Here is a 57,671-nt window from a genome sequence, read left to right on the forward strand (position 1 = left end):
AGTTGAACCAAACGACGCTGAGCATGCCGCCGATCGCCGCCAGGATCGCTGCCAGAACTCCGATGCCCAGAGCGACGGAGGAACCAACCGAAGCGCTTCCGTTGCGAGCATCGTGCTTGCCGGATCCGTCGGCACTCTTGTCGCCACCCTTCTCGCTGCTCTTGTCGCGGTCCTTGTCGTCCGGCGTCGAGGCCGACTCGCACTTAGTGCCGCGCGGAGCCGGAGTGCCGTCCGCCTTGAAGTAGATCTCCTGCACGTCGTCGTAGACGCGGCGCTCGACCTTGACCAGGTCGTAGTTCGAGTCAAGGACAGGGAAGAGGTAGACGGGTGAGGTGGTGAGCTTCGCGGTGATGTTCCCGTCGCAAAGCACTGGCTCGAAGTCCATCTCGAGGTGACCGTAGTGCTTGCCGCCGTCCTTGAGCTGGCGGACGCCGCTCTCGTCGTCGACCCACATTTCCGGCTCGTCGGATTGGGCCATCCACTCGCGGTAGGTGTTGAACTCGATGGGGACGACATTGCCGTCTTCGTCCGTGACACGGTAGTCGCCGCGCAGGCCGTCAGCTGCTACGCCGACGTCGAAGTTGTGGAAGCCGATACCGTCGCCGTCGGTGTCGATCCAGGAGCGCTCGAACATCTCGTCGTGACCCGAGATCACAGCAGCGACGCCGTACTTCTCAAACATCGGGGTGTAGATGCGCATCGGGGTGCCCGGCTGATCATCGGGGTGCTCGGACGCGGTCGCCGTGCCGTGAACACCGGAGGAGTACGGCGAGTGGTGGAACTGGACGATGATGATCTGGCCTTGCTCGCGGGCGTCGGCAAGCTGCTTCTCGGCCCACACCCATTGTTCGGAGCCTTCGCTAAACGACGGCTGGTCCGTGTTGCCTGCCTCGCGGATTCCCTCCAGGGTGTACGCGGTGTTGGTGTCGGTGCCCCAATCGCCCTTCTTGTCGAAGAACTCCTTGTCGTTGCCGGCGATGGCCTTCCCCTTCTCGGCGTCCTTGTCCTCGTCGGGCTGACCGTTGGTGGAGTCGAGGGTGATGATGGTGACTGGGCCGTGGTCGACGCGGTAGTAGGAGTCCTCGTGTGCGGGGTTGTCCGAGCCGAACGTGTCGAAGTAGGTCTGGTAGGCCTTGCGGCCCTTGTGGGAACCGAACGCAACGCCGTCGGTGTTGTAGCCGCCGTTGAGCGCGCCGAAGGTCTCCCAGTTGCCGATGGCGGTGAGCATCGGGGACGACGCGGCGAGGTCGCCGTGCTCGCCGGAGACGTAGCCCCAGAACTCATCCCAACCCGGCTGGTAGCCGGAGCCTTGCGCGAGGTCGCCGGTCACCATGAAGAGGTCAGGGTTGCGCTTCGCGATTGCATCCATGTTGTAGAGCATCGCCTCGTCCTGAGTGAGCGGGTAGCGCGGCTCCAGGATGCCTTGGCGCTTGTCGCTGCCGAACTTCTCGAACCACTTTGAACCCTCGCCCGGGCGGTCCAGAGAACCCTCGGCGAAGGTGCGGTTGCGCTCCCACTCGCGCGCACCGTCGACCTTCGGACGACCGGCGGGTTCGGTCTCGGTGTCCGAGAACGCGATGATGCGGGTGCCGTCCCAGTTGTCCTTGGACGGGGCGGTGGTAAACGAGTTCTTGTAGGTGACGCCATCCAGGGTGACTGCGTAGTCGTACTTGGTACCCGGCGTGAGGTCGGAGAAGGTCACCGAGTACTTGTAGTTGTTGTTGGAGCGCAGCCAGTTCTCGCCCTCGAGGCCCTTGATCTTCTCCTCGTCGCGCTGGGCAACTTCAAGATCGGTGTAGCCGAGGTGCGGCTGGTTCTCGCCGGAGACCTCTGCGGTGCTCAGGGTGTTGCCGCCCTGGGAGAGGGTCACGGTGGCAGTGGTACCCATTTCGCCGAAGAAGTTCACTGACATCGTGGTTCTAGCCGGCTTCTGCAGGTACGGCTTGACGCGGAAACCGGGCTTCGGGTCGGTTGGGTGCTCGGCGACGTAGTTGAACGGGGCGACCGGTGCTCCTGCCGATTCCTGTGCCTGTGCCTGTGCCATGGGGGTGAAGACGATGGAGGAGGCGACTGCTGCAGAAAGTGCTACTGCAGTCACTCGCTTGGATGTGCGCATCATCTGGGATGACCTTTCACTGAGAAGGAACTGTGAACGGTTTTAGTTAAGGCTGGCAACGTTACAAACCCGTGGCCTGAGACTGAATTGTCGGTGAACCTCGGTTCCCTACGCCGTTTGCAGGCGATTACGCGGGTCTGAGACGCTGCGCTACACTCATTTGCCATGCCCCAGTAGCCCAATTGGCAGAGGCAACGGATTCAAAACCCGTCCAGTGTGAGTTCGAGTCTCACCTGGGGCACGAATTTTTTTCTCCCCCTACCGCCCACGTGTTCATCGTGGTTGACTTTCAGTGGCCGAGTGGTGCCGGACACACAGAATTGGAGAGGCGGGGAGCCATGACAGTCACAGGAACGAAACGCCGCGAGCTTCAAGCCGGTCAGGTCGAGCGCACGTACATCGTCGCGGACCGCGGCGAGCGTCCGGTGACGCGCGGGTGGTTCCACGTCGGTGCTGCAATGGCCTTTGCTCTCGCCTCGGCCGTGCTCATCACGTTCTCGTGGATGACGCTGCGGTGGCCGGAGGCGCTAGGCGTCACCATCTACGGCGCAGGCATCATCACGCTTTTCGGGGTCTCCGGCATGTACCACCGCTGGCCGTGGCGTTCAGCGTCCACTGTGCAGTGGTGGCGTCGCGCCGACCATGCGACCATCGCCGTCTTCATCGCGGCCACCTACACACCGCTGTGCGTGATCGCTTTCGAGCCGCGCACGGCAGGAATCATGCTCGCCGTCGCTTGGGGCGGAGCGATCCTCGGCGCGATCCTCAACTTGGTGTGGATCAATCATCCGCGCTGGCTGGACCTCGTTGTGTACATCGGCCTCGGCTGGATCATCGTCCCGCTCGTGCCCACCTTGTGGGCTGGAACCGGCCCGGTGGTTGTCACCCTCATCTTCCTCGGCGGCGTGATCTACACCCTCGGCGCGCTGGTCTACGGCTTCAAATGGCCGGGCCGCGACGCGCGCTACTACGGCTACCACGAGCACTTTCACACCGCGACCATCGTCGCCGCGATCTTGCATCTTGTCGCTGTCTGGATGGTGGTTGTCGCGGCAGGCAACTAGCTAGACTGGTCGGCCATGACCACCAAGCGCCTCCTGCTTATCGACGGCCACTCGATGGCCTTCCGAGCCTTTTACGCCCTGCCGGTGGAAAACTTCTCCACCTCGGGCGGCCAGCACACGAACGCCGTTTACGGCTTCCTTTCCATGCTGGCCAACATCCTCGCGGAGGAGCAGCCGACCCACATGGCGGTTGCCTTCGACGTCGGGCGCAAAACCTTCCGCACCGAGAAGTTTCCCGAGTACAAAGCCCAGCGCGAGGCCGCACCACCCGAGTTCAAGGGCCAGGTGCCGATTATCGAGGACCTGCTCGGCAACCTCGGCATCGTCACGCTCAGCAAAGAGAACTACGAAGCCGACGACATCCTCGCCACCCTCACGACAGAAGCCAAGCAGGAGGGGGATTTCGAAGTCATCATCGTCACCGGAGACAGGGATTATCTCCAGCTTGTCGACGGCTCGACCACCGTGCTTTACCCAACCCGCGGCGTGTCTACCATCACCCGCTTCACGCCGGACGAGGTTGAGAAGAAGTACGGCCTGACGCCCGCGCAGTACCCGGACTACGCCGCGCTGCGCGGTGATCCGTCGGATAACCTGCCCGGCATCCCGAAGGTGGGGGAGAAGACCGCGGCGAAGTGGATCACGCAGTACGAGACCCTCGACCGCCTCATCGAGCACGCGGACGAGATCAAGGGCATGGCCGGAGATAACTTCCGCGAACGCATCGACCAGGTGCGCTTGAACCGCGAGCTGACCCAGATGGAGACCGACGTCGAGCTGCCGGTCGGGCCGAACGAGCTGCAGATGAAGCCGGCGGAGGTCGGGGTGGTCGCGGAGGCATTCGACAACCTCGAGTTCGGCACCAACCTGCGCGAGCGCGTGCTGGCATCCGTCGAGACGACCGGCGAGGAGTCCGAGAACGCTGACACCGTTGAGCTGCCGGACGTGGTTGTGGAGGACGCCCCGCTCGACGAGTGGCTCGCTGCCCGGGAGGGCGAAGGACTCGCTCTGTATCTCTCCGGCACTCCGGCGCCGGGGCAGGGTGATGTCGTGGCGCTCGCGATCGTCGATAAGCAACGAAAAGCTCTGCAGCGAGATGCGAGCGACCTTTCCCCGAGCGAGGATGCGGCGCTGAAGGCGTGGGCGGAGTCGGATGCGCCGAAGTTCCTGCACGAGGCGAAGGCGGCGTTCCACATGCTGCAAGGGCGTGGGATTACGCTGCGCGGCATTGCGCACGACACGACGATTGCGGCGTATTTGCTGCGGCCGGGCCAGCGCACGTACGCGCTTGAGGATGTGTACCAGCGGCACCTGAAGAAGCAGCTTGTCATCGGCGGCGACCAGCTCAGTCTGCTTGGCGATACCTCTTTGACTGATGCCGCGGCCGCAGTGATGGAGCTCTCCGCGGCGCTGGCTGAGCAGCTGCGCGAGATCGATTCTTACGAGCTCTACTCCGACCTGGAGCTGCCGCTGATCAGCATTCTTGCGGGGATGGAGCACGCTGGCATCGCGGTCAATCTCGAGGTGCTCGAGGGGTTGCACAAGGACTATGTGCACAAGGTTGCGCAGGTCGAAGAAGATGCTCGTTTGCTTGTCGACGAGCCCACGTTGAACCTCTCCAGCCCCAAGCAGCTCTCGGTGGTGTTGTTTGATAAGCTCGACCTTCCGAAGACGAAGAAGACCAAGACCGGGTACTCGACGGCCGCGGGCGAGATCGAAGCGCTGGCCGAGAAACACCCGCATCCGTTCTTGGACCACCTGTTGGCGCACCGCGAGTACCAGAAGATGAAGTCCACGATTGAGGGGCTGATCAAGACGGTGCAGCCGGACGGGCGCATCCACACCACGTTCAACCAGACTGTCGCCTCCACCGGGCGCTTAAGCTCCGCCGAGCCGAACCTGCAGAACATTCCGGTGCGCACGGAGGCGGGTCGGATGATCCGCTCGGCCTTTGAGGTTGGCGAGGGCTACGAGTGCCTGCTGACGGCCGACTACAGCCAGATTGAAATGCGCGTGATGGCGCACCTGAGCCAGGACACGGGGCTGATCGAGGCGTACCGAGCGGGGGAGGACCTGCACAACTTCGTCGGTTCGCGCGTGTTCGACGTGCCGATTGATCAGGTGACGCCGGAGCTGCGTCGTCGCGTGAAGGCGATGTCCTACGGCCTGGTGTACGGGTTGTCGGCGTTTGGTTTGTCCAACCAGCTGAACATCCCTGCGGGCGAGGCGAAGCAGATCATGGAGGCTTACTTTGAGCGTTTCGGTGGAGTGAAGCGCTACCTGGACGAGGTGGTGGAGCAGGCGCGTCGAGACGGATACACCTCGACCGTGTTTGGCCGCCGGCGCTACCTACCGGAGCTCACCTCGGACAATCGAATTGCGAGAGAGAACGCGGAGCGCGCCGCGTTGAACGCGCCGATTCAGGGTACGGCGGCGGACATTATCAAGGTGGCGATGATCCGGGTGGACAAGGCGCTGCGTGAGTATGAGTCGCGGGTGCTGCTCCAGGTGCACGACGAGCTGGTCGTTGAAGTTGCGCCCGGGGAGTTGGATGAGGTGCAGACGATTGTCGAGCGCGAGATGGACGGGGCCATTGAACTGCTCGTGCCGCTAGAGGTCTCTGCCGGCACCGGGTCGAACTGGGACGAGGCGGCGCACTAGACGACGCGCGCTGGCTGCGTTGTGAAATGTTTCGAGGCGGGTAGTGGCGGCCCCCATTCCCGCACTACCCGCCTCGAATGCGGCCACCCACCCAGATGCCGCACCCCCGGTACTACCTATTCTCTTTTCCCTCAGGCCCCCCTCCCGAGGCGGCTCCGGACCCGCGCGGTGTACGGACGCTGAGCCTTAGATTTCAGCTCCTTGCTCCCGTGTTTCCGAAGCTAGCTTGAATGCTAAATAAACCCTAAGAATCTGTCTATCGGAAGCTGAGTAAGATTCCCTGGCCGGCGGGGAAAGGCGCACCGGAGAGTTATGAATTAGCAGGGGAAACGTAACCGTTTCGTGATGTTACGAGGGGGTAGACAGCGGGGGGTTTAGCCTGACTTGAAGGTGACGAAGATTGCGGTGCCCGGGAAGAGCGCGCCGCGCTCGGGCGACCATTGGCCCCAGGTCTCGGTGAGTTCAGCGGGCCACTGCGGCTCGATGACGTCGGCCAGCCAGAACCCGGCCATTCCGAGCGCGCGAACCCAGTCGCCGAACGTGCGGTGGTACTCCGCATATGTGAGCTCGCCATCCTCGTCGCGCTCCTCGTAGACGCGGTCGAAGTAGCTGATCTCGGCTGTCAGCGAGGTGGGATCGTCGGGAAAGATCCAACGCATCGGGTGGGTGACGGAGAAGACGAAGCGCCCGCCGGGGCGCAGGACCCGGGACACCTCCGCAAGGGCCGTTTGGATGTCGGGCACAAATGGCAGGGCGCCGAACGCCGAGAACGCGACGTCGAAGGCGGCGTCGCGAAACGGCATGTGCAGCACGTCCGCTTGGACGAGGGCGGGGCCGGTGTTGGCTCGGCGGAGCATCTCGCCTGAGATGTCGAACGCCGCGACGAATCCGACGCCGTCCCGGGCAAGCCACGAAGCGCAGGGGGCGGAACCGCAGCCGATTTCAAGGACTGCGGCGGAAGAGACGTCGCCAAGCAAGCGGAGCTCCTGCTCGCTGAGCATTTCTGGCGACCAGTAGAAGCTACTGAGATACTCTGAGTGCTCGGCGTGGTAGCGCTCGGCGTCGGAGTCCCAGAACGTGCGATTCGCCTGCGACGGTGAGCGACCGAAACTGCTGCTTGGCTCGGGCATCGGCGGGCCGAATCTCCTTCGAACTTGTTTTGCTTTAGCTGGGGAAAGTCATTAGGGTTTCAGGGGCGTATCTATGCGTCGGGGTGGCTAAAGCCGTAATAGGAGGGCTTTGCCGTTCCAGTCGTGAGATCGTATCCCGAGGTCAAGCTTAGGTTCGAGAGATGCGCTTCTGTCAATCACGATCTCCTATTTCTTCGGAGCACATACACTTATGCGCACATCCAACGCACCCCAGGTAGCTATCAACGACATCGGTGGCCCTGAGGAATTTCTCGCCGCAGTTGACGCGACCATCAAGTACTTCAATGATGGCGACATCGTCACCGGCACCGTTGTCAAGGTGGACCACGACGAGGTGCTGCTCGACATCGGTTACAAAACCGAGGGCGTCATCCTCACCCGTGAACTTTCGATCAAGCACGACGTCGACCCGGATGAGGTCGTTGAAGTCGGCGACGAGATCGACGCACTTGTCCTGACCAAGGAGGACAAGGAAGGCCGCCTCATGCTGTCCAAGAAGCGTGCGCAGTACGAGCGCGCGTGGGGCACCATCGAGGAGCTGCAGGCCAACGACCAGCCGGTTACCGGTACCGTCATCGAGGTTGTCAAGGGCGGCCTCATCCTGGACATCGGCCTGCGCGGCTTCCTGCCGGCATCGCTGGTGGAAATGCGCCGCGTGCGCGACCTGGATCCGTACATCGGCCAGGAACTCGAGGCGAAGATCATCGAACTGGACAAGCACCGCAACAACGTGGTCCTGTCTCGCCGTGCCTACCTGGAGGAGACCCAGTCTGCGGTCCGCTCCGACTTCCTGCACCAGCTGCAGAAGGGCCAGGTCCGCAAGGGCGTCGTGTCCTCCATCGTCAACTTCGGTGCCTTCGTGGACCTTGGCGGTGTTGACGGCCTGGTGCACGTCTCCGAGCTGTCCTGGAAGCACATCGACCACCCGTCCGAGGTTGTCACGGTTGGCGACGAGGTCACTGTCGAGGTGCTCGACGTCGATCTCGACCGCGAGCGCGTGTCCCTGTCGCTGAAGGCGACCCAGGAGGATCCGTGGCGCGTCTTCGCCCGCACCCACGCTGTGGGCCAGATCGTGCCGGGCAAAGTCACCAAGCTCGTGCCGTTCGGTGCGTTTGTGCGCGTCGAAGAGGGCATCGAGGGTCTCGTCCACATCTCCGAGCTGGCGCAGCGCCACGTTGAGGTGCCGGACCAGGTTGTCAACGTCAACGAAGAGGTCATGGTCAAGGTCATCGACATCGACCTTGAGCGTCGCCGCATCTCCCTGTCGCTCAAGCAGGCGGACGAGGACTACAACGAAGAGTTCGATCCGTCCCGCTACGGCATGGCAGACTCCTACGACGAGCAGGGCAACTACATCTTCCCGGAGGGCTTCGACCCGGAGACCAACGAGTGGATGGAAGGCTTCGAGGAAGCTCGCCAGGAGTGGGAGGCACGCTACGCCGAGGCAGAGCGTCGCCACCAGGCCCACACCGCGCAGATCGAGCGTCACCGTGCCGCTGCCGCAGAAGCAGCAGAGCAGGGTAGTGCAGCAGAGCCGACCGAGTACTCCTCTGAGACCGAGTACTCCTCCGAGGCCGGTGCCGCAGCTCCGTCGGCATCCGGCGCGGGCGACGATGCTGCACAGAGCGGCTCGCTCGCTTCCGACGAGCAGCTCGCCGCACTTCGTGAGAAGCTCGCAGGCAACTAGAGCTTTCGCTTGACGACGGCCCGAGTCCCCGCAGTGGGGCGCGGGCCGTTTGCCTTTGCTAGCGTGGCCGGCATGAAGCGAATCGGACTCACGGGCGGCATCGGCAGCGGCAAATCAACGGTGGCAGGAATGCTGGCAGACGCAGGGTTTACCATCGTGGACGCAGACCAGATCGGACGCGACATCATGGCCCCCGGCTCGCCAGTGCTCGCGCAAGTTGCGGACGAGTTCGGCCACGATCTGCTTGACGCCGATGGCGTGTTAGATCGTGCCGAGCTTGCCCGCCGAGCGTTCGGGTCGGAAGAAGCGACGCAGCGGCTCAACTCGATTACGCACCCCGCTATCCGGGAGGAAGCGCAGCGGCAGTTTGTCACTGCGGAGGCGCGCGGAGATGAGGCAGCGGTGTACGACATGCCCTTGCTGGTGGAGCAGGGGCTGCACGAGCTTATGGATCTCACCGTCGTAGTAGATGTCGATCCGGAAGAACGCGTACGCCGTCTCGTTGCTTCTCGCGGACTCGACGAGGCGGACGCACGTGCGCGCATCTCGCGCCAGATCGACGACGCCACGCGGCGCGCCGCCGCGGACGTGGTCATCGACAACAACGGTCCGAAGGACGCGCTTGCTCCGCAGGTCGAGGCGTTGATCGCGCAGGCCCGTGCAGAATGAGCAAAAGCTGGATTGCAAACAATAGTTTGCAACCTGAAGTGTTTGTTTTGGACCAACGACATTTACCGGAGCTTTAAGTTCTATTCACTTCCGGGTTCTACAGTCCCCGCCTATGGGAACGTGGGACACCGGACCGTTTGATAACGACCCCGCTGCTGAGGCCGTCGCAAAGCTTGCAGACGGCACGTTCCGCATGGACCAGTTCCGATTCGAGTGCGGCCGCGGTCCGCTGGGCACAGATGAGGCGGAGTCTGTCATCGCGCTTGCGGCGGTGCTGAATGGCCACATTCCGGCTGAAGATGCGGCCGGTGCGCTCGACTTCCCGTTCTCGGTCGACGACCGCCGCTGGATTCGGCGCCACGCCGCGAAGGTCACGTCCCCGGGCGGCTCTGAGCTCTACGAGCTGTGGGCCGAAGCCGGCGAGCTTGACGAGTGGCTGGAGGCCACTCGCAAGTACGCCAGCTAGTTTTTCTGATCACGTTGTTCTCCTAGACTGAGCTGCATGGCTTTTGCTGCAGAACACCCCGTGCTCGCGCATTCAGAGTTCCGCCCGGTCGGCGAGATCGAACGGCGCGAGAAACGGTTCGAGGTCATCTCCGAGTACGCACCGTCGGGGGACCAGCCGGCGGCCATCAAAGAGCTCGACGCGCGCTTGCGCCGCGGTGAGGAAGATGTCGTGCTTATGGGTGCCACCGGTACCGGTAAGTCCGCGACCGCGGCGTGGCTGATCGAGCAACAGCAGCGCCCGACCCTGGTGATGGCGCCGAACAAGACCCTCGCCGCGCAGCTGGCCAACGAGCTGCGGCAGCTACTGCCCAACAACGCCGTCGAGTACTTCGTCAGCTACTACGACTACTACCAACCCGAGGCCTACATCGCGCAGACCGATACCTACATCGAGAAGGACTCGAGCATTAACGACGACGTCGAGCGCCTCCGCCACTCCGCGACGTCAGCGCTGCTCAGCCGCCGCGATGTCGTGGTGGTTGCCTCAGTCTCGTGCATCTACGGCCTGGGCACCCCGCAGAGCTACCTCGATCGCTCCATTGTGCTTCGGGTCGGCGAGGAGGTTGAGCGGGACAGGTTTTTGCGCTTGCTTGTCGACGTCCAGTACGAACGCAATGACATTGACTTCAAACGCGGTGCGTTCCGTGTCAAAGGCGACACCGTCGACATCATTCCCGCGTACGAAGAGGTTGCGGTGCGTGTGGAGTTCTTCGGCGATGAAGTGGATTCCCTGTATTACATCCACCCGCTGACGGGCGACGTCATCAGCCAGGAGGATGAGGTCCGTATCTTCCCGGCGACGCACTACGTAGCCACCGACGACCGCATGGAGCGCGCCATCGAAGACATCAAACTCGAGCTGGCGGACCGTCTAGAAGAGCTGGAGAACCGCGGCAAGCTGCTCGAGGCGCAGCGCCTCCGCATGCGCACCGAGTACGACCTCGAAATGATCCAGCAGGTCGGCTTCTGCTCCGGCATTGAGAACTACTCGCGCCACATGGATGGACGCCCGGCGGGCTCGGCACCGGCAACGCTCATCGACTACTTCCCGGAAGACTTCCTCACCATTATCGACGAGTCCCACGTGACGGTTCCCCAGATCGGCGGCATGTATGAAGGCGACATGTCCCGCAAGCGCAACCTCGTCGAGTTTGGCTTCCGCCTGCCAAGCGCCGTAGACAACCGGCCGCTCACCTTCGACGAGTTCGAGGCGCGCGTGGGTCAGACCGTCTACATGTCCGCGACCCCGGGTGACTACGAACTCGAGGCCTCCGGAGGCGAGTTCGTCGAGCAGGTGATCCGCCCAACCGGTCTGGTGGACCCGAAGGTCTCGGTGCGCCCGACGAAGGGCCAGATCGACGATCTGATTCACGAGATCCGCGAGCGAGTGGAGCGCGACGAGCGCGTCCTGGTCACTACCTTGACCAAGCGCATGGCCGAGGATCTCACCGACTACTTCTTGGATAACGGGATCAAGGTCCGCTACCTGCACTCCGACATCGATACCCTCCAGCGCGTCGAGCTCCTGCGTCAGCTGCGCCTTGGCGAGTTCGACGTGCTCGTGGGCATCAACCTGCTCCGCGAGGGCCTCGACCTGCCGGAGGTCTCGCTGGTGGCGATCCTCGACGCGGACAAGGAAGGCTTCCTACGTTCCACGAAGTCGCTGATCCAGACGATCGGCCGCGCCGCACGTAACGTGTCCGGCGAGGTCATCATGTACGCCGACAGCGTCACCGAGTCGATGCAGGAAGCGATCGACGAGACGGAGCGCCGCCGCGAGAAACAGCTGGCGTACAACAAGGAGCACGGCATCGATCCGCAGCCGCTGCGCAAGGCCATCGCGGACATCTTGGACCAGGTCTACGAGTTCGAGGGTGGCGAAGCCGACGCCAAGGCTGGGGGAGATGGCGCTGAACGGATCGTCGAAAAGCGAGACGCTTCGAACATGGCTTCCGACGAGGTGCAGAAGCTTATCGACGACCTGACTAACCAGATGGCTGCTGCCGCCCGCGAGCTGAAGTTCGAGCTTGCGGGGCGGCTGCGCGACGAGATCGCGGACCTGCGCAAGGAACTGCGTGGTATGAAAGAAACTGGCAACTAAAACGCAGGAAAGCTGGTGTTCTCATGCACTCTTACACATCGATCGCCGTAGGCACGGACGGCTCGGAAACCTCGCTGGTGGCGGTGCAGACGGCGGCAAGCCTAGCGCGGGTTTACGGTGCGACGTTGACCATTATCTGCGCGTATTATTCCGCGTCTGGCTCGATGCTCAACTCCACCAACGCGGAGATCACCCAGATTGACACCGTGTCCGAGGCGGGCGCGCGGGAGATTCTGGCCCGCGCGAGGGAGATCGCCGAGCAGGAGCAGGCGCCGAGCATCAAGCTGGATGCGAAGGCTGGTCAGCCGGCGAACGTCCTCGTGGAATCTGTAGCGGAGCACGAGGTTGACTTGCTGGTGGTTGGTAACCGGGGCATGCGCTCCCTTGCGGGCCGTGTGTTCGGCAACGTTCCTGGCAACGTGGCCAAGAAAGCCCCGGTTGACGTGATGCTGGTGGATACCAGGGTGGAGGGACACAACTAACCCCGACGGACTACACTCAGATTCGTCCTTAGTACATATTCACTACCCGGAAAGGTCTTTGACGACATGGGTTCTTACTACAACACCATCGTGGTCGGTTCGGACGGCTCCAAGTCCTCGTTCCTCGCCGTCGAGCGTGCCGCCAAGATGGCCGAGGCGTTTGGTGCCACGCTGGTGATCGGCACCGCGTACTACCGCTCCGAGGAGGACGCGTCGAAGTCCCTGCGACAGGACTCCGTGACCATCCTGGGCGATGACGAGGCGCTGAAGAACCTCGAGGCCGCTGCTGACCACGCCCGTGCCGCTGGTGCGAAGGAGGTGGAGACCGCAACCCGCCCGGGCACCCCGGTCGAGGCGCTTATGGCGATTGTGAACGACAACAACGCTGAACTGCTCGTGGTGGGTAACCGCGGCATCAACTCCCTGACCGGCCGCCTGCTCGGCTCCGTGCCGGCCGATGTCGCACGTCAGTCCGACTGCGACGTGATGATCGTCCACACGGTTACGGAGTAAGCTCCCCAATCACCGACAGGGTCTGTGTGGCCCGGGTGACTGCAACGTAGAGGTCTTGCCACCCTTGTGGCGAGGCCTCAACGATTTTCTGAGGGTCGACCACAATCACGTGGTCGAACTCGAGGCCCTTCATTTCCGCGACATTCTCCGCCGAAATAATCGCGGTCAGTCGGCCATCCAGGCCCGCACGCACAGTCTCTGGGTCGGTTCCAAGGGGGAAGTGGGCCACAGGAACGCCAGTAGAGCGGATGCTTATCGACGAGCTCTTGGCAGCGCCACTTTGTTCCAGCACCGCATCGGCGTACTCCATGATCTCCGCGGGGGTGCGGTAGTTCACCGTGAGTTCGTGGAGCCGGTAGCGTTGCGCCACGAAGGGCTCGAGGGTGGTGCCCCAATCGTCGGTACCGGCAGGCGACGAGGTCTGGGCGATGTCGCCGACCAACGTCATCCAGCGCGACGGGCAGCGCCGGAAGACCATCCGCCACTCCATCGGCGAGAGTTCTTGGGCCTCGTCCACGATCACATGACCGTACGCCCACGTCTGATCTTCGCGTGCGCGCTGCGCCGTGGAGCGGATGTCGCGCACCCGCTGGCGCGATGCGAGCGTCTCAGCGTCGATCACGTCTGCTGCCGAGAGAATCTCGGCCTCGAACTGGTCGTCATCGTTGTCGGTTGCTTCTGAGGACGCGAGAATGTCCAGCGCGTCCTCCGCCTCGGCGACCTGACGGCGCCATTCCTCTTCCTCGCGGCGGCGCGTTTCCTCCGCGTCGTCGATACCGATGAGCACCGCGAGCTCATCGATGAGGGCCGTGTCCGAAGGGGCGAAAGGCTCGCCGGGCGCGCGGTAGAGCGCGTTTTGCGTGTAGTCGTCGTAGTCACCCGCGGCCTCGACGATCCGGTCGTGATCGGTGAGTAGCGAATCGAGCACTTGGGTTGGGGAGAGCAGTGGGAAGTGGTCGTCGATAAGCACTTGCACCTGCGGGTGCTCTGTTAGGTCGTCGTGCAGCTGGTCGACGTCAGCGGCGGACAACAGGTTTGCGCCGCCAAGCGGGTCTTCGCCGATGCGAACAGCGAGGGCTTCGGCCAAGAGCTGGGTGAGTTCCTCCGCGAACACCGCGCGAGCAGGATTGTGCGGTTTGCGCGAGCGGCGCGCACGGGTGCGGGCGGCCTTGACCATGGCGGGCGTGGCTTCGATTCTGACGCCGTCGATATCGAGGGGCACCGGGTGCTGCGGAACCGTCTGGTACGCCTGCACGGAGCGCTTGAGAATGGTCACCATCTCCGCAGACCCCTTCACCTCGCGGGCGGCGGCGGACTCCGCGCTCCGCAGCGCGCGCGGGGTGAAGCCAGGCACGAGGTTTTCCAGTGTCGAGAGCACGACGCCGGTCTCACCGAGTTCAGGCAAAACCCTGGAAATGTAGTCCAAGAACGTGTTGTTGGGGCCGATAATGAGGACGCCCGTGCGTGAGAGCTGTTCGCGCCACGTGTAGAGCAGGTACGCGACGCGGTGCAGGGCGACCGCAGTCTTGCCGGTGCCGGGCCCGCCTTGGACCACCATCACGCCGCGGGTGGAGTCGCGGATGATTTCGTCCTGCTCGCGCTGGATAGTCTCCACAATGGATTGCATGTGACCTGTGCGAGCCTGGTTCATCGCGCGGCGGAGCGCAGCCTCGGAGCCGACGTTGGTCTCGAGCGGTTCAGTACCGTCACCAGAGAGCACCTCGTCGTCGACCGCAGTGACGGCGCGCCCGCGCATCCGGATGTTGCGGCGGGTTTCCACACCTTCAGGGTTCGCGGTCGTGGCGAGGTAGAACGGGCGAGCCTGCGGCGCGCGCCAGTCCAGGAGTAGGGTGCGGTAGTTGTCGGCGCGGTCATCGATGCCCATCCGGCCGACGTATCGCCGGTCGAGGTCGACCCGGTCTGGAACTGGGTTGGAAGGATCCTTATCCGCGACATCGACGCGGCCGAACACAAGCCCGATCTCGGCAATACCGAGCTGGTCGAGTTTCGCGTTCAAGGAGTGGTACTCCGTCTCGCGCCGCACAAGCGCATCCGCGTCGGGGTTATCGGGGTCTACGTCGGCCTGCACCGCAGCGAGTTTTGCGCGGGCAGACTCGACCTCGGCGCGGAGGTGATCGAAGAGCACGTCGACGTAGGCCTGTTCTTGCTCTACCGGATTCGTCATCTCATGCTCCTTACTTCGTCAGCCGGATCTTCCACCGTACTCATGCGAAACGGCCCCGTCCGCTGGGGTATTCCCAGGGGCGAGGCCGTCGGTGTGCCGCGAGGCGAACCCGGCGCTTAACCGAGCTTCTTCTGTGCCTTCTTCACTGCCTTCTTGGCCTTGCGCTCAGCCTTGTTGACCTTGCGCTTCCACTTGCGGCGCTGGTACCAGCTGGGGGACGCGTCGAGCTTGTCCCAAGCGTGCTGGAGGTTATCCACTGCATCTTGTGCGTTGCCCTGGACCTTGGAGGTCGCCTTGTTCACCTTGCGCTTCGCCTTGAACTTGTCCAGGCCGGACGGGCCAAGATCGTCGAGGGTGTCCTGCAGATCGCCCACGACGGAGTTGACCTGGCGCTTCGCCTTGAACTTCTGCACGCGGGACGGGGTGATCTCGTCCCACGCATCGGAAGCCCAGTCGCGTAGATCGTCGGCTGCACCGGATGCCTTGCGCTTTGCCTTGAACTGGTCCAGCTTGCTCGGCTTCAGGTCGTCGTAGGAGTCCTGCAGCTCACCCGTTGCATCGTCGAGCCAGTCGCCAGCGTTGGACAGGAACTTCGAAGTCTGCTTGCGTGCGTCGCCGATGAAGTCCTGGGCGGCGCCGCCAGCCTTGGTAGCAGCCTTCTTCCAGTCACCCTTGTTGTCGTCGATGTACTCGCCGACCTGGTCGGTGGTGTCAGAGAACCAGCCGCCTGCCTTGGACAGGGCCTTCTCGGTCTCGGACTGGGTCGGCAGCGCCTGCTGAACGTTCTTGCGCGCGACCTTTGCGGCGTTCTGTGCGCGCCACTTCATATCCGGCTTACCAGCGGTATCGACGGTTGCCAGCAGCACGCCACCGGTCAGGGCGAGGTCGGTCAGTGCGCCGGCCTGACGGCGAGCCTTCTCATCTGCGTCATCGGTGTCCCAGAAGGCGTTGCGGCCTGCAAGGGAAGCAACGGAGGTTGCGGTGAGCAGCGCTGCCGCGGTGCGCGGGGCCTTGCCCAGGGCGAACAGGGAGCCGGCACCAGCCTTCACACCGCCGATGATCTGCGCCGCGGTCTCCGGATCCTTCGGGATGAAGGCGCGGTACTGGCGGGGCAGCGCAGCGCGAACCTGGGTGAGCACGCTTTCGGCACTCTCTTTCTGGCCAGCGGGGTTGAGCACCGTGCTCACGCCGTCGATGATGAACACCGACGCGAGCATCGGGCGCGCGATCTTGCGAATCATTCTCTAACCAATCCTTTTCATCGAAACGTGGCAGTTTTGAAAAGCCACTACGCCGTCCACTGTAGACATTTCCTTCTGTCATCGTGGGAAGAGTTGCGCCGGGATGTGTTACCAGCGGCGCTCCCACCACTCATCGAGGTGTGGCCGCTCGGCGCCAATCGTGGTCGGCTTTCCGTGGCCGGGGCGAACGACGGTTTCGTCCGGGAAGCGGTCGAAGAGCTTTTCTTTCACATCAGTGAAAAGCCGGACGAAGTCACCTTCGGAAGAGGTCTTGCCGAGCCCACCCGGGAACAGCGAGTCGCCGACGAAGAGGTTCGGCTCGCCGTCGATGAGCGCGGCAACGCACGCACCCCCCGGAGTATGGCCCCGCAAGATGGCTACTGGCAGCCGCTCACCGGCGAAGGCGATGTAATCGTCGTCCTTGAGCTCGTGGTCAACCGGGGCTGGAAGTGCCGGTGCGTCGAGGTGAGATGCCCAGTGCGTTGCGTTGGTCGCCGCGAGGACCTCCTCGAGAGCCCTCGTGTGGTCGTGGTGGCGATGCGTGGTCAAGACGTCTGTAATGGTGACACCGTTGTCGGCCGCGAGTGACAGAAGTGCTGGGGCGTCGTCCGCGGCGTCGATAAGCAATCCTTGCTCTCCCGAGATGAGGAGGTAGCAGTTGTTGTCCATGCTGGAAACCGCGACGTGGGCCATCTGGAAGCTGGGGGGAGAGGTCTTCATGCAGCCCACGTTAGTCACGCGGAATACCTCGGGGGCGGGCCACGTTGGTAGGTTCATTGGGGGCGAACATGGGATGAACTGACAAGTAAGGACGTAAACCTTCGTGGCTGAGCGGCTCACAGTGCGCGGTGCGCGCCAACACAACCTCAAAGGCATCGACGTTGACCTGCCTCGCGACAAAATGGCCGTGTTCACGGGCCTGTCCGGCTCCGGCAAGTCATCCCTGGCTTTTGACACCATCTTTGCGGAGGGCCAGCGACGCTACGTTGAGTCCCTGTCGTCGTACGCGCGCATGTTTCTCGGCCAGATGGACAAGCCCGATGTGGATTACATCGACGGGTTGTCGCCGGCGGTGTCGATCGATCAGAAGTCGACGAACCGCAACCCGCGCTCGACGGTGGGCACGATTACGGAGATCTACGATTACCTTCGTTTGCTGTATTCGCGCGCCGGCACGCCGCACTGCCCGGTGTGCGACGCGGTGATTGACCGTCAAACGCCGCAGCAGATTGTGGATCAGGTGCTAGAGCTTGAGGAGCGCACGAAGTTTCAAGTGCTCGCGCCGATCGTGCGCAAGCGCAAAGGCGAGTTCGCCGACCTGTTCAAAGACCTTGCGGCGCAGGGGTACTCGCGTGTCAACGTCGACGGTGAGACCTACCAGCTCACCGAACCGCCGAGGTTGGAAAAGCAGGTCAAGCACAATATCGACGTGGTGATCGACCGCCTCACCGTGAAGGCGAGCCAGAAGCAGCGCCTGACCGATTCCGTGGAGACGGCACTCAAGCTTGCCGACGGCCTCGTGGGCTTCGATTTTGTCGACCTCGATGCCGATGATCCGGATCGCGTGCAGATTTTCTCCGAGAAGATGGCCTGCCCGAACGGCCACAAGTTGGACGTGGAGGAGTACGAGCCCCGTGCGTTCTCCTTTAACTCTCCGTTCGGCGCCTGTCCGGCGTGCGACGGGCTCGGCGTGCGCAAGGAAGTGGACATCGACCTGGTGATCCCGGATCCGGATGCGCCGGCAGTCGACGCGTTTCAAATCTGGAACTCCAGTCCGAACAAGGGCTACTTTGCCAAGCTCATCGAAGCGCTGGCCAAGGAGGAGGGCTTCGACGCCAAGGCGCCATTCAGCTCCTTGACCAAGACGCAGCAGAAGCACCTGGTGTACGGCTCGACCACGAAGGTGAGCGTTCGCTACAAGAACCGCTATGGCCGCCAGCGTTCGTTCACTGCGGCGTACGAGGGTGTGATTGGCTACCTCGAGCGCAAGATGGAGCAGGCTGAATCCGATGCGCAGAAGGAACGCCTGCTGGCGTACACCCGCGAGATCCCGTGCCCGACGTGCAAGGGCGCGCGTCTGAAGCCCGAGATCCTGGCGGTGCGGTTGGATTCCACCACGCACGGGGAAAAGTCCATCGCTGGGTTGACGGAGCTTTCGATCGAGGACGCTTCCGACTACCTGGACAACTTGGTCCTGGGTTACCGCGAGGAAATGATCGCCGGGGCGGTGCTGCGCGAAATTCAGGCACGCTTGCGTTTCCTTCTGGACGTCGGGCTGAATTACCTCACGCTCGCGCGCTCCGCGGGCACGCTCTCAGGCGGCGAGGCGCAGCGCATCCGCCTGGCGACCCAGATCGGTTCAGGCCTGGCTGGCGTGCTTTACGTGCTTGACGAGCCGTCAATCGGCCTCCACCAGCGCGACAATCAGCGCCTCATCGCGACGTTGAAGAAGCTGCGCGACTTGGGCAACACCCTTGTGGTGGTGGAACACGACGAGGACACCATCCGCGAGGCGGACTGGCTCATTGACATTGGACCGCGCGCCGGCGAGTACGGCGGGGAAGTGGTCTACCAGGGTGAGCCGGCTGGGATCGAGAAGGCGAAGAACTCGCTGACCGGGGATTACTTGTCTGGCCGGAAGAGGATTGAGGTTCCCGAGGAACGACGTGCCGTCGATAGGCAACGAGTGCTCCGTGTAGTCGGCGCACGAGAGAACAACCTAGACAATGTGAGCGTGGATATTCCGCTCGGCGTGCTGGCGGCGGTGACTGGTGTGTCTGGCTCGGGAAAGTCCACCCTGGTGAACCAGATTCTGGCGAAGAGCCTGCAGAACCAGCTCAACGGCGCGCGCCAGGTGCCGGGCCGGGTGAAGAAGATCGAGGGCTTGGAGCACCTGGACAAGCTGGTGCAGGTGGACCAGAGCCCGATTGGCCGTACGCCGCGCTCGAACCCGGCGACGTATACGGGCGTCTTTGACAAGATCCGCAACCTTTTTGCCGAGACGCAGGAGGCGAAGGTGCGCGGCTACAAGGCCGGGCGCTTCTCCTTCAACGTCAAGGGCGGGCGCTGCGAGGCGTGCCGCGGCGACGGCACCATCAAGATTGAGATGAACTTCCTGCCGGACGTCTACGTTCCGTGTGAGGTCTGCCACGGCGCGCGCTACAACCGCGAAACGCTCGAGGTGCGCTACAAGGGCAAGAACATCGCTGAGGTGCTGGACATGCCGATCTCGGAGGCGGCGGAGTTCTTCGAGCCGATCACGTCGATCCACCGCTATCTGCAGACGCTTGTCGACGTCGGCTTGGGCTACGTCCGCCTCGGACAGTCCGCAACCACGCTGTCCGGCGGTGAGGCGCAGCGTGTGAAGCTCGCGGCTGAGCTGCAGAAGCGCTCCAACGGCCGCACGATCTACATCCTCGACGAGCCGACCACCGGCCTCCACTTCGAGGACATTCGCAAGCTCATGCTCGTGCTCAACGGCCTCGTTGAAAAGGGCAACACCGTGCTGGTCATCGAGCACAACCTTGACGTGATCAAGTCCGCAGACTGGATCATCGACATGGGCCCGGAGGGTGGATCCGGCGGAGGCACGGTCGTGGCGCAGGGCACCCCGGAGGAAGTTTCGCTTGTCGACGGATCCTTTACCGGCCAATTCCTGGCGGAGGTACTGGCCCGGTAGGTGGCGGCATCGGCGTCGTGGCTCGGCTGCGCGCCCGCAGCACAGAGACTGCGATAAGTAACAGGCCGGAAACGATGAACGCGAGCACGCGCGGGATGCCGCCGAGTGTGGAGAGGTCGAAGAGGACGAGCTTCAACGTGGCCGCGATTGCCAAGATGAGGCCGACAAGGAGATCTCCGTTTTCCCCGAAGAAGTCGCGGTGGGAAAGGAGAATCCACGCCGCGAGAGCAATCCACGTGATGGAAATCAGGGCGTGTCCGGCGTAGAACCCGGTTGTGGCCGCTTCCGGATTCTGGGGAGCAAGGATGCTCGCGGTATAGCTGGTCAGCGGGACTACCACCATCATGGAAAGTGGCAGGAGAGCGAGCGCCGCGGCGACGGTGAGCGGTTGGTTGAACCGCTTGATCTGGTTCCGCTGCAATAGGCACAGTCCCATAACTGCTGCGACGATGAGCGCTTGGACGGCATACGTCCAGTGTTCGAGGAATCGACGGTTGGCACCGGTCGATGCAGCGAGGAGTCCAGCAGAGGCGACAAAAGTGCCGTACACCCACACCGTGAACACGATGCCGTCGTTACGTGGACGGCGGCTAAGCATGAAGGAGACGGCGACGAAAGCAACCGCATAGGCGGCGAGGATTGAGAGCATCCGAATGAGCGCTTGGTCGGCAATGAACTGCATCGTCTGGCGCATATCAAGGATGCTGAGCGCGAGGGCGATCATCCACACCGCGCGAAGCGGGTCGACAACGGCGTGCGGGGCGCGGCGTGCGGGCGCACACTCGTACACCGCCCAAAGTATTGCAACGCACGCGGGTGTAAACCATCGCGCCCATCCGTCGAAGATAGACATTGAGACGTCGACGATGACGAGCGGAGCGATCAGGCCACAGAACCAGTAAGACACCTTTGCCCAGCTGGAAATCTGCTGCTCTTGACAAGGGTAGAACGCCTCGCCAACAACGAAAGCCGCAGCGGCAAAGACAAAAAGGAGTGCGCGGAGGTGCTGGAACGGGTCGTCGACGAAGTAGGTCAACAACGTCCACCCAATCGCGTACACACAGATATTCAGCGCACCGAGCGCACGTATTGTCGCGGCGTCGCGTGGGTGGCGGGCGATGGGAAAGAACCAGGTGAGGCACGCCGCCGTGACCGGCGCGAGGAGAGTGAGGATGCCTGTGGGCAAGGGTGGGCCGAGAAAAGCCCAGTGGTAGGGCAGGATGACCACGAGCATGATCTTGAGCAGGTTTGGGATGCGGTGCCAGACGGCGATACCTGCAAAGGTGGCGAAGATCGCCTCAACTGCAAATTCGGTGACTAGGTCGTCTGCGAACCACTCCAGCGGTGGATTGGATGCGTAGAAGGTCACGATCGTAGCGGTGATGAACCCGGTTGCGTATAGCGCGGTCACGCCGGCGGTGGCAGGTTGACGGTGGAACGCGAAGTAGCCGAGCGCGGTAAGGCCGACCGCGAGGATGTATCCCAACACCGCGATGCCCGCAGGACCAAGCAGCCCCGACTGGTAGGCAAGAGCGACTGCGAGGCTGACACCGATCACCGTAATGAGGGATCCAAGCACAGCGACCGTGCGCAGGATATTGCGCTCGCGTTGCTCCGGACGTGCGGGTGGTTTTGCAACCGGCTGCATGTTCTGGGGGGCCGGTTGGGCCGGCCGCGGCCCGGGTTGCGGTTCGGGTGGCGGCGGAGGAGCCGCCTCCCGCAGGGAGCGTTCGGTGAAATAGATGCGGTAGCGAAGGTCGTCGATACGCGATTGCAGCTCGCTGTAGGATCGTTGCAAGTCGCCCAGCTCGCGCCGCGCACTGACGAGCCACTCTTCCTGGGGATTGCGTTCCGCCATACGGCAATTTAATCGCACCCCGGCCGATTGTGTGGGCTGATTTGGTTCAGCGAGGCAAGTGCGGTACCTTTAAATGCACTACCGCCCAGTGCACCTCCTCCAGGTGTGCGGGCTGCAAGTGGAGTTCATCCCACCCCACGCCGCCACCCGGCACAGTCCGAGTGGTTGGATACGGGTAAAGGTAGGGGGCGTAATCGTCGTCAAGCGAAAAGCCCCCTGTTTTTCGGAGAGCTCCCGCCGTGCGCATAGCGCGAGCGGGATTTTTTCGTGGGGTGAGACACCGTGAGTGGCCTGGTAGCTCAACTACAACCCTCAGAATCTTTTAGGAGTGTCTCATCAGCGCTGAAGCTCGGATCAACGAACGTATCCGTGTCCCGGAAGTTCGTCTTGTCGGCCCGTCCGGCGAGCAGGTGGGCATTGTCCGCACGGACGATGCTCGCAAACTGGCGTACGAAGCAGATCTCGATCTAGTCGAGGTCGCCCCGAACGCGAAGCCGCCCGTGTGCAAGATCATGGATTACGGCAAATTCAAGTACGAGCAGGATCAGAAGGCCCGCGAGGCCCGCAAGAACCAACAGCAGACCGTGGTCAAGGAGCAGAAGTTTCGCCCCAAGATCGATGAGCACGACTACCAGACGAAGAAGGCCAATGTTGAGCGCTTCCTGGAGAAGGGCAACAAGGTCAAGGTCACGATCATGTTCCGCGGCCGTGAGCAGTCTCGTCCGGAGCTTGGCTACCGCCTCCTTGAGCGTCTCGCAGACGACATCGGGGAGCTCGGCGTAGTGGAGTCCCGTCCGAAGCAGGACGGTCGCAACATGACCATGGTTTTCGGGCCGGCTCGCAAGGGCAAGAAGTAGCACGTACACAAACTGAAGGGCTTTTACCATGAAGCAGAAGACCCACAAGGGCACCGCAAAGCGCATCAAGGTCAACGGCAACGGCAAGCTGCGCCGCGAGCAGGCCGGTAAGCGCCATCTCAACGAGAAGCTGTCCTCCAAGCGTCGCCGTAAGCTCTCCGGCACCACCGACGTCGCAGCATCTGACGTCAAGCGCGCAAAGCGCCTCCTCGGCATGTCCTAAGCACTGCCCTGAACTATTCACCCCTCTGAAGCAAAGGAAGTAATGACTCATGGCACGTGTTAAGCGTTCAGTCAACGCCAAGAAGAAGCGCCGCGCGATTCTGAAGTCCGCGAAGGGCTACCGCGGCCAGCGCTCTCGCCTGTACCGCAAGGCCAAGGAGCAGTGGCTGCACTCCGAGACCTACGCGTACCGCGACCGCCGCAAGCGCAAGAGCGAGTTCCGCAAGCTGTGGATCCAGCGCATCAACGCCGCTGCCCGCATGAACGACATCACTTACAACCGTCTCATCCACGGCTTGAAGCTGGCTGAGGTCGAGGTGGACCGCAAGATCCTCGCCGATCTGGCTGTGAACGACTTCGCTGCGTTCTCCGCCCTGTGCGAGGTTGCAAAGAACGCGCTTCCGGAGGATGTTAACGCTCCGGTCGCTGCCGCCTAAGAGCTTTTTGCTTATCGACGCCCCGCCGCCCCGGTTGTTTGCCGGGTTGGTGGGGCGTTTTGCGTTGCTAGGCTGGCAGGCGTGACGCAGGCGGTAGAGCTTTTCTTTCCGTTTACAGGCTGGTGGCGTGCCCGCAATAGTCCGGCGCGACGGGTGCCTAGCCACGGCTCGCACATGCTCGGGACCACGTATTCGATCGACTTCATCGGGTTGTCTGGCGAGAAGCGGACCGCGCCGTGGAGTTGGTCGACGGCATTCGGTCTGGAGGACCCGGCTGCGTTCCCGTCCTTTGGGCGCGAGATCCTTGCCCCGGTGGATGGGGTAGTGGTGCAGGCGTGGGACGGGATTGCTGACCACGAGGCGCGGAGGTCGCAGCTCCAACTCGTGCCCTACATGCTGGGCCAGCAACGCCGGTTGCGGGAGGGCGGGGTGCGCGCGATCACCGGCAACGCGGTGGTGATTCAGTGCTCGGCAACTGCCGCGTTTGTAGCGCTCGTGCATCTGAAGCGGGACAGTGTGCGAGTGGCGACGGGAGATACCGTGCGGGTTGGGGACGTGGTGGGGGAGTGCGGCAACTCCGGCAATAGCACCCAGCCGCACGTGCACGTGCAGGTGACGGACTCGCAGGATTGGGAACAATGCACTGGGCTGCCGATGCTGTTTCGCTCCCGTATGGACGAGTCGACCTGGATGCCGAAAGAGAATGAAGTTTTCTACGTGGAAGACCCCGTGAATTAATAGCGAGGCCAAAAGCCAGGTAATATCTGCACAGCTCCCATAAGAGGACTGAACAATTGCGGAAACGGGCGGACGGATATGGCACAACGGTATGGCAAGCGAGCTCCGGCGGGGGCCGGCTGGGATTTACTCGCAGAGTCGTTGCAGGATGCGCTTACCGAACCTCAGCAGAAACCCGTTCCGAGCCCGCAAAGTCAGTCCCGCCTGCCCGTCGTCAGCGTGATCCTGGCGATCATCTTGGTCGTCACGTTCCCAATCACCATGGTCGTCGTTAACAGCTGGCTTGGTCAGTTCGCGTTAATCATGTGGATCGCCTTCATTCTTGGCGTCGTGGCGCTGGCTACTGTGCAGTTGGTCATCCGCCGCCGTGAGGACCGCCCGCGCAGCAGTTCGACAGGCGAGGACCGCGATACGGCACAAGCCAAGACACAATCCAAGGTCCGCAAGCTTATCGACGACGCAAAGCGCGGCGACTTCTCTGGCTTCAGTTCCATTCCAGAGGCGCGCCCGATCGCAGCCGAGTGCTACGCCAAGCAGCAGGTTGGTCTCGCGATGGATGCGGATCTGCCTAACGCGATCCAGACGGCGCACGATGTGGCGGTTTGCGTCTCCGAGAGCGGCGCCGAGATCGTCCGTGCTTCCAAAGAGCAGGCAGTCGAGACTTTGACGAGCACGTTGACGAGTACTGTCTCCACCCGGTTTGCTGATGCCCTGGCGTCACGGCTCCGCGCCCGAAACAGCGACACTATTGACCACATGGTGGCCACCTCAGCCGGTGTCATTGTTGCGGCCACGCACCATTGGCCCGGCACGCTCAGCCTCGACGACGAGGGCCGATTCAGCGCGGGCCCGAACCACCCCGCCAATGAGTACCGGCAGGCATCCGTATCCGCACTCGCCGCGATGGCCGACGAGGTATGCAATGGCGAGGTCGCGTTAATCCTGCTGATCATTGCCGACGGCTTCGTCCTCGGCAGCGGTGTCGAGACCGAGGTCAACGGACACCGCATCATCGCCATTGAGCGCGAGCACGCAGTGGACTTCATCGCCCACGTCCACGCACAAGGCACCCTCGCCCAGGTTCCGGATTTGCGGCTTATCGACGAAAGGTCGCCCCAGCTCACCATGTAGGCTCGGGGGCCATGGCCCTCGACTTTGCACAACCCTTTACCGAACGCACACCCCGCGTGGTCAATGCGGCGAAGTTAAAGCGTTCGGCGGGGCGTCGAAAAGCAAAAGCTTTTCTTGCCGAGGGTGAGAATGCTGTGGAAGCTGCTGTGGCTACGGGGGCGGCGACGGACTTGTTTGTGACTGCCGAGGCCGCGGAGCGCTACGAGGAGATCGTGCGTGCCGCCGGGTATACGGACGTGTACGTCCATGCGATCACAGACAAGGCAGCCGAGCACCTCGCGGATGCGGTGACTCATACCGGCATCTTCGCCGTGTGCAGGCCCGTGCTGTGGACCGTGCCCGCGATTTTGAAAGGCAAGCCGAAGTTGGTCGCGGTGTGCGTGGAGACGAGCGATCCCGGTAACGCCGGCACCATTATCCGGATCGCGGATGCAGTGGGTGCCGATGCGGTGATCTTCGCCGGCGACACCGTGGATCCGGAGGCACCCAAGGTGGTGCGTTCCACTGCAGGCTCCCTGTTCCACATTCCGGTGGCGCGCGACCGCGAGGTGCGGCGGGTCGTCGGTCAGCTCGAGGGAGCAGGCTTAGCGACGCTTGCGACCACCATGTCTGGCGAGTTGAACCTTGCAGAGCCCGGGGATGGGCTGGCGCGGCCGACGGCGTGGCTCTTCGGCAACGAGGCGCATGGGCTGGACCCAGAGGAGCTGGACGCAGCTACCGCGCGAGTGTCCATTCCCATCCACGGCAATGCGGAGTCTTTGAACCTCGCTACCGCCGCGGCGATCTGCCTCTGGGAATCGTCGAAGGCCCTCGGAGACTGCTAACCTTCCGGGGTGAACTTGGCCCCTCCGAGGGTATCGGTGTCGGGGAAGTCTTCGCTGGGAGTGGGAAGGACGTGGCTAGAGACCGTCCTTCCTGAGCGCGGATAGGCGGTCGGGTAGTCCGCGCTCAAGCAGTCCTCGACGGTTCTTTCCTCGGTGGCGCGTTTGAGGAAGAGGCCGTTGGCGTCGGCAAGCGACTGTGCCAGACGTTCTTCTTCGGGGCCGAGGCCGAAGAAGAGGACATCGCAGCCGCCGCGCAGCGTGATTAGAATGCCGCGGCTTTCGATGTAAAGGTTTGTCGTGTGCGGCCCCTCGTTGAGCAGCGTGCGGCGGACGAGATTGTCGATGTCCTTGACGTCGCTGGAGTGGGTGCCGTCGTCTTCAATAACCGTCGGAGGGTATTCATTGCGGCCGCCCTTGCCTGGCGCGATGCGCACGTGATCGGCCCAGGTGTACAGGAGTACCAGCACCACCAACGCGTAGCGGTCGATGAACCTCGGGAGATAGTGCTCTTCCAGGTAGGCGTCGAGGTCCAAGAACGACTCCGCCATCACCCGGTGGGGGACGTAGGAAATGGCGTGGGAGGTTGGCTCGCAGAGCAGACGGTCGATGGCATCCATCTGTTCTTCCGTAAGACGGTTCTTGGGCACTTTGTATGCTCCTTCTGCCTGTTGAAGCGTTCGGCCACACCATACAGGTCACATACCCGACGTGAAGATGAGCGGTATCGTCGGCCGGCATACTGACAGTATGTTGTCGGCCAATGCGGTGATCTTCGCCGGTGACACCGTGGATCCGTCGGCACCCAAGGTTGTGCGTTCCACTGCAAGCTCCCTGTTCCACATTCCGGTGGCGCGCGACCGCGAGGTGCGGCGGGTCATCGGTCAGCTCGAGGGAGCAGGCTTAGCTGGACTCAGAGGTGTTGGACGCAGCTACCGCGCGAGTGTCCATTCCCATCCAAGATGAACGCGCAACATTGCCCACAAACGGGTGGGAGCTTAACACGACGGTGCTGGCGCGATTCTGCCAATTTTTGAGGCGAAAAATCTATCGCGAATTGCTATGACCTCCCGGTCCGGTACGGAAGCTTATGAAACACTCAGGAACGTGTAAGTAACACATTGGGAGTATCAAATTCCGACGAGATCTTTTGCTTATGCTTCCGCCACCGTTTCGCTACAAGCGGGCGGTAGGCGGTGAAAGCGATAACTAGCACCGGGCGGTGCATGAGGGATCGGCCGCTGTGGAAGCCGAAAAACCGACTGAAGGAAGGCCAATGAAACACAGAAGAACAGTGGCCATGATGGCCATACCTGTGAGCTTCGCGCTCGCAGTTTCTGCGCAGTTGCCTGTGGCCGCAGCGCAGGATGGCGAAGTCGCTAAAGCCCCGAGGATTGATGAGCGGGTAGTCGAGGACGATGCCCCGACCCGCTTCATCGTGAAGTTCACCGACAGCCCCGACACCGTCACTGCGGAGGAGCGCACCCAGATTCTGAATGGTGTAGCGGATGACCCGCTGCCTGACACCACAGAGGTCCGTGACCGCGAAGATGGCACGAGTATCTTTGAATCTGAAAAGCGCATGAACGATGAAGAGATTCAGCAGTTCATTCGCAATGCTGAGGCGAGCGGGAGAATCGAGTACATCGAGGAAGACGTTCGCATGTACCCGATGACGGTCAATGATCCGCAGTTCAGCCAGCAGTGGGCACTGAATGGTTCCGCTGGCCCCAGCATTGAAACCGCTTGGGCCAATGCTCCGAAGCGTGGTGACGGGCAGACCATTGCGGTCCTTGACACCGGTATCACCGCGCACCCAGACTTGGATCAGAATGTCCGAGGAGGATACGACTTTATCTCGGACCAAAAGGCCGGCCGCGATGGCGATGGATGGGATGAGAATCCGCGCGATGAAGGGGACTGGGAAGAATCTGGCCAGTGCGGCGGTAACGGACGGTCCTCATCCTGGCACGGTACGCACGTAGCCGGAATTTCCGCAGCTGTGGCTGATAATGGCGAAGGCGTGGCCAGCGTCGCGCCACGCGCGGCGATTCAGCCTGTTCGCATTATGGGGCCGTGCGGCGGCTACAGCTCCGACATTATCGATGCAATGGACTGGGCCTCTGGTGGCGAGGTCAGGGGTGCCAGCCAGAATCCGAACCCAGCCAAGATCATCAACATGTCGCTTGGCGGTCAGGGCCAGTGCTCCCGCTCCTACCAGGAAGCAGTGGATAGGGCACGTAGCCGAGGCACGGTGGTTGTCGTCGCCGCTGGTAACGAAAACCAGAACGCTGAAAACGTCCAGCCGGCCAGCTGCCGTGGTGTGATCACCGTGGCGGCCTCCGGCCCGCGCGACCAAAAGTCGAGCTATTCCAACTACGGCGCATCCGTGGATGTCACTGCTCCCGGCGGTGACGACCGCCAGGGCGGCGGAATCCTGGCGACCTACAACTCGGGAAGCAAAGGCCCTGGACAGCCGAGCTACTCGTCGCTGCAGGGTACTTCCATGGCTTCGCCGTACGTTGCCGGTGTAGTTGCGCTGATGCTCGCGGAAAACCCGGGCATGAACCCGGATCAGGTGGCGGCCCGCTTGCGCGAAACGGCCCGTCCGCTGGAGGGCTCGTGCAACGGATGCGGTACCGGAATCGTTGACCCTGCCGCGGCCGTTGGCGAGCGCAGCGGTGACCAGGAGCCACCGGCTCTGTGGCCTCCAGCTCCACAGCCGCCGAGAAATCCTGGCTGGGACGATTGGGATGATGGGGATCCATGGCTGAATGGCCGTGGCGATTCATGATTGCGCCTACCGTTCCCCGGTAAGTCACTGACGGCCCTCTCGCTGTATGAACCGCAGGAGGGCCGTTTGTCTTTCTCGGTTGGCCTTTACGACGTCATATTTGACAGTATACTGTCAAATATGACGAAACGTATCGCGGTTTACGCGACTGACACAATGGCCGATTGGGAATTCGCTTACTTGACCACCCACGCAGCACGTGCGCGGCAGGCGAAACCGGAAAGCTGTGAGCTTCAATTTGTCGGAGATGCAATGGGAAGCGTGCGCACTTTGGGTGGGGTGCCCATCGAATCGGATGTAGATCTGCAGAATCTGGAGCTGGAGGGTCTGAGCATTCTGGTCATTCCTGGCGGCGACACGTATGACGCGGGCCACGATAGGCTCCTTGAAACTGTGCGCGAATGCGAAAAGCGAGGTATCCCGGTAGCGGCGATCTGCGGAGGCACGCTTGCGCTTGCCCGGGCAGGCCTCCTCGACTGTCACGAGCACACCTCCAACGCGCCAGAGATGCTCGAGACCACCGGTTACCAGGGTCAACACCTCTACCAAGACGCGCCCGCAGTCAGCGACGCGGGGGTAGTTACCGCCTCCGGAATCTTTTCGGTGCAGTTCACGGCGGCGGTACTGCGGGAGATCGATCTGTTCCCTGACGAATTCACGGACGCGTGGGAAGAGCTCTACCTGGGTAACTCAGGCGCATACCCGCGGCTCATGGAGACCCTTGATGCCTGGCAGAACTCCTGAGGGTGATGCGCTGACCAACCTCGTCATGCCCGTTTTCGAGCTGGCGGCGGCACTGGACAATGCCGCGAGCTCAATCACCGAGGGTTCACAGATCACCCCTGCATTGTGGCAGGTGCTCGGTTTGCTTATCGACGAGCCCTTGACGGTCGCCGTGATTGCCCGACGTCTCGGCCGCGCGAGGCAGAGTGTTCAGCGTTTGGCAAATGTTGCCGTTGAGACGGGTATCGCCGAGTGGCGTGAGAACCCGGAGCACAAGCGCTCTCAACTACTTGCGCTTACCTCGCACGGATACGCGGAACTCGCTTCGCTGAGACCCCGTCAGCATCAGTGGGCCAATGAGGTGGCGGCGAAGCTAGGAGACCAGGACCTGCTACACCTTTCGCAGCTGGTGAAAGAACTCACCGAAGCCATCCGCGACGAAGCGGACTGAGCCGAGTTACTGACTCGGAGGAGTCGGCATGTCGGCTGGCGGACGACCGCCCGGTCCACCCGGCCCGGAGCTTTCACCTGGCCCACCACCTATGTTCGGTGCGGCGCCGCCACCACTGTTCGATGTGGTGGTGTCGATGGGGGCATTGAGCTTCGCACTGTAGCCAGCGAGGGTGTCTCCGCTCATTTCGGGTGTTTGCTGTTCCCATCCATCCGAGAAGACGTTGTCGGTCTCGAGCGTGATATGCGAGAACGGTACAACCGAGTCGGCGTAGTTGTCGGTCTCGTACACCTCGCTGCAGACCGCTGCAGGAAGCGCAATCTGTGAGGTCAGGATCGCATTCGAGGCATCGGTAATGTCGTCGACCGAGGAAAACACCTCGAAGTGGATGTGTGGCCAACGACCTTCGTAGCAGCCTGGGATGATCGTGGTGAAGTCCACCGATCCGTCCTCGTCGGTGACCTGCACGCCGCGAAGGTACGTCTCGTCCTCGAGACCGGACGAGTACATGGAGTAGCCGCCGGATGCGTCGCAGTGCCAGATGTACACCGCGGCCCCGGACATGGGTGCATTGCCGTTAACCATGTCGATGATGTTCATCTTCAGCTTCAGCGGTATGCCGCTTGCGGTCGCGCCACCGCCGATTGAGGAACGGATGTCACTGCGTTCAACCCCGACTTGCTCGAGAACGTCCGGGCCGTTCGAACCGTCGCCCGGGTACGGACCTGCGGTTTCGGTGTTCATCTCCGTGAGCGTGTTGCTTGTCGCCTCAGTAGACGAGGTAGAGCTTGAAGCTGGGGCAGCGGAGCTCGCTTGGGAGGAGCTTGCGGTACTGGGCCCGGTAGGTGCATTCGGGGCGCACGCAGCGAGCGCGACGGAGCCCGCGCCGATGCCGAACATGCCGAGTAGCTTGCGGCGGGAGATCCGATTCTCGATTGTTGTGAGGTCGAATGTGAGTCCCTGATCCTCCGGATCTTCGTTTTGATTGGGAAGAATGCGGCCTTCGAACGACTTGAGTTCGGATCGGTTGCTCGATGTTTGGTTATAAGGAGTGCCCACTATCTTTCCTGTTCTGTCTTGGGCGGTGCCGGGAATGTCTCGTCCCTTCCGGGACACCGGCGAGCAAGTACTCTAAATCAATTTGCCAATGGATCAATGCTGGTAGACCGCCAAATACGTGGGAAACGAGAGCTATCAATCTGAAAGGTGACTGTACGTCCGCTGTACCTGCTGCGATTGGTAAGAGGTCCGACAGGTCGCAGGACCATCGCGTGGGGGTGGGTAAGCTAGGTACCGTTTTGACTGGACGGGGTTCAACAACCCGATTGGGTAAAGGTTTGACGTGACTGACACAGACAAGAACGCTCACAATGAATCGGCGATGACCGTCGAACTGACGGAGGAAGCACTCGATTCTGCGGCGCAGAATGCGATCGCAGCTTTTGATGCCGCTGCGGATCTGCCGGCACTGGAAGAGGCATACCGTGCCCACCTCGGTGAGAAGTCGCCGATCTCCTTAGCACGCCGTTCGCTTGGCACGCTGCCGAAGGATCAGCGCAAGGATGCCGGCCGCTTCGTCAACGTGGCCCGCGGCAAGGCGGAGAAGCACTACGCAGCTGTACATCAGGTGCGCGAAGCTGAGTACCGCGAGCAGCAGCTGCGTGAGGAGAAGGTCGACGTCACCTTGGCCACCGGTCGTACCCAGCCGGGCGCGATGCACCCGATTACCACGCTGAGTGAGCAGATCGCCGACATTTTCATCGGCATGGGGTGGGAAGTCGCCGAAGGTCCCGAGGTAGAGGCGGAGTACTTTAACTTCGACGCGCTGAACTTCATTCCGGATCACCCTGCGCGCACCCTGCAGGACACCTTCTACATCGGCGAGGAAGGCTCGCGCCAGGTGTTGCGTACCCACACCTCGCCGGTGCAGGTGCGCACTCTGCTCGAGCGTGATGTGCCGGTCTACATCGCTTGCCCGGGTCGCGTGTTCCGCACCGATGAGCTCGATGCCACGCACACCCCGGTGTTTCACCAGGTGGAGGGGCTCGCGGTGGACAAGGGCCTGACCATGGCGCACCTCAAGGGCACGCTTGACCATCTCGCGCAGAGCCTGTTCGGCCCGGAGACCACTACGCGCATGCGCACCAACTACTTCCCGTTCACCGAGCCGTCCGCCGAAGTGGACGTTTGGTTCCCCAATAAGAAGGGCGGTGCCGGCTGGATCGAGTGGGGCGGCTGCGGCATGGTCAACCCGAATGTGCTGCGCGCGGTGGGCATTGACCCGGAGGTCTACACCGGCTTCGCATTCGGCATGGGACTCGAGCGCACGCTGCAGTTCCGCAACGGCCTAACCGACATGCGAGACATGGTCGAAGGCGACGTGCGATTCACCATCCCGTTCGGCGTGCAGGCATAAGGAGTAGATCATGCTGATTTCCAAGAACTGGATCACCCGCCTGCTGGACAATGCGGGCAACGACGGCTTCAACCCGACCGATGAGGAACTCGACGCAGGCTTCGTCCGGGTCGGCTTTGAAACTGAAGGATACGAGGCAGTTCCGGAAACCACCGGGCCGCTCGTAATTGGCAAGGTCCTCGAAATCGAGGAACTCACCGGGTTCAAGAAGCCGATTCGCTACTGCCAGGTCGACGTTGGTGACGCCAACGGCACCGGCGAGCCGCAGGGCATCATCTGCGGCGCGCGCAACTTCGCGGAAGGGGACACGGTCGTCGTGTCGCTGCCGGGCGCAGTGTTGCCCGGTGGTTTCGAGATCGCCGCGCGCGAGACCTATGACCACATCTCCAACGGCATGATGGCTTCCGCGGCAGAGCTCGGCCTCACCGCAAAGAGCGAGGGCATCATCACGCTTGACGACGCCACCGTGGAGCGGTTCAACCTCATCCCGGGCCAGGACGCGCGCGAGGTTGTCGGCCTCGCCGACACGGTCTTTGAGGTCAACATCACGCCGGACCGCGGCTACGCTCTGTCCGCGCGTGGGCTGACCCGCGAGATCGCTTCGGCCTTTGATCTGCGCTTCGGCGACGTGTCGCAGGATCCGGCTGTGGCTGGGGTGGACGTGTCCAAGGTGCCGTCGATAAGCGAAAAGCTGATTGAGATCGACCTGGAGCCTGCGACGAAGGCGAAGCGATTCGGCCTGCGACTGGTGGAGGGAATTGACCCGCACGCGCAGGCACCGTTTTGGATGCAGCGCGAGCTGATGCTGGCGGGGATTCGCTCGGTGAACGCGGCGACGGACGTGACCAACTACGTCATGCTGCTGACCGGGCAGCCGATGCACGCGTTTGACGCGGACAAGGTGGCTGGCGGGCTGCGGGTGCATAACGCGGCCGGCGGCGAGGAGTTTGAAACCCTCGACCACACGAAGCGGACGCTGTTGCCGACGGACGTGGTGATTTCGGACGACAACGGGATTCAGTCGCTCGCTGCGGTGATGGGTGGAACCTCCTCGGAGATTTCCGATGAGACAGTGAACGTGTACTTCGAGGCGGCGAGCTGGGACGAGCTCACCGTGGCGAAGACTGCGCGGCACCACAAGTTGTCCTCGGAAGCCTCGCGTCGTTTCGAGCGTGGCGTGGATCCGGCGATCATCGAGATCTCGCTGGATATCGCGTGCGCGCTGTTGGTGGAGTGTGCTGGGGGCACGATCTCTGAGCGCGGCACGATCGTGGGCGAGGTGCCGACGCGCGAGCCGATCACCATGGGTCTGGGTCGCCCGAGTGAGCTGATCGGCGTGGAGTACGCGCCGGAGACTGTGGTGCGGCGGCTGGAAGAAGTGGGCTGTGTCGTTGAGGTGCACGGCGATGAGGCGACTGTTACTCCGCCGACGTGGCGCGGCGACCTCACGGTGCCTGTCGAGCTGATCGAAGAGGTCGTGCGCCTTGAGGGTCTTGACGACGTGCCGTCGATCCTGCCGACCCCGGTCGGTGGCCGAGGGCTGTCTCCGCTGCAACGCCGCCGCCGCGCGGTGACGCACGCGCTGGCGTACTCCGGCTACGCCGAGATCATCCCGACCCCGTTCATGAAGAACGATGCCTTTGACGTGTGGGGGCTCGACGCGGACGATCCGCGCCGAAACGTGGTCAAGGTGCAAAACCCGCTGGACGCCGACTATGGCGTGCTCGGCTCGACCCTGCTGCCGTCCATGCTTGAGGCGATCGGCCGCAACGTGGCGCGCGGGCGCAACGACGTGGCGGTGTTCTCGGTGGCACAGACCTCGGTGAAGCGTGCAGATGTCTCGCCGATGCCGTCGGTTGCGGCGCGCCCGGATGAAGACGTTTTGCGGGAGCTGGTCGATTCCTTGCCGGATCAGCGCCTGCACGCTGCCACCGTGGCGGTGGGCAAGCAGGAGATCGCCGGACCGCTGGGCGCGGCTCGTGACTACACCTGGGCTGATGCGATCCAGGCTGCGCGGGTGGCCGCTGCAGCTGCCGGTGTGGTGCTAGAGGTGGAGGCCGCGGAGCACTTGCCGTGGCACCCGGGTCGCTGCGCGGCGCTGACCGTCGCCTCCGTCGACGGCCAGGATCGCCGAATTGTTGGTTATGCAGGTGAGCTACACCCGCAGATTCTTGAAGCGCTCGAGCTGCCGGCGCGCACGTGCGCGATGGAGCTCGACCTCACCGCGCTGCCGCTGGATGAGGTGCTGCCGGCTCCAGTGCTTTCCGCATTCCCTGCGGTGAACCAAGACATCGCGCTGGTAGTGGACGAGGAATTACCGGCGGAATCAGTGCGGCGCACTGTTGAGGAGGCCGCGGGCGAGCTCGTCGAGAGCGTGCGCCTGTTCGATGTTTACCGCTCTGAGCAGCTCGGCGAGGGCAAGAAGTCGCTGGCGTTCGGGCTTGTATTCAGGGCGGGGGACCGCACCCTGACTGAGGACGAGGCTTCCGAGGCACGTTTGCGTGCTGCGAAGGCAGCTGAGGAGCAGCACGGTGCGGCGATGCGCGGCTAGGCCGGTACGATCGCATAGTTTGCAGCCAACTGCATAATTCGCTACTGTGACGGCATGAGCTTCTCTGTCGCAGTTGCGGGTGCCACCGGGTACGCCGGTGGCGAAATCCTTCGCCTCTTGCTTGCCCACCCCGCCTACCTTTCGGGGGAGCTGGAGATCGGCGCACTGACCGGCAATTCGAATGCCGGCCAGCCGGTGGAGGAGCAGATGCCGCACTTACCGCAGCTCGCAGGCAGGGTGATCGAAGAGACCTCCATCGCCGTCCTCAGCGGCCACGACGTGGTGTTCCTGGGCCTGCCGCACGGGTTCTCCGCCGAGATCGGCGCGAACCTTCCCGAGGAAACCGTGGCGATCGACTGCGCGGCGGACTTCCGGCTCCGCGACGCGGAAGCCTGGGCGCGCTACTACGGTTCCAAGCACGCTGGCCACTGGCCCTACGGCATCCCGGAGATGCCTGGCCACCGTGAGGAGCTCCAGGGGGCCAAGCGCATCGCGGTGCCCGGTTGCTTCCCGACGGGGGCGACCTTGGCGGCACTACCGGCAGTCAAAGCTGGGATCTGCGAGCCGGACCTGCGCGTAGTTTCCATCACCGGTGTTTCCGGGGCAGGAAAGAAAGCTGCCGTGCCCATGCTCGGCGCGGAGACGATGGGTTCGCTCAAGGCCTACAACACCGCGGGCAATCACCGCCACACGCCGGAGATTGCCCAAAACCTCGCTGAGGTAACAGACGCGCCAGTCACGGTCAGTTTCACCCCGGTGCTTGCGCCGCTGCCGCGCGGCATTCTCACCACCGTGACCGCCCCTTTGGTCGAGGGTGTCACCTCCGAGTCCGCCCGACAGGCGTACGAGGACTTCTACGCCTCCGAGCCGTTTGTGTGGGTGGTGCCGGAAGGCACACAACCGCAAACCCAGCACGTCGTTGGGTCGAATATGTGCCACGTGCAAGTCGAGGTCGACGCGGAGGCGGGTGTGGTGCTCATGACCTCGGCGATCGATAACTTGACCAAGGGTACTGCAGGCGCCGCGGTCCAGTGCATGAACCTCGCTTTGGGGTTGGAGGAAGCCGCAGGGCTTCCGCGCCAGGGCGTTGCACCCTAGATGCACATCCCAACCATCCACACACCACTGATCGAAGGGGAACCGATGACTGCAGGAGCAGTGACCACACCCAAGGGGTTCAGCGCCGCCGCGACGACGGCAGGCATCAAGCCTTCGGGCAACCCGGACATGGCACTCGTGGTCAATGAAGGTCCGGAGTTCACCGCTGCCGCGGTGTTCACCCGCAACAAGGTGTTCGCTTCGCCGGTGAAAATTAGCCGCGAAGTGCTCGCAGACGGCCAGTGCAAAGCGGTGCTTTTCAACTCCGGAAACGCGAACGCCTGCAACGGAGCGCAGGGAGACGCTGACGCGCGCGAGGCGCAGGAGCTCGCGGCAGAGCGGCTGGGTCTCGAGGCGAACGATGTCGCAGTGTGTTCCACGGGTTTGATCGGTGAACTGCTGCCGATGGACAAGGTGCGCGCGGGCATCGACACTCTTGCACGGGGCCTAGGCTCGGACGCAGCGCACGGATCCGCGGCGGCGGAAGCCATCATGACGACTGACACGGTCACAAAGGAAGCGCTCGTAGAGCGCGACGGCTGGGCAGTTGGCGCCATCGGCAAAGGCGTGGGCATGATGGCGCCGAGCTTGGCGACGATGCTGGTTGCGGTGACCACGGATGCGTCGATAAGCAATGAAGCCCTGGAAGAAGCCTTGCGCAAGGCGACCGCGGTGACATTCAACACCCTGGATATTGATGGTGCGACCTCGACGAACGACACCGTGATCGTGATGGCGAACGGGGCGAGTGGCATCACCCCGAGCCAGGATGAGGTCGACGAGGCGTTGCTTTCCATTTGCGAATCGCTGGCGAAGCAGATGCAGACTGATGCGGAAGGCGTGACCAAGCGGGTGACCATTTCCGTGCGCGGCACCGCCGATGATGCCCAGGCGCTGGAGGCGGCGCGCACGATCGGGCGCGACAACTTGTTCAAGTGCGCCATGTTCGGTTCCGACCCCAACTGGGGCCGCGTGCTGGCCGCCGTCGGTATGGCGGACGCCGAGATGAACCCGGAGAAGATCTCGGTGCGCTTCAACGGCCAGCCGGTGTGCGTGGACTCCGCCGGTGCGCCTGGCGCGCGCGAGGTGGATCTGTCTGGTGTGGACATTGACGTCGACGTAGATCTCGGCGCGGGAGGGCCCGGTGTGGCCACGGTGCGCACGACCGACCTGAGCCACGCGTACGTGGAGATCAACTCCGCATACAGCAGTTAGGAAGGCCCTCCAATGGATTTTGAAGCAATGAGTGCGGACTTGAGCAATGAGGCGCGCGCACACGTCCTCGCAGAGGCGCTGCCGTGGCTGCAGCACTTCCGCGACAAGATCGTGGTGGTGAAGTACGGCGGCAACGCCATGATCGATGAGGAGCTGAAGGCAGCTTTCGCCGCCGACATGGTGTTCTTGCGCACCGTCGGGGCGAAGCCCGTCGTGGTGCACGGCGGCGGTCCGCAGATCACGGCGATGATGCAGCGGTTGAACCTGGACGGCGGGGAGTTCGTCGGCGGCTTCCGCGTGACCACGCCGGAGATCCTCGACGTGGTGCGTATGGTGCTCTTCGGTCAGGTGGGCCGGGATCTGCTGGGCAAGATCAACTCCCACGGCCCGTACGCGGTGGGCACCTCCGGCGAGGATGCTGGGCTGTTCACGGCGGAGAAGCGCTATGTGGATGTCGACGGCGAACCGGCCGACATCGGCCTGGTCGGCACTATCACCAGCGTCAACCCGTCTGCGCTCATGGACATCATCGAGGCTGGGCGCATCCCGGTGGTCTCCGGCATCGCGCCAGGCGAAGACGGCGATGTGTACAACATCAACGCCGACGAAGCTGCCGGCGCGCTTGCTGCGGCCATCGGGGCTGAGCGACTCGTGGTGCTCACCAACGTCGAGGGCCTCTACACCGACTGGCCGAACAAAGACTCGCTGCTGTCAAAGATCAACGTGGGCGACCTCGAGCAGATGATGCCGTCGCTGGATTCGGGCATGATCCCGAAGATGGAGGCGTGCCTCACAGCAGTGCGCGGCGGGGTGCGCGCGGCCCACGTGATCGACGGCCGCATTGCCCACTCGGTCCTGCTTGAGCTGCTCACCAGCGGCGGTATCGGCACCATGGTGCTGCCGGACACATACGACGAGGCGCACTACCCGGAGGCCACCGTGTCCAAGGTGTTCAGGAAGGACGAGGCAAAGTGAGCGAAATCCTCACCGGCTGGCAAACCGGGTTGATGAACAACTACGGAACCCCACCCATCGCGCTGGTCAAGGGCGAGGGTGCCACGCTTATCGACGACTCGGGCAACACCTACATCGACCTTCTCGCCGGGATTGCGGTCAACGCGCTCGGCCACGCCCACCCTGCAGTGGTGCAAGCGGTCACCGAGCAGATCAACACCCTCGGCCACGTTTCCAACCTCTTTGCCACTGAACCGGCGGTGAAGGTCGCGGGCGAGCTCGTGCGCCGCTTCGGCGATCCGGATGCGCGGGTGTTCTTCTGCAACTCCGGTGCGGAGGCGAACGAGGCCGCATTCAAGCTTGCACGGTTGACCGGCAAGCGCCGTATCCTTGCCGCCCAGCACGGTTTCCACGGCCGCACCATGGGTGCGCTCGCGCTGACCGGCCAGCCCGACAAGCGCAAGGCCTTCGAGCCAGTGCCGTCTGGCGTCGAGTACTACCCATACGGCGACCTCGACTACCTGCGCAAGCTCGTCGAGGTCAACCCCGCCGACGTCGCCGCGATCTTCCTCGAACCCATCCAGGGGGAAACCGGAGTCATCCCAGCTCCGGAAGGATTCATGGAGGGCATTCGAAAGCTTTGCGACGACCACGCCATCCTCATGGTCGCCGATGAAGTGCAAACCGGCGTCGGCCGCACCGGCGATTTCTTTGCCTTTGAGCACGACCTGCCGGCCGGTGTGCGCCCCGATGTGGTCACCATGGCGAAGGGCCTCGGCGGAGGGCTGCCGATTGGCGCAGTCATCGCGACTGAAGAGGTAGCCAAGACCTTTACGCCGGGTTCGCACGGCACGACATTCGGCGGCAACCCGATTGCGTGTGCGGCAGCGTCCACAGTCCTCGATACCGTCGACGACGCGTTTCTCAGCGAGGTCGTTCGAAAGGGCAAAATTTTCGCCGAAGAACTCCGCGATCTTGACGGGGTGGAGGAAGTGCGCGGCCGGGGGCTGATGCTCGGTGCGGTGCTCAAACGTCCCGTCGCAAAGCAAGCGGTGCCTGCAGGCCTGAAGCACGGGCTGGTGCTGAATGCTCCGAGCGATGCGGTGGTGCGATTCACCCCGCCGCTGGTGATTAGCGACGATGAGCTTGCTGAGGCTGTCCAGCGCCTCGACGCGCTGCTGAATGAGTTGAACAACTCCGAGGAGGAGAATTAGATGCCACGACATTTCTTGGCCGATGACGATCTGGCCCCAGCAGAGCAGGCCGAGGTGCTTGCGCTTGCCGCGGAGATGAAGCGTGAGCCGTACAAGTACCGCCCGCTTGAGGGGCCGCAGTCGGTGGCGGTGCTGTTTGACAAGACGTCGACGCGCACGAGGTTCTCCTTCGCCGCGGGCATCGCGCAGCTCGGTGGGCACGCGATTGTCGCGGAGACCGGCAACTCGCAGATGGGCAAGGGAGAGACCTACCAGGACACCGGTGCGGTGCTGTCGCGTTACGTTTCGGCGATTGTGTGGCGTACCTACGCGCATCAGAACTTGCTGGACATGGCGGAGACTGCGACGGTGCCGCTGGTGAACGCGCTGTCCGACGACCTGCACCCATGCCAGATCCTCGCCGACCTGCAGACCGTGGTAGAGAACCTGTGCCCGGATGAGGGGGCCGCGGGGCTGAAGGGCAAGAAGGCCGTCTACCTCGGTGACGGCGACAACAACATGGCCAACAGCTACCTGCTGGGCTTTGCCACCGCCGGTATGGACATCACCGTCATCGGCCCGGAGGGGTTCCTGCCGCGCCAGGAATTCGTTGAGCGTGCTCAAGCGCGCGCGGCGGAGACGGGTGCAGCGGTGGCGGTGACCTCTGACCTGTCTGCTGTCGAGGGCGCCGGTGTGGTGATTACCGATACTTGGGTGTCCATGGGCATGGAGGACGACGGCAAGGACCGCCGCACTCCGTTTATGCCGTACCAAGTCACCCAGGACGTGATGGACGCGGCAGGCGAGGGCGCGATCTTTTTGCACTGTCTGCCGGCGTACCGCGGTAGCGAAGTCACTGCAGAGGTAATCGATGGCCCCGCCTCGCGCGTGTTTGACGAGGCCGAAAATCGCCTGCACGCACAGAAGGCGCTGCTGACCTGGCTCCTGGAGCACCAGCCGTGACTCAGCCAGTTTCCCGCACGGCGCGCCAGGCCCGCATCCTGGAGCTGCTCTCCAACACACGCGTGTACTCGCAAGGCCAGCTGTCGCAGCTGCTCTTCGACGACGGCATCGATATCACTCAGGCGACACTGTCGCGCGATCTCGACGAGCTGGGGGCGAAGAAGATCCGCCCGCTCGCAGGTGGCCGCGCGTTCTACGCGGTCGGGGATGAGGCCGACGCACTCGAGGACGTAGCCACCGGCCCGCGCGACAAGCTCAACCGCATGATCGATGAGCTGGTGGTCTCGGTGGACTACTCTCACTCAACCGCGGTGCTGCGCACCCCGCCCGGCGCGGCGCAGTACCTCGCCAGCTACATCGACCGCGTCGGCCTCGACCAAGTGGTCGGCTGCATCGCCGGCGACGACACCATCTTCGTGCTGGCCCGCGAACCGCTGAGCGGCCGCGATCTTGCGGAGCAGCTCTTTGCCGGTGCGCCCCGTAAGCACGAGTAACCTAGCAATTCGACACGTTTCTGTAAAACACTTTCTGTGAATCTCAGAATAGAACTCAAAAGGAGCCCATATTCATGACCAACCGCGTCGTTCTCGCGTACTCCGGCGGCCTGGACACCTCCGTCGCCATCCCGTACCTCGCCGAGATGACCGGCGGCGAGGTTATCGCCGTCTCGCTCGACCTCGGCCAGGGCGGTGAGGACATGGAGTCCGTGCGCCAGCGCGCGCTGGACTGCGGTGCCGTCGAATCCATCGTGGTCGACGCCAAGGACGAGTTCGCCGAGGAGTACTGCCTGCCCACCATCAAGGCGAACGGCATGTACATGGGGCAGTACCCTCTGGTCTCCGCGATCTCGCGCCCGCTGATTGTGAAGCACCTCGTTGAGGCAGGCCACCAGTTCGGCGGCACCCACGTGGCCCACGGCTGCACCGGCAAGGGCAACGACCAGGTTCGCTTCGAGGTCGGATTCCTCAACCAGGACCCCAACCTGGAGATTATCGCCCCGGCACGCGACTACGCTTGGACCCGCGACAAGGCGATCGAGTACGCAGAGGGCAAGAACCTGCCGATTGAGCAGTCCGCCGCATCCCCGTTCTCCATCGACCAGAATGTCTGGGGCCGCGCGGTTGAGACCGGCTTCCTTGAGGATTTGTGGAACGCGCCGACGAAGGACCTCTACGCCTACACCGAGGACCCGGCAATGGGCAACGCTCCGGATGAGGTCATCATCTCTTTCGAGGGCGGTAAGCCGGTGGCAATCGACGGCCGCAGCGTCTCCGTGCTCGAGGCAATCGAGGAGCTCAACCGCCGTGCCGGAGCGCAGGGCATCGGCCGCTTGGACATGGTGGAGGATCGCCTGGTGGGCATCAAGTCCCGCGAGATCTACGAGGCCCCGGGCGCAGTCGCACTCATCACCGCGCACAAAGCGCTTGAGGACGTCACCGTCGAGCGCGAGCTCGCCCGCTACAAGCGTCTGGTGGATGCCCGCTGGTCCGAGGAGGTGTACGACGGTCTCTGGTTCGGCCCGCTGAAGCGCTCCCTCGACGCTTTCATCGATTCCACCCAGCAGTACGTCACGGGTGACATCCGGATGGAGCTCCACGCGGGCAAGGCCACGGTCAACGGCCGCCGCTCGAACCACTCTCTCTACGACTTCAACCTGGCCACCTACGACACCGGCGATACCTTTGACCAGACCCTGGCGAAGGGCTTCGTGCGCCTGCACGGCCTGAGCTCCCAGATCGCCAACAAGCGCGACCGCGAGGCGGCTGGGAAGTAAATGGAGCAGCACAAGACCAACGAGGGCGCGCTGTGGGGCGGCCGCTTTTCCGGCGGCCCCAGCGAAGCCATGTTCGCGCTGTCCGTCTCTACCCACTTCGACTGGGTCCTCGCACCATACGATGTGCTTGCATCAAAGGCTCACGCAAAGGTGCTCAACAGGGCAGGTTTGCTTGACGACGATGCGTTGTCCACCATGCTCGCGGGCCTGGACCAACTGGGCGAGGACGTTGCCAACGGCTCCTTCGGGCCGCTCCCGACGGACGAAGACGTCCACGGCGCCATGGAGCGCGGCCTTATCGACCGCGTCGGCCCCGAAATCGGCGGCCGGCTACGTGCCGGACGCTCCCGCAACGATCAGGTCGCTGCGATGTTCCGCATGTGGCTGCGCGATGCCATCCGCGGTGTCGCGCAAGATGTGTCGGACCTGATCGACGCCATCATCGCTCAGGCGAAGGCGCACCCGGATGCAATCATGCCGGGCAAGACCCACTTCCAGGCCGCGCAGCCGATTCTGCTGGCGCACTCCCTGCTCGCTCACGCGCAGCCGCTGTTGAGGGATTTGGAGCGCATCCAGGATTTGGACAAACGCCTCGCCGTTTCGCCGTACGGATCTGGCGCGCTCGCAGGGTCGTCGCTGCAGCTCGACCCGGAGGCCATTGCGGAAGAACTTGGTTTCGCATCCTCCGCCGACAACTCGCTCGACGGCACGGCCTCACGCGATTTCGCAGCAGAAGCGGCGTACGTGCTTGCCCAGATCGCGGTTGACCTCTCGCGTTTCGCCGAGGAGATTATCGCCTGGTGCACCCCGGAGTTCGGCTACGTCACGTTGGACGACGCCTGGTCGACCGGCTCATCGATCATGCCGCAGAAGAAGAACCCGGATGTCGCCGAGCTTGCGCGTGGCAAGTCTGGCCGGCTCATTGGCAACCTCGCCGGTCTTATGGCGACGCTGAAAGCACAACCGCTGGCGTACAACCGCGACCTGCAGGAAGACAAGGAACCGGTTATCGATTCGGTGACGCAGCTGCGCGTGCTGCTGCCGGCGTTCACCGGTCTCGTTGGCACTCTGACGTTCCACGAGGATCGGATGCGCGAACTTGCACCTGCGGGCTACACGCTGGCGACTGACCTCGCGGAGTGGATGGTGCGCCAAGGCGTGCCGTTCCGCGAAGCGCACGAGGCTTCCGGGGCGTGCGTGCGGATCGCTGAGAGCCGAGGCGTTGGCCTTGACGAGCTCAGTGATGAGGAGCTCGCAAGCGTCGACAAGCGACTGCAACCTGAGGTCCGTGAGGTGCTGACTGTCGATGGTGCGGTTGCTTCGCGCGCGACTCGCGGCGGGACCGCGAAGGTGCGCGTGGAGGAACAGCGGGACCGCGTGGTAGAAGCGAACGCGCAGTTCCGTGCGTGGGCCACACGGCCGGTGCGGGGAGAGAAGCCCCAGTAACTGCCCAAGAAACACAGCGCACGTGTGACGTGCACTCTACGATAAAGCCATGAGTGTTCCGAGCAGTGCGGGTAGTGCGGACACCAAGCGCGGCGGACGCGTTCTTACCGTCGTACTTGGTGTCCTTCTCGTTGTTGTGGTGGCAGCGGCGATCATTCTTGGCCGTGGCGGGGGACTGCTTGGAAGGGGAAACAAGGACACCGGAAGCTCCGGCTTTGGGGACCGCGGCGGCGTGACGCAAGTGCATGGCGTGGTGGGTTCTGAAAAACGCTTGTACTTTGAAGACCCGGATGTGGTCAATCGGTTGCGTGAGCTCGGCTACGAAGTGAGTTTCTCGACGGCGGGCTCGCGAACCATTGCGACGCGGACCGATCTGTCTTCGCTGGACTTCGTGTCCCCGTCGTCGGCGCCCGCGACGCAGAAGGTGCGCGAGCAAAACAACGGCTACACGGTGGAGTACCCGTTCTTCACGCCGATGGCGGTGGCGAGCTGGCAGCCGATTGCGGACATTCTTGAAGCTGAAGGAGTGGTGCGCAAGGAAAACGGCGGGTACGTCCTCGACATTGCCAAGTACGTCGACTTGGCGCAGTCGGGTAAACGTTGGCGCGATTTCGGCGACACGTTCCCTTCGCCACGCACCGTGCAGATCCGCACCACCGACATCCGCACCTCGAATTCGGCCGCGATGTATCTCTCGGTGCTTGCGTGGGAGTTCGCGGAGCGGGAGCCGAACCGCGACAACGACATCGGCTACCTGGTGGACAAGATCACGCCGTTCTTTACGGGGCAGGGTTACTCGGAGTCGTCGTCTGCTGGCCCGTTTGCCGAATATTTGAGCCAAGGAATGGGCGCGGCACCAATGGTGATGATTTACGAGGCGCAGTTCATCGGTGAGCAAATGCGTCCGAACTCGCGCATCCGCAACGATATGGTGCTGTTCCACCTCAGCCCGACGGTGCTGGCGAACCACGGCGTGGTTGGCATCACCCCGGAGGGCCAGGAGCTGGCACGTCTCTTGGCTAACGACCCGGAGCTACAGCAGCTCGCTGCGCGGCACGGGTTCCGCCCGGCTAACCACGGTTCGCTCGCTGATGAGATGTCCAAGCAGGGTTTGAATCCGCCATCGGATTACGTCAATTCGGTGGACCCGCCACAGTATGATCGCCTGGAACAGCTTATCGACGGTGTGGGCACCCGCTATGGCACCCTTTCCCCTCCGCCGCCGGAAGATGGAGACGAACAGCAATGAAAAAGCTCTGGATTTTGATCCTCGCGCTGCTGAGCTCAATGGCGCTGGCCGCGTGTGCCGATGACGGTGCGAGCGAAGGCGGCGGGGGTTCTAGCGGTGGGCAGCGCAGCGGCTCGCAGGATGCCCTCACGATCGTGGCGGCTACCGAACTTATGGACCTGGAGCCCGTTGTGCAGCGAGCGTCGGACGACCTCGGGTTCGACATTGAGCTCCAGTTCCCAGCCGGCACTCTCGAGAATTCCGAGAACCTGAAGCTGGGTAACTTCGACAGCACGGTCGACGCGACCTGGTTTGCCACCAACCGTTACGTCAACCTCATCGGCGCGTCCGACAAGCTGGCGGATGAGACCAAGATTGCAACGAGCCCAGTGGCGTTCGGCGTGTGGGACGAAGCGGCGAAGCGTCTCGGCTGGGACACGAATCAGCCGACCTGGGCAGACTTTGCCAAAGCGGCGCAAGCCGGGGATTTCACCTTCGGTATGACCAACCCGGCAGCGTCCAACTCAGGCTTTTCGGCGTTGGTGTCGGTGTCCACCGCCCTCGCAGACACCGGTGCGGCGATCACCCCCCAGGACCTCGATCGCGTGGCATCGACTCTGGAAGAGCTCTTCCAGGCGCAAACGCTGGTGTCCGGTTCCTCCGGCTGGCTCGCCGACGCGTTCGTCGCCGACCCAGAAAAGGCCGACGCGATCGTGAACTACGAGTCCACGCTGCATCAGCTGCGCGCCGAGGGTCTGCCGATCCAGGTGATTGTGCCGCGTGACGGTGTCGTCTCCGCCGACTACCCGCTGTCGACCCTCGCGCAACCGGCGAACCCGAATGCGTCTGAACAAGTGCGTCAGTTGGCCGACTGGCTGCTCGAACACCAGGAAGACATCGCGCAGACCTTCCGCCGACCGGTGGAGCAAGTCTCGAATATGCCTGCCGAGCTGGCTAGCCAGCAGGCGATTGAGCTGCCGTTCCCGGCGAACCAAAGCGTGGTCGACGAGCTGCTCTTCGCCTACAACAACCAGTATCGTCAGCCCGGAACCACCATGTTCATCCTGGATGCCTCCGGATCTATGGAGGGCGATCGCATCCAGGCACTCAAGGACACCATGAATTCGCTTATCGACGGCTCCGCCGCGAATCTAGTCGGCGATGTGTCCCTCCGCGACCGCGAAACTGTGACCCTGCTGTCCTTCGACGATCAGCCGAACCCGCCGGTGACGGTCGAGTACAACCGCGACAACGAGGCATCGGTGGATCAACTCAGTGCGTACGTCGACGGAATCGTGGCAAGCGGTGGCACTGCAATGTACCCGGCGTTGCTGGAAGCCCTGAATGGGATCGATACCTCGAACGGCATTCCGTCGATAGTCCTGCTCAGCGACGGCGAGGCCAACTTCGGCCCCGACTTCCGCGGGTTCACCGAAATCTACAACGGGCTCCCGGAGGACAAGCGCAGCGTGCCGATTTTCATCATCTTGTACGGCGAGGCGAACGTCGCGGAGATGAATCAACTGGCAGAACTGACGGGAGGGGCGGTGTTCGACGCGTTGAACGGCGACCTCGAGGCAGCATTTAAGGAGATTCGTGGTTTCCAGTAGTTCGAGCGGTACCCCAGGTGGCTTTCAAAGCTTCCTCGTCTCGAGGAGGAACCAGGTTGGCCTGCTTTTGGCCATTTTGGTGGTAACCCTGCACATTGCACTCGGCCTAGGCTTCCTGTGGCCGGTTGCCGCTGCTGCGGCCTACGGTGCAGGAGTGGCTCTGACCCCGCCTGCGAAACCGAAGGAGCTGCCGCCTCCACCGATCACGCCGACCCCGATCGTGCTCGAGGATGCAATGCGCGAAACTTCCGGCCGGCTCTTTAAGGCAGGTCCACCGAGCGCGGTCGTGAACCAGGTCAAGGAGCTCGAGGCGAACATCCGCTTTGTGCTCAAGGAATGGGACCATCTGCAACCCACACCTGAGCACCGACAGACGATGTGGAACGTGGTCAAGGTCTACTACCCGGAGGTGATCAGCACCTACCTCGACGTGCCACAGTTCCGTGATGAGGCAGCAGTCAGCGTCGTGGTGGATTCGCTGACCACACTTACCAATGCGGTCGCTCGGATCAAGAAGGGCATCCTGGACGACAACCTGCGGGCCATGGATTCGCAGGCCCAGTTCCTTCGCGGTGAATTCGGCGCACTGCCGGGGTTGGACGACGACCTGTCTGGGTCAGCCGGGTACGATAAACAGCCATGAGCCTCGACCCCCAGCTGTTAGACATTCTTGTGTGCCCCCAAGACAAGGGGCCACTGAGATACAGCGAAGAGGAACAGTTGCTTATCAACGAGCGGCTCGGAATCGCGTACCGCATCGACGAGGGCATTCCCGTTTTGCTTATCGACGAAGCGCAGCCCCATCCAGCCGCGTCGAACTAACCCCTTGCCGCATTTCCGCCAACGAATATGCAACGAAAGAGTGTGATCTGTTCATGACAACTCCCGCCAACATCGTCGATGAGATCGAATGGCGCGGCCTGATTAACCAGTCAACCGACCTGGATGCGCTGCGGGAGACGACGAAGAACTCAATCACGTTGTACTGCGGCTTCGACCCGACAGGGCCCTCACTCCACGCCGGGCACTTGGTTCCGCTTCTGATGCTTCGGCGCTTCCAGATGGCGGGGCACCGCCCGGTCGTTCTCGCGGGCGGTGCGACAGGCATGATCGGCGACCCTCGTGACGTGGGGGAGCGGACGCTGAACTCCGAGGACACTGTGAAAGAGTGGGCTGACCGCATTGCCGGCCAGCTTTCCCGTTTTGTCTCTTTCGAGGGAGAGAACGCAGCGTTGTTGGTCAACAACAACGACTGGACGCAGGACCTGTCAGTGATTGAGTTCCTGCGTGACATTGGAAAGCACTTTTCCCTCTCCACCATGCTTGGTCGCGAGACGGTGAAGCGCCGCCTTGAGTCTGATGGCATCTCCTACACCGAGTTCTCGTACATGCTGCTGCAGGCGAATGACTTCGTGCAGCTGCGTCGCGAGTACGACTGTGTGCTGCAGGTCGGTGGCGGAGATCAGTGGGGCAACCTCGTCGCCGGCGTCGACTTGAACCGAAGGATGGATGGCGAGTCTGTGCACGCGCTGACCGTTCCGCTGGTCACTGACTCGGAGGGCAAGAAGTTTGGCAAGTCCACCGGCGGTGGTTCGCTGTGGCTCGATCCAGAGATGACGAGCCCGTACACCTGGTACCAGTACTTCTTGAACACCGCGGACGCGGATGTGATTCGTTACTTGCGCTGGTTCACCTTCGTTGATCAGGAGGAGCTGAGCCGTCTCGAGGATGAGGTCACCGAACGCCCGTTCAAGCGGGAAGCGCAGCGGCGCCTCGCCCAGGAGATGACAGACCTGGTGCATGGGGAGCAGGCACGCCGTGGCGCCGAACTCGCTGCACAGGCGTTGTTCGGGAAGGCGGAGCTGGCCGATCTGGACGAGAGCACTCTCGCAGCCGCGGTCTCCGAGACTGGCGTTTACGAAACCCGGGCAGCGGAGAGCGAAAACATTGTTGACTTGCTAGTGGGCACCGGACTCGCTGATTCGAAGGGAGCGGCGCGTCGTTCCATCAAGGAGGGTGGCGTCTACGTGAATAACCAGCGAGTTGAAGCCGAGGAATGGACACCGCAGGTCAGTGACTTTCTGCATGGTTCGTGGCTGGTTCTGCGTCGCGGAAAGAAGAACTTCGCGGGTGTCAAACTCGTTGAAACGGCATAAATGAGCGTTGTGCTGCGGGTTTGTGCTTTCTAGCCGCACCTGGCTATTGTTTCTTCTCGCCGCCAAGGAGCAAAGCATAGCGATGCAAAGCTTGGTGGTCGACATAAGGGAAGAAATTCGAACAACGAAGAGTTGACTTGAATGGATTCCATAAGTAATGTTGTATAAGCCGCTTTCGCAGGCAGATCGAATGATCTAGTCGGCGGGGTGTGCGTGTGTTGTTTGAGAACTCGATAGTGTGCCAATGCATTTTTTGTTTGTGAACTTTTGCGTTGTGTGGTGTGTTTGTGGTTGGTGCTTGCTGCCCCTAGCTGTTTGTGTGGGGTGGTTGGTGTGTGCCGGTCATCATGGCCTTGAACCAATGATTGGGGCTTGTGGTGTGCTGGTGAAAAGCTACACAGCATCATGCGTGTGATGGTTTCACGAGTAGTTTTTTTAAAACTGTGTTGTTTGTTGGTTTTTCCTCGTCGGATACAACAAGCAGACACGAAGGTAATTTTTGGATAGCCAGTCCAGCACGGTTTTGTGTTGGGTGGTTTGTTTTGGTTGGGTATTGGGCTTTTCACGGCCTGTTTCTTCTGAAACACGCACTGGGCAGTTATTGTTTGGTGTTTTTGTGGAGAGTTTGATCCTGGCTCAGGATGAACGCTGGCGGCGTGCTTAACACATGCAAGTCGAACGGAAAGGCCGAAGCTTGCTTTGGTACTCGAGTGGCGAACGGGTGAGTAACACGTGGGTGATCTGCCCTGCACTTTGGGATAAGCCTGGGAAACTGGGTCTAATACCGGATAGGACCACGGTGTGGTGATCGTGGTGGAAAGTTTTTTCGGTGTGGGATGAGCTCGCGGCCTATCAGCTTGTTGGTGGGGTAATGGCCTACCAAGGCGTCGACGGGTAGCCGGCCTGAGAGGGTGTACGGCCACATTGGGACTGAGATACGGCCCAGACTCCTACGGGAGGCAGCAGTGGGGAATATTGCACAATGGGCGCAAGCCTGATGCAGCGACGCCGCGTGGGGGATGACGGCCTTCGGGTTGTAAACTCCTTTCGCCAAAGACGAATTTTGACGGTATTTGGAGAAGAAGCACCGGCTAACTACGTGCCAGCAGCCGCGGTAATACGTAGGGTGCGAGCGTTGTCCGGAATTACTGGGCGTAAAGAGCTCGTAGGTGGTTTGTCGCGTCGTTTGTGGAATACCGGGGCTTAACTTCGGGGTTGCATACGATACGGGCATAACTTGAGTGCTGTAGGGGAGACTGGAATTCCTGGTGTAGCGGTGAAATGCGCAGATATCAGGAGGAACACCGATGGCGAAGGCAGGTCTCTGGGCAGTAACTGACGCTGAGGAGCGAAAGCATGGGGAGCGAACAGGATTAGATACCCTGGTAGTCCATGCCGTAAACGGTGGGCGCTAGGTGTGAGTCCCTTCCACGGGGTTCGTGCCGTAGCTAACGCATTAAGCGCCCCGCCTGGGGAGTACGGCCGCAAGGCTAAAACTCAAAGGAATTGACGGGGGCCCGCACAAGCGGCGGAGCATGTGGATTAATTCGATGCAACGCGAAGAACCTTACCTGGGCTTGACATACACCAGATCGCCGCAGAGATGTGGTTTCCCTTGTGGTTGGTGTACAGGTGGTGCATGGTTGTCGTCAGCTCGTGTCGTGAGATGTTGGGTTAAGTCCCGCAACGAGCGCAACCCTTGTCTTATGTTGCCAGCATGTTGTGGTGGGGACTCATGAGAGACTGCCGGGGTTAACTCGGAGGAAGGTGGGGATGACGTCAAATCATCATGCCCCTTATGTCCAGGGCTTCACACATGCTACAATGGTCGGTACAACGCGCTTGCGAGCCTGTGAGGGTGAGCGAATCGCTCTAAAGCCGGTCGTAGTTCGGATTGGGGTCTGCAACTCGACCCCATGAAGTCGGAGTCGCTAGTAATCGCAGATCAGCAACGCTGCGGTGAATACGTTCCCGGGCCTTGTACACACCGCCCGTCACGTCATGAAAGTTGGTAACACCCGAAGCCAGTGGCCTGTCAAAAGGAGCTGTCGAAGGTGGGATCGGCGATTGGGACGAAGTCGTAACAAGGTAGCCGTACCGGAAGGTGCGGCTGGATCACCTCCTTTCTAAGGAGCAGTACTTTAAACAAACCCTGCAGTTGCAGGGTGTGGTGGTTGAGGTTGCCGTGGGTGCGCCTGCCACCGAATACATTTGCAAAATATCCGGGTGGTCACATACCGGCGGGTGGCTTCAGAAACGTCGCCCGCGTTGGAGATGTCACGAGTGCACCGATGTATCAACGGGGGTTCATAAACATACGCGTTGGCATGCTGTTGGGTGTCTGGAACAACACACCGTTTGTGTGCACTGTGTGTGCATGGTGTGGTGTTCTTGTGGCCCGCATAGTCCTGGACGCAGCCGGTGGTTGTGTGTGGGGTGTGTGGGTGTGGTGTGTGAGAACTGGAGAGTGGACGCGAGCATGAACCAATCAATTGCCTGGCTCCTTGTGTGGGGTTGGGGTTGGTTGGGTAGTGTTTTTTTCTTTCTTTTTTGTGTGTTGCCCGCGCATATTCTGCTGTCACCTTTTGTTGTGGTGGTGGGGTGTGTGTGGGTGTTGTTTAGTGTGTTTTGTTTTAAGGGCGTACGGTGGATGCCTTGGCATGCTGGGCCGATGAAGGACGTGTGAGGCTGCGTTATGCCTCGGGGAGTTGCCAACTAAGCGTTGATCCGAGGATGTCCGAATGGGGAAACCCAGCCGTCGTTGTGGGCGGTTACCTGCAGGTGAATGCATAGCCTGTGTGGGGGTTGACGCGGGGAAGTGAAACATCTCAGTACCCGTAGGAGAAGAAAACAAGTGTGATTCCGTGTGTAGTGGCGAGCGATAGCGGATGAGGCTAAACCATGTGTGTGTGAGACCTGGCAGGGGTTGCATGCGTGGGGTTGTGGGGTATGACCGTGGCAGGCTGTCAACTGTCGCATCATGTGTTGTGTGTTAGCGGAAGTGTCTGGGATGGCACACCGGAGTAGGTGATGAGTCCTGTACGTGAAGGCGCACATGCGTGGTGTGGTCATTTTGCCCCGAGTAGCAGCGGGCTCGTGGAATCTGCTGTGAATCTACCGGGACCACCCGGTAAGCCTAAATACTCAGTGTGACCGATAGCGGATGAAGTACCGTGAGGGAATGGTGAAAAGTACCCCGGGAGGGGAGTGAAAGAGTTCCTGAAACCGTGCGCTGACAATCCGTCAGAGCACCTCTTGTGTGTGATGGCGTGCCTTTTGAAGAATGAGCCTGCGAGTTAGCGGCATGTCGCGAGATTAACCAGTTGGTTGGGGAGTCGTAGCGAAAGCGAATCCGAAATGGGTGCCTTTTAGTGGCATGTCCTAGACCCGAAGCGGGGTGATCTACCCATGGCCAGTGTGAAGCAGCTGTAAGAGGTTGTGGAGGCGCGAACCCACTTAGGTTGAAAACTGAGGGGATGAGTTGTGGGTAGGGGTGAAAGGCCAATCAAACTCCGTGATAGCTGGTTCTCCCCGAAATGCATTTAGGTGCAGCGTTGTGTGTGTTTGCCGGAGGTAGAGCTACTGGTTGGTTGAGCGGGACTATCATCTTAGCAATGTCAGCCAAACTCCGAATGCCGGTGAAACCTAGCACGGCAGTGAGACTGTGGGGGATAAGCTTCATAGTCGAGAGGGAAACAGCCCAGATCGCCGGTTAAGGCCCCTAAGGGTGTACTAAGTGGAAAAGGATGTGGGATCGCGAAGACAGCCAGGAGGTTGGCTTAGAAGCAGCCATCCTTGAAAGAGTGCGTAATAGCTCACTGGTCGAGTGGTTTCGCGCCGACAATTTAGTGGGGCTCAAGTACACCGCCGAAGCCGCGGCAACGTTTTTGCGTTGGGTAGGGGAGCGTCGTGCATGGGGTGAAGCTGTACTGGAAGGGGCAGTGGACTGTGTGCGAGTGAGAATGCAGGCATGAGTAACGAATGGCAAGTGAGAATCTTGCCCGCCGAATGACGAAGGGTTCCTGGGTCAAGTTCGTCTTCCCAGGGTGAGTCGGGTCCTAAGGCGAGGCCGACAGGCGTAGTCGATGGTCAACGGGTTGATATTCCCGTACCCGTGTATCCGCGCCCAGTATCGAAGCGGTGAGACTAACCACCCAGAGCCGTACTGACAGCATCCTTGTGGGTGCCTGTGGTGTGGTGATGCGTGGGGCCTGATCCGTGGTAGGTCAGTGATGGGGTGACGCAGAGTGGTAGCCAAGCCACGTATTTGGATTGTGGTGCAAGCGTGCAGCACGACGGCTTGTCAAATGCGGCCGTCAGAAGGTGTGAGGCGTGATGCGTAGCCCAAAAGGGGTGATGTTGGTGATCCTGTGCTGCCGAGAAAAGCCTCTAGCGATGTGGATAGACGGCCCGTACCCGAAACCGACACAGGTTGTCAGGTAGAGCATACTCAGGCGAGCGGGTGAACTGTGGTTAAGGAACTCGGCAAAATGCCCCCGTAACTTCGGGAGAAGGGGGACCACACCTGGTGCGAAACACATGCGGTTTCAAGCTGGTGGTGGTCGCAGAGAAGAGAGGGGAGCGACTGTTTATCAAAAACACAGGTCCGTGCGAAGACGATGAAGTTGATGTATACGGACTGACGCCTGCCCGGTGCTGGAAGGTTAAGAGGACCTGTTAGGTGAGTTTCACCGAAGCGGAGAATTTAAGCCCCAGTAAACGGCGGTGGTAACTATAACCATCCTAAGGTAGCGAAATTCCTTGTCGGGTAAGTTCCGACCTGCACGAATGGCGTAACGACTCCCCTGCTGTCTCAACCACAGGCCCGGTGAAATTGCACTACGAGTAAAGATGCTCGTTACGCGCGGCAGGACGAAAAGACCCCGGGACCTTCACTACAGCTTGGTATTGGTGTTCGGTGCGGTTTGTGTAGGATAGGTGGGAGACTGTGAAGTAGCCACGCCAGTGGCCCGTGGAGTCGTTGTTGAAATACCACTCTGACCGTAGTGGATACCTGAACCTTGGCCCATGATCTGGGTTGGGGACAGTGCCTGGTGGGTAGTTTAACTGGGGCGGTTGCCTCCCAAAATGTAACGGAGGCGCCCAAAGGTTCCCTCAGCCTGGTTGGCAATCAGGTGCAAGAGTGTAAGTGCACAAGGGAGCTTGACTGCGAGACTTACCAGTCGAGCAGGGACGAAAGTCGGGACTAGTGATCCGGCACCTACTTGTGGATGTGGTGTCGCTCAACGGATAAAAGGTACCCCGGGGATAACAGGCTGATCTTCCCCAAGAGTCCATATCGACGGGATGGTTTGGCACCTCGATGTCGGCTCGTCGCATCCTGGGGCTGGAGTAGGTCCCAAGGGTTGGGCTGTTCGCCCATTAAAGCGGCACGCGAGCTGGGTTCAGAACGTCGTGAGACAGTTCGGTCTCTATCCGCCGCGCGCGTTGAAACTTGAAAAAGGCTGTCCCTAGTACGAGAGGACCGGGACGGACGTACCTCTGGTGTGCCAGTTGTTCCGCCAGGAGCAGCGCTGGTTAGCTACGTACGGAAAGGATAACCGCTGAAAGCATCTAAGCGGGAAGCCTGTTTTAAGATGAGGTTTCATAGGTTCCCCAAAGACGATGGGGTTGATAGGCCGGAACTGTACCCACAGTAATGTGGTCAGGCGACCGGTACTAATACACCAAAACCAAAACACCAACACAAACCAGCAGAACAAACCTGCACCGCACCGCGTCCATTCTCCGGTATCTGACACACCACACCACCCCAACCAACAGGGGGGACCCCAACCAAGGGGACACAACAGTGTGGGGCCAACAACCACAAATGTGTCGGTAGTTGATAGCGGCGGGGAAACGCCCGGACCCATTCCGAACCCGGAAGCTAAGCCCGCCCGCGCCGATGGTACTGCACCCGGGAGGGTGTGGGAGAGTAGGTTACCGCCGACCCAACAACTTCACAACAACCACCTGCGACCGGTCACCCGCCAACACCACGGCGAGCGACCGGTCGCAGGCATTTCTAACGCCGAGGCTGCCCGTGGGGAGCTGACTCCTTGCGCGCCCTCTTCACAGTAGATGTCGCCTGCACTTCTATAATGAGTTGAAATCTACGGAAAGGTCTCTCAATGTCGGAACCGGATAGCCGTCCCGCGGGCCAGTCGGATAACGGAGGTGGCCGACCCCAGCGGGGTGAAGGACAGCGTCGCAATCGCGAGGGCCAGGGTGGCGGTGGGCGTGAGAACCGCCGGCCGAATCGGAGTGGCAAGAACCGAGGTCGCGACGACCGGGTTCGGCACAACCGCTCTAACCCCGTCAGACAGGGCTATCGGGAAGACCGCATGGCGCAGCGGCTATCCGAACCTGATCTCCCTGAAGGCCTTGATATCAGCGAGCTCGATCCATCGGTAATCCAGGACTTGCGTGTTCTGTCGAAGGACAATGCGGATCGCGTGGCAAAGCACATGCTGATGGCGGCGGAGCTGCTTGAGGATGAGCCTCAGCTCGCGCTGCGACACGCAAGGGCCGCCAAGAATCGTGCTGGGCGCGTGGGCGTCGTCCGCGAGACAAACGGAGTGGTTGCGTACCACGCCGGTGAGTGGAAGGAAGCGCTTTCCGAGCTGAGAGCAGCGCGGCGTATGTCCGGTGGCCCCGGATTGCTTGCAGTGATGGCGGATGCCGAGCGTGGTCTCGGACGCCCGGAGAAGGCGTTGGAACTCGGCCGATCCCCTGAGGCTTCCGAACTGGGAGTTGAGGATCGAATTGAGCTTGCCATCGTGCTTGCGGGCGCCCGCCATGATCTCGGTCAGCACGAGTCGGCACTAGCAACACTGGAACGTTTCCGACCTTCGCTTGATTCTGAGGGTGAAACGCAAGCCCGTCTTTCGTATGCGTACGCGGAGGCGCTCCTGGCGCTCGATCGGAAATCAGAGGCGAAAACGTGGTTCGAGCACGTTGCCCGCATCGATGAAGAAGGGCTAACCGATGCCGACGAGCGCGTTGCTGAACTAAGCTAGGGTCAAGATCATGGCTTTGGTTGATAACCATGACGCGATCTTCCTTGACCTCGATGGGACGGTGTGGGAAGGCGGGAACGCGCTGCCCCATGCCGTTGAGGCAATCAACGCTGTTTCGGCACCTGCTCTCTACATCACCAACAACGCTTCGCGGAGCGCAGAGCAAGTTGCGGTGATGCTTCGCGAGATTGGGCTTCGTGCAGAGTCTGCCGACGTGCTTACCTCAGCTCAGGCGGCGTTGCAGTTGGCGGCATCCCACCTCGATCCCGGCGATAGTGTCCTTGTCTTGGGGGCGGAATCTTTCCGGGATCTCGTGGTTGCCGCAGGCTACCACGCTGTGGATTCGGCGGATGAAGAGCCGAAGGTCGTTCTTCAAGGACACAACCCAGACACGGGCTGGCGGCAGCTGTCCGAAGCAGCACTCGCGATCCGAAACGGTGCGACTTACCTTGCGTCGAACTTGGATACTTCGCTGCCCTCAGAGCGCGGGCTGATGGTGGGTAACGGCTCGATGGTCGCGGCCGTCACCTCCGCGACCGGTGTGGTCCCACAAGCTGCTGGGAAGCCAGAACCAGCTATGTTCCTGCAGGCAGCCAACTCGGTCGGTGCCACGCGCCCGCTTGCAGTCGGTGACCGGCTGGATACAGACATCGCCGGAGCCGTGGCTGCGGGCATCCCGGTGTTGCATGTAGCCACGGGAGTCTCCGGGCCCATCGCTCTTCTGGAGGCGCCAAAAGAATTGCGTCCTACGTACGTCGCAGAGGATCTCCGCTCGTTGCACGCTGAGGCTGAGGATCTACGACCGGGACGGCAGGGCGGGTTCAGTGCCCGAGTTGATGGCAATGACATCATTCTGAGCCACGGCAAGGAAGGCGCGACCGGTATGCAGGCGCTGCGCACCGTCCTCGAAGTCGCTTGGTTGATGGAGACTCCTCCTGAACTCGTCCGCCCAAACTCCGAGGCTGCTGAAGCAGCGACGGCCAACTGGTGGTGACCACCGTGACCGCACCCAAGCCCCACGATCCACGTGCTCCCCGCGTCTCCGTCGAGGATCTCAGAGAGCAAGTACGCGAAGTCCTGTCGGAACCTACAGAGGACCTTGCCGCAGAGTTAGAGCAACTTTCTAAGACACATGCGCTGCTGCACAACGCCTTGCAGAATGACTAAGGTCGCAACCCCCAAGCACTCGACAGGATTGGAGGGCCAAGCATGGCTCCAGGACGACGCCGCCTCGATGCAGAGTTGGTGCGGCGCAAGATCGCGCGTTCTCGGGAACAGGCGCAGACCTGGATCAAGGAAGGCCGCGTCGAGGTTGCCGGTTTCATCGCCACGAAGCCGGCAACCGTGGTTGAAGCAGAGGACTCGATCAAGGTCGCGCTCACCGAGGAAGACGATTGGGCGTCACGCGGAGCGCACAAGCTCCTGGGAGCGCTTGAGGTGTTTGAGCGGATGGGGTTAGGCGTCGATAAGCGAAAAGCTCTTGATGCTGGAGCCTCAACTGGTGGGTTTACCGACGTACTGCTGTCGCGGGGTGCGAGTGAAGTGGTGGCGGTCGACGTGGGCTACGGCCAGCTTGTGTGGCGGCTGCAGAATGACGAACGTGTCCGGGTGCTGGACAGGACGAATATTCGCAACCTCACCCCTGAGATGATGGGCGGGCCGGCCGATGTGATGGTGGGGGACCTCTCGTTCATCTCGCTGAAGCTGGTCCTACCCGCGATTGTGGAGTGCCTGGCGGACGGTGCCGACCTGCTACCGATGGTGAAGCCGCAATTTGAGGTTGGCAAGGACCGACTTGGCAGCGGGGGTGTGGTGCGCTCTCCTGACCTGCGAGCTGAGGTGACTGCCGACGTTGCGTTGTTCGCACAAACGCTGGGGCTGAGTCTGAGGGCGGTGACGGCCTCGCCACTTCCGGGGCCGAGCGGCAACGTAGAATACTTCCTGTGGTTGGTGAAAG

Annotated in this window: 44 protein-coding genes, 1 tRNA gene and 3 rRNA genes (2 of these 48 running past the window's edge); 40 read left to right on the forward strand and 8 right to left on the reverse strand. The window is 62.0% G+C overall.

The window, feature by feature from the left end:
* Nucleotides 1-2,119 carry the 5' portion of a metallophosphoesterase family protein gene (locus tag CGLAU_RS05815; protein ID WP_095659873.1) on the reverse strand. 71 nt of this gene lie to the left of the window's left edge, so 2,119 of the gene's 2,190 nt are visible here — the first part of the coding sequence; its start codon is at nt 2,117-2,119; its stop codon lies off the left edge, out of view.
* A 164-nt stretch (nt 2,120-2,283) separates the two neighbouring features.
* Between CGLAU_RS05815 and CGLAU_RS05820 the strand changes: the two genes are divergently transcribed.
* From CGLAU_RS05820 to polA, 3 genes are all read left to right on the forward strand, one after another.
* Nucleotides 2,284-2,357 (forward strand) — tRNA-Leu (locus tag CGLAU_RS05820).
* Nucleotides 2,358-2,454: 97 nt separating this feature from the next.
* Nucleotides 2,455-3,180, forward strand: coding sequence for a PAQR family membrane homeostasis protein TrhA (gene trhA / locus CGLAU_RS05825; RefSeq protein ID WP_095659874.1), 726 nt, complete (start codon nt 2,455-2,457; stop codon nt 3,178-3,180).
* 15 nt (nt 3,181-3,195) lie between these two features.
* Nucleotides 3,196-5,841, forward strand: a complete 2,646-nt coding sequence (polA, locus tag CGLAU_RS05830) for a DNA polymerase I (protein ID WP_095659875.1) — start codon at nt 3,196-3,198, stop codon at nt 5,839-5,841.
* 374 nt (nt 5,842-6,215) lie between these two features.
* Here polA and CGLAU_RS05835 read toward each other — a convergent pair whose 3' ends face one another.
* Entirely contained in the window at nt 6,216-6,971 is a 756-nt protein-coding gene (locus tag CGLAU_RS05835) for a class I SAM-dependent methyltransferase (RefSeq protein WP_095659876.1), read from the reverse strand.
* Nucleotides 6,972-7,182: 211 nt separating this feature from the next.
* Here CGLAU_RS05835 and rpsA point away from each other — a divergent pair, with 211 nt between their 5' ends.
* The 6 genes from rpsA to CGLAU_RS05865 all read left to right on the forward strand — a co-directional run bounded on the left by rpsA (nt 7,183) and on the right by CGLAU_RS05865 (nt 12,951).
* Nucleotides 7,183-8,679, forward strand: coding sequence for a 30S ribosomal protein S1 (rpsA, locus tag CGLAU_RS05840; protein WP_095659877.1), 1,497 nt, complete (start codon nt 7,183-7,185; stop codon nt 8,677-8,679).
* A gap of 72 nt (nt 8,680-8,751) precedes the next feature.
* Nucleotides 8,752-9,348 (forward strand): dephospho-CoA kinase, encoded by a 597-nt coding sequence (gene coaE, locus CGLAU_RS05845; RefSeq protein WP_095659878.1) that lies wholly within the window; start codon nt 8,752-8,754, stop codon nt 9,346-9,348.
* A gap of 112 nt (nt 9,349-9,460) precedes the next feature.
* Nucleotides 9,461-9,814 (forward strand): DUF4259 domain-containing protein, encoded by a 354-nt coding sequence (locus tag CGLAU_RS05850; RefSeq protein WP_095659879.1) that lies wholly within the window; start codon nt 9,461-9,463, stop codon nt 9,812-9,814.
* Nucleotides 9,815-9,850: 36 nt separating this feature from the next.
* Nucleotides 9,851-11,956: an excinuclease ABC subunit UvrB gene (gene uvrB, locus CGLAU_RS05855; protein ID WP_095659880.1), complete on the forward strand. Its 2,106-nt coding sequence runs from the start codon at nt 9,851-9,853 to the stop codon at nt 11,954-11,956.
* Nucleotides 11,957-11,979: 23 nt separating this feature from the next.
* Entirely contained in the window at nt 11,980-12,438 is a 459-nt protein-coding gene (locus CGLAU_RS05860; RefSeq protein ID WP_095659881.1) for a universal stress protein, read from the forward strand.
* A gap of 66 nt (nt 12,439-12,504) precedes the next feature.
* Nucleotides 12,505-12,951: a universal stress protein gene (locus tag CGLAU_RS05865; RefSeq protein WP_095659882.1), complete on the forward strand. Its 447-nt coding sequence runs from the start codon at nt 12,505-12,507 to the stop codon at nt 12,949-12,951.
* On the opposite strand, the gene CGLAU_RS05870 is transcribed toward CGLAU_RS05865, so the two are convergent.
* The 3 genes from CGLAU_RS05870 to CGLAU_RS05880 all read right to left on the reverse strand — a co-directional run bounded on the left by CGLAU_RS05870 (nt 12,941) and on the right by CGLAU_RS05880 (nt 17,097).
* Nucleotides 12,941-15,136 carry a HelD family protein gene (locus tag CGLAU_RS05870; protein WP_095659883.1) on the reverse strand — a complete coding sequence of 732 codons (2,196 nt, stop codon included), beginning with the start codon at nt 15,134-15,136 and terminating at the stop codon, nt 12,941-12,943. The genes CGLAU_RS05865 and CGLAU_RS05870 overlap by 11 nt on opposite strands.
* 116 nt (nt 15,137-15,252) lie before the next feature.
* A complete protein-coding gene (locus CGLAU_RS05875; RefSeq protein ID WP_095659884.1) occupies nt 15,253-16,377 on the reverse strand; it encodes a DoxX family protein in 1,125 nt (374 codons plus the stop codon).
* 108 nt (nt 16,378-16,485) lie between these two features.
* A complete protein-coding gene (locus CGLAU_RS05880; RefSeq protein ID WP_232507224.1) occupies nt 16,486-17,097 on the reverse strand; it encodes an MBL fold metallo-hydrolase in 612 nt (203 codons plus the stop codon).
* A 103-nt stretch (nt 17,098-17,200) separates the two neighbouring features.
* Here CGLAU_RS05880 and uvrA point away from each other — a divergent pair, with 103 nt between their 5' ends.
* Nucleotides 17,201-20,056: an excinuclease ABC subunit UvrA gene (gene uvrA, locus CGLAU_RS05885; protein ID WP_095659885.1), complete on the forward strand. Its 2,856-nt coding sequence runs from the start codon at nt 17,201-17,203 to the stop codon at nt 20,054-20,056.
* On the opposite strand, the gene CGLAU_RS05890 is transcribed toward uvrA, so the two are convergent.
* Complete coding sequence (locus tag CGLAU_RS05890; RefSeq protein WP_095659886.1) at nt 20,019-21,914, reverse strand: DUF2339 domain-containing protein; 1,896 nt, start codon at nt 21,912-21,914, stop codon at nt 20,019-20,021. The genes uvrA and CGLAU_RS05890 overlap by 38 nt on opposite strands.
* Nucleotides 21,915-22,249: 335 nt before the next feature.
* Between CGLAU_RS05890 and infC the strand changes: the two genes are divergently transcribed.
* From infC to CGLAU_RS05920, 6 genes are all read left to right on the forward strand, one after another.
* Nucleotides 22,250-22,771 (forward strand): translation initiation factor IF-3, encoded by a 522-nt coding sequence (infC, locus tag CGLAU_RS05895; RefSeq protein WP_095659887.1) that lies wholly within the window; start codon nt 22,250-22,252, stop codon nt 22,769-22,771.
* A gap of 28 nt (nt 22,772-22,799) precedes the next feature.
* Entirely contained in the window at nt 22,800-22,994 is a 195-nt protein-coding gene (gene rpmI / locus CGLAU_RS05900) for a 50S ribosomal protein L35 (protein ID WP_095659888.1), read from the forward strand.
* A 49-nt stretch (nt 22,995-23,043) separates the two neighbouring features.
* Nucleotides 23,044-23,430 carry a 50S ribosomal protein L20 gene (rplT, locus tag CGLAU_RS05905; RefSeq protein WP_095659889.1) on the forward strand — a complete coding sequence of 129 codons (387 nt, stop codon included), beginning with the start codon at nt 23,044-23,046 and terminating at the stop codon, nt 23,428-23,430.
* A gap of 81 nt (nt 23,431-23,511) precedes the next feature.
* Nucleotides 23,512-24,168, forward strand: a complete 657-nt coding sequence (locus tag CGLAU_RS05910) for a M23 family metallopeptidase (RefSeq protein ID WP_198305045.1) — start codon at nt 23,512-23,514, stop codon at nt 24,166-24,168.
* Between the two features lie 78 nt (nt 24,169-24,246).
* Nucleotides 24,247-25,299, forward strand: coding sequence for a hypothetical protein (locus CGLAU_RS05915; RefSeq protein WP_095659891.1), 1,053 nt, complete (start codon nt 24,247-24,249; stop codon nt 25,297-25,299).
* Between the two features lie 11 nt (nt 25,300-25,310).
* Complete coding sequence (locus CGLAU_RS05920) at nt 25,311-26,123, forward strand: TrmH family RNA methyltransferase (RefSeq protein ID WP_095659892.1); 813 nt, start codon at nt 25,311-25,313, stop codon at nt 26,121-26,123.
* Here the strand turns inward: CGLAU_RS05920 and CGLAU_RS05925 are convergent.
* On the reverse strand, nt 26,120-26,770 hold the full coding sequence (locus tag CGLAU_RS05925) for a hypothetical protein (RefSeq protein WP_157731281.1): 651 nt from the start codon (nt 26,768-26,770) through the stop codon (nt 26,120-26,122). The two genes, CGLAU_RS05920 and CGLAU_RS05925, sit on opposite strands and share 4 nt — an antisense overlap.
* 626 nt (nt 26,771-27,396) lie before the next feature.
* Between CGLAU_RS05925 and CGLAU_RS05930 the strand changes: the two genes are divergently transcribed.
* From CGLAU_RS05930 to CGLAU_RS05940, 3 genes are all read left to right on the forward strand, one after another.
* A complete protein-coding gene (locus CGLAU_RS05930) occupies nt 27,397-28,914 on the forward strand; it encodes a S8 family peptidase (protein ID WP_095659894.1) in 1,518 nt (505 codons plus the stop codon).
* 120 nt (nt 28,915-29,034) lie between these two features.
* Complete coding sequence (locus CGLAU_RS05935; protein WP_095661072.1) at nt 29,035-29,658, forward strand: DJ-1/PfpI family protein; 624 nt, start codon at nt 29,035-29,037, stop codon at nt 29,656-29,658.
* Nucleotides 29,639-30,088 carry a MarR family winged helix-turn-helix transcriptional regulator gene (locus tag CGLAU_RS05940; RefSeq protein WP_095659895.1) on the forward strand — a complete coding sequence of 150 codons (450 nt, stop codon included), beginning with the start codon at nt 29,639-29,641 and terminating at the stop codon, nt 30,086-30,088. Before CGLAU_RS05935 ends, CGLAU_RS05940 begins: the two co-directional genes overlap by 20 nt.
* 6 nt (nt 30,089-30,094) lie before the next feature.
* On the opposite strand, the gene CGLAU_RS05945 is transcribed toward CGLAU_RS05940, so the two are convergent.
* Nucleotides 30,095-31,147: a dioxygenase family protein gene (locus CGLAU_RS05945; protein ID WP_095659896.1), complete on the reverse strand. Its 1,053-nt coding sequence runs from the start codon at nt 31,145-31,147 to the stop codon at nt 30,095-30,097.
* Nucleotides 31,148-31,469: 322 nt separating this feature from the next.
* On the opposite strand from CGLAU_RS05945, the gene pheS reads away from it, so the two are divergent.
* From pheS to CGLAU_RS06055, 21 genes are all read left to right on the forward strand, one after another.
* Nucleotides 31,470-32,504: a phenylalanine--tRNA ligase subunit alpha gene (pheS, locus tag CGLAU_RS05950; RefSeq protein WP_095661073.1), complete on the forward strand. Its 1,035-nt coding sequence runs from the start codon at nt 31,470-31,472 to the stop codon at nt 32,502-32,504.
* Between the two features lie 10 nt (nt 32,505-32,514).
* A complete protein-coding gene (pheT, locus tag CGLAU_RS05955) occupies nt 32,515-35,055 on the forward strand; it encodes a phenylalanine--tRNA ligase subunit beta (RefSeq protein WP_095659897.1) in 2,541 nt (846 codons plus the stop codon).
* 54 nt (nt 35,056-35,109) lie between these two features.
* The gene (argC, locus tag CGLAU_RS05960) at nt 35,110-36,153 is read left to right on the forward strand and encodes an N-acetyl-gamma-glutamyl-phosphate reductase (RefSeq protein ID WP_095659898.1); all 1,044 of its coding nucleotides are present in this window, start codon (nt 35,110-35,112) and stop codon (nt 36,151-36,153) included.
* Nucleotides 36,154-36,198: 45 nt separating this feature from the next.
* Nucleotides 36,199-37,368, forward strand: a complete 1,170-nt coding sequence (gene argJ, locus CGLAU_RS05965; protein ID WP_095661074.1) for a bifunctional glutamate N-acetyltransferase/amino-acid acetyltransferase ArgJ — start codon at nt 36,199-36,201, stop codon at nt 37,366-37,368.
* A 27-nt stretch (nt 37,369-37,395) separates the two neighbouring features.
* Nucleotides 37,396-38,343, forward strand: coding sequence for an acetylglutamate kinase (gene argB / locus CGLAU_RS05970; protein ID WP_095661075.1), 948 nt, complete (start codon nt 37,396-37,398; stop codon nt 38,341-38,343).
* Nucleotides 38,344-38,375: 32 nt separating this feature from the next.
* Nucleotides 38,376-39,536 (forward strand): acetylornithine transaminase, encoded by a 1,161-nt coding sequence (locus CGLAU_RS05975; RefSeq protein ID WP_232507251.1) that lies wholly within the window; start codon nt 38,376-38,378, stop codon nt 39,534-39,536.
* Entirely contained in the window at nt 39,537-40,478 is a 942-nt protein-coding gene (gene argF / locus CGLAU_RS05980; protein ID WP_095659900.1) for an ornithine carbamoyltransferase, read from the forward strand.
* Nucleotides 40,475-40,972: an arginine repressor gene (locus CGLAU_RS05985; RefSeq protein WP_095659901.1), complete on the forward strand. Its 498-nt coding sequence runs from the start codon at nt 40,475-40,477 to the stop codon at nt 40,970-40,972. Before argF ends, CGLAU_RS05985 begins: the two co-directional genes overlap by 4 nt.
* Nucleotides 40,973-41,046: 74 nt before the next feature.
* Nucleotides 41,047-42,252 (forward strand): argininosuccinate synthase, encoded by a 1,206-nt coding sequence (locus tag CGLAU_RS05990; RefSeq protein WP_095659902.1) that lies wholly within the window; start codon nt 41,047-41,049, stop codon nt 42,250-42,252.
* On the forward strand, nt 42,253-43,698 hold the full coding sequence (gene argH, locus CGLAU_RS05995; protein ID WP_095659903.1) for an argininosuccinate lyase: 1,446 nt from the start codon (nt 42,253-42,255) through the stop codon (nt 43,696-43,698).
* Between the two features lie 49 nt (nt 43,699-43,747).
* Nucleotides 43,748-44,947 carry a hypothetical protein gene (locus tag CGLAU_RS06000; protein ID WP_095659904.1) on the forward strand — a complete coding sequence of 400 codons (1,200 nt, stop codon included), beginning with the start codon at nt 43,748-43,750 and terminating at the stop codon, nt 44,945-44,947.
* The gene (locus tag CGLAU_RS06005) at nt 44,944-46,536 is read left to right on the forward strand and encodes a VWA domain-containing protein (protein WP_095659905.1); all 1,593 of its coding nucleotides are present in this window, start codon (nt 44,944-44,946) and stop codon (nt 46,534-46,536) included. Before CGLAU_RS06000 ends, CGLAU_RS06005 begins: the two co-directional genes overlap by 4 nt.
* Nucleotides 46,523-47,179, forward strand: coding sequence for a hypothetical protein (locus CGLAU_RS06010; RefSeq protein ID WP_095659906.1), 657 nt, complete (start codon nt 46,523-46,525; stop codon nt 47,177-47,179). The genes CGLAU_RS06005 and CGLAU_RS06010 overlap by 14 nt, the downstream gene beginning before the upstream one ends.
* On the forward strand, nt 47,176-47,358 hold the full coding sequence (locus tag CGLAU_RS06015; protein ID WP_095659907.1) for a Trm112 family protein: 183 nt from the start codon (nt 47,176-47,178) through the stop codon (nt 47,356-47,358). The genes CGLAU_RS06010 and CGLAU_RS06015 overlap by 4 nt, the downstream gene beginning before the upstream one ends.
* Before the next feature lie 53 nt (nt 47,359-47,411).
* Nucleotides 47,412-48,692 (forward strand): tyrosine--tRNA ligase, encoded by a 1,281-nt coding sequence (tyrS, locus tag CGLAU_RS06020; protein WP_095659908.1) that lies wholly within the window; start codon nt 47,412-47,414, stop codon nt 48,690-48,692.
* Between the two features lie 613 nt (nt 48,693-49,305).
* Nucleotides 49,306-50,818, forward strand: a 16S ribosomal RNA gene (locus CGLAU_RS06025).
* Between the two features lie 497 nt (nt 50,819-51,315).
* Nucleotides 51,316-54,396, forward strand: a 23S ribosomal RNA gene (locus CGLAU_RS06030).
* A gap of 133 nt (nt 54,397-54,529) precedes the next feature.
* A 5S ribosomal RNA gene (gene rrf, locus CGLAU_RS06035) occupies nt 54,530-54,647 on the forward strand.
* The 16S, 23S and 5S rRNA genes sit together here, the layout of an rRNA operon.
* A 392-nt stretch (nt 54,648-55,039) precedes the next feature.
* Nucleotides 55,040-55,714, forward strand: a complete 675-nt coding sequence (locus CGLAU_RS06040; RefSeq protein ID WP_232507225.1) for a hypothetical protein — start codon at nt 55,040-55,042, stop codon at nt 55,712-55,714.
* Between the two features lie 10 nt (nt 55,715-55,724).
* Nucleotides 55,725-56,708, forward strand: coding sequence for an HAD-IIA family hydrolase (locus tag CGLAU_RS06045; RefSeq protein WP_095659909.1), 984 nt, complete (start codon nt 55,725-55,727; stop codon nt 56,706-56,708).
* A gap of 215 nt (nt 56,709-56,923) precedes the next feature.
* A protein-coding gene (locus tag CGLAU_RS06055; protein WP_095659911.1) for a TlyA family RNA methyltransferase crosses the window boundary here: on the forward strand, nt 56,924-57,671 show its 5' portion. 77 nt of this gene lie beyond the right edge of the window; the window shows 748 of its 825 coding nt (coding positions 1-748); its start codon is at nt 56,924-56,926; its stop codon lies beyond the right edge, outside the window.

It is taken from the genome of Corynebacterium glaucum, from assembly GCF_002287505.1.
Lineage (GTDB): Bacteria > Actinomycetota > Actinomycetes > Mycobacteriales > Mycobacteriaceae > Corynebacterium > Corynebacterium glaucum.

Coding starts and splice junctions, on each gene's coding strand:
- CGLAU_RS05865 (WP_095659882.1), top strand. CDS start 12,505: ATGGGTTCTTACTACAACACCATCGTGGTCGGTTCGGACGGCTCCAAG.
- CGLAU_RS05990 (WP_095659902.1), top strand. CDS start 41,047: ATGACCAACCGCGTCGTTCTCGCGTACTCCGGCGGCCTGGACACCTCC.
- CGLAU_RS05860 (WP_095659881.1), top strand. CDS start 11,980: ATGCACTCTTACACATCGATCGCCGTAGGCACGGACGGCTCGGAAACC.
- argJ (WP_095661074.1), top strand. CDS start 36,199: ATGACTGCAGGAGCAGTGACCACACCCAAGGGGTTCAGCGCCGCCGCG.
- CGLAU_RS05880 (WP_232507224.1), bottom strand. CDS start 17,097: ATGAAGACCTCTCCCCCCAGCTTCCAGATGGCCCACGTCGCGGTTTCC.
- pheS (WP_095661073.1), top strand. CDS start 31,470: ATGACCGTCGAACTGACGGAGGAAGCACTCGATTCTGCGGCGCAGAAT.
- CGLAU_RS06005 (WP_095659905.1), top strand. CDS start 44,944: ATGAAAAAGCTCTGGATTTTGATCCTCGCGCTGCTGAGCTCAATGGCG.
- coaE (WP_095659878.1), top strand. CDS start 8,752: ATGAAGCGAATCGGACTCACGGGCGGCATCGGCAGCGGCAAATCAACG.
- CGLAU_RS05870 (WP_095659883.1), bottom strand. CDS start 15,136: ATGACGAATCCGGTAGAGCAAGAACAGGCCTACGTCGACGTGCTCTTC.
- polA (WP_095659875.1), top strand. CDS start 3,196: ATGACCACCAAGCGCCTCCTGCTTATCGACGGCCACTCGATGGCCTTC.
- CGLAU_RS05935 (WP_095661072.1), top strand. CDS start 29,035: ATGACGAAACGTATCGCGGTTTACGCGACTGACACAATGGCCGATTGG.
- CGLAU_RS05940 (WP_095659895.1), top strand. CDS start 29,639: ATGCCTGGCAGAACTCCTGAGGGTGATGCGCTGACCAACCTCGTCATG.
- argF (WP_095659900.1), top strand. CDS start 39,537: ATGCCACGACATTTCTTGGCCGATGACGATCTGGCCCCAGCAGAGCAG.
- pheT (WP_095659897.1), top strand. CDS start 32,515: ATGCTGATTTCCAAGAACTGGATCACCCGCCTGCTGGACAATGCGGGC.
- argH (WP_095659903.1), top strand. CDS start 42,253: ATGGAGCAGCACAAGACCAACGAGGGCGCGCTGTGGGGCGGCCGCTTT.
- rpsA (WP_095659877.1), top strand. CDS start 7,183: ATGCGCACATCCAACGCACCCCAGGTAGCTATCAACGACATCGGTGGC.
- CGLAU_RS05930 (WP_095659894.1), top strand. CDS start 27,397: ATGAAACACAGAAGAACAGTGGCCATGATGGCCATACCTGTGAGCTTC.
- uvrB (WP_095659880.1), top strand. CDS start 9,851: ATGGCTTTTGCTGCAGAACACCCCGTGCTCGCGCATTCAGAGTTCCGC.
- CGLAU_RS05915 (WP_095659891.1), top strand. CDS start 24,247: ATGGCACAACGGTATGGCAAGCGAGCTCCGGCGGGGGCCGGCTGGGAT.
- rplT (WP_095659889.1), top strand. CDS start 23,044: ATGGCACGTGTTAAGCGTTCAGTCAACGCCAAGAAGAAGCGCCGCGCG.
- argC (WP_095659898.1), top strand. CDS start 35,110: ATGAGCTTCTCTGTCGCAGTTGCGGGTGCCACCGGGTACGCCGGTGGC.
- CGLAU_RS05975 (WP_232507251.1), top strand. CDS start 38,376: ATGAACAACTACGGAACCCCACCCATCGCGCTGGTCAAGGGCGAGGGT.
- CGLAU_RS05850 (WP_095659879.1), top strand. CDS start 9,461: ATGGGAACGTGGGACACCGGACCGTTTGATAACGACCCCGCTGCTGAG.
- CGLAU_RS05890 (WP_095659886.1), bottom strand. CDS start 21,914: ATGGCGGAACGCAATCCCCAGGAAGAGTGGCTCGTCAGTGCGCGGCGC.
- CGLAU_RS06015 (WP_095659907.1), top strand. CDS start 47,176: ATGAGCCTCGACCCCCAGCTGTTAGACATTCTTGTGTGCCCCCAAGAC.
- CGLAU_RS06000 (WP_095659904.1), top strand. CDS start 43,748: ATGAGTGTTCCGAGCAGTGCGGGTAGTGCGGACACCAAGCGCGGCGGA.
- argB (WP_095661075.1), top strand. CDS start 37,396: ATGAGTGCGGACTTGAGCAATGAGGCGCGCGCACACGTCCTCGCAGAG.
- rpmI (WP_095659888.1), top strand. CDS start 22,800: ATGAAGCAGAAGACCCACAAGGGCACCGCAAAGCGCATCAAGGTCAAC.
- CGLAU_RS05875 (WP_095659884.1), bottom strand. CDS start 16,377: ATGATTCGCAAGATCGCGCGCCCGATGCTCGCGTCGGTGTTCATCATC.
- tyrS (WP_095659908.1), top strand. CDS start 47,412: ATGACAACTCCCGCCAACATCGTCGATGAGATCGAATGGCGCGGCCTG.
- trhA (WP_095659874.1), top strand. CDS start 2,455: ATGACAGTCACAGGAACGAAACGCCGCGAGCTTCAAGCCGGTCAGGTC.
- CGLAU_RS06040 (WP_232507225.1), top strand. CDS start 55,040: ATGGCGCAGCGGCTATCCGAACCTGATCTCCCTGAAGGCCTTGATATC.
- CGLAU_RS06045 (WP_095659909.1), top strand. CDS start 55,725: ATGGCTTTGGTTGATAACCATGACGCGATCTTCCTTGACCTCGATGGG.
- CGLAU_RS05835 (WP_095659876.1), bottom strand. CDS start 6,971: ATGCCCGAGCCAAGCAGCAGTTTCGGTCGCTCACCGTCGCAGGCGAAT.
- CGLAU_RS05920 (WP_095659892.1), top strand. CDS start 25,311: ATGGCCCTCGACTTTGCACAACCCTTTACCGAACGCACACCCCGCGTG.